Here is a 55,071-nt window from a genome sequence, read left to right as displayed (position 1 = left end):
ATGGTGAGCGGCGAGCCGATTCCCCTTTCCAAAAAAGCCGGAGAGCGCGTGATCGGCGCGACCCTCAACGGCAACGGCAGTTTCATTATGCGGGCCGAAAAAGTCGGGAGCGAAACCCTCCTCTCCCAGATCGTCGCGATGGTGTCGCAGGCGCAGCGCTCCCGCGCCCCGATCCAGAACGTAGCCGATGCCGTGGCGGGGGTTTTCGTCCCCGCCGTCGTCGTCACCGCCCTCGCGGCGTTCGTCGTCTGGACTCTGTGGGGTCCTGAACCCAGCCTCGCGTACGCGGTGATCAATGCGGTGGCCGTCCTCATCATCGCGTGCCCCTGCGCGCTGGGACTGGCGACCCCCATATCGATCATGGTGGGAACCGGAAAAGGGGCCACCAACGGCGTCCTCATCAAAAACGCCGAAGCCCTCGAGACGATGGAAAAGGTCAACACCCTCGTCATCGACAAGACGGGAACCCTGACGGAGGGCAAACCCCGGCTGGTCTCCCTCGCCATCCGGGAGGGGCTGGAGGAGAACGACATCCTTCGTCTGGCCGCCTCGCTGGAGCGCTCCAGCGAACACCCTCTGGCCGAAGCGATCGTGCGGGGGGCGCAGGCGAGGGGGGTGGAACTCTCTGCTGCGGAGCGTTTCGAGTCGTTCACGGGGGAGGGGGCCGTCGGAAGCGTGGACGCTCACAGCGTGGCGGTCGGAAACCTGACGCTGCTGAAGCGTCTGGGGATCGATCCGCTGGATTGGGCCGCAGCGGCGGATCGTCTGCGGCAGGAGGGGCAGAGCGTGATGTTTATTGCGATCGACTCACGTGCAGAGGGGATCGTCGGGGTTGCCGATCCGATCAAGGAGAACACCCCCGAGGCGATCCGCTCCCTGCATGAGGAGGGGGTAGAGATTGTGATGCTCAGCGGAGACAGCCGCCTTAGCGCCGGGGCGGTCGCCGCACAGCTCGGAATAGAGCGGGTGATCGCCGAAGTGCTCCCGCAGGAGAAGGCGCGCATCGTCGAGCAGCTCCAGCGCGAGGGGCGCATCGTCGCGATGGCGGGGGACGGGATCAACGACGCCCCAGCCCTCGCACAGGCCCATGTGGGGATCGCGATGGGGGGCGGGACCGACGTCGCGATGGAGAGTGCCGGTATCACCCTCGTGCACGGCGACCTGCGCGGCATCGTCCGCGCCCGCCGCCTCAGCCGAGCCACGATGCGCAACATCAGGGAGAACCTCTTTTTCGCCTTCGTCTACAACACCGCGGGGATACCGATCGCGGCGGGGGTGCTTTATCCCTTTTTCGGGCTGCTCCTATCACCCATGATCGCCGCTGCGGCGATGAGTTTCAGTTCGGTCTCCGTGATCGCGAATGCGTTGAGGCTGAGGGGACTTAAACTTTGATCAGGAAGATTTTGCCAGATTCAAGGGATCGATAACCTGATATTCCCCCGGCTTCAAATCCCCCAGCGTCAGATTCCCGAAGCTGGAGCGGTGCAGTGCCGTGACATGATTCCCTACCGCCGCGAACATGCGGCGCACCTGATGGTAGCGCCCCTCGATGATCTCCAGCGTGACGTGGGTGTCATCGATCACGGTGAGTTTGGCAGGGAGGCACGGGGTTTTTTCGCCGTTCAGGATCAGCGTCCCCGAGGCGAAAATCTCTCCTTCGTCCCCTTTGAGCGCTCTATCGAGCGTCGCTTCGTACACTTTGGGCACTTTGTGTTTGGGGGAGGTGAGGCGGTGGAGCAGCGCGCCGTCGTCGGTGAGGAGCAGCAGGCCGGATGTCTCTTTGTCGAGGCGTCCGACGGTCGAGATTTTGGGATCGCGTAGCCGCCAGCGCGGGGGGAGGAGGTCGTAGACGAGCCGACCTTCGCCATCGTCGTGGCTGCATACGTAGCCTACGGGCTTGTGCATCAAAATCACCATCCCTTGCGGCGGATCGAGGGGTTCGCTCTCGAAGAGGATCTCCTCATGGGAGACCTTGGTGTCTGGTTTCAGGGGAAGGTTTTCGATATGGGTGATTACCTCTTCTTTGAGGAGTACGGCAACCTCTTTGCGCGCGCAGTACCCCAGCGAGCCGAGGAGCTTGTCGAGGCGGGTTTTAGAGCTCGGCAAGCTTCGCCTCGTATTCAGCTTCGATACGGGTGATTTCGTCGCTCGCGGTTTCGAGCTTCTCGAACAGCTCCTCGATTTTCTTCTCGTCTTCGCCGACTTGCTTGGAGAGTTCGAGGAGTTTGGAGGTCTCCCCCTGATTGGAATAGGTCGTTAGAAGCTCATGGGAGTTTTTGAGCTTCTCTTCGAGCTCCATGATCGTGTTTTCGCACTTTTCCACCTCTTTTTTGAGAGGGGAGAGGAGTTTGGAACGCTCCTGCACGAGGGCGGCGCGCTGCTGCTTGGTCTCTTTTTTGTTGGTGTTGGAGGTCGCTTTGGCGGGTTTGGGGGCATCGTCGAGCTCCTCGTCCCAGCCGATTTTCTCCAGAAACTCATCGTACGTGCCGTCGAAGAACTCGGCGTTCCCTTCGCGGAAGATGACGAGGGCGTCGGCGAGGGCGCGGAGCATCATCTCCGAGTGGGTGACGAGGACGACCGAACCTTCGAAAGATTTGATCGCGTCGGTAAGAGCGTCGATGGAGTACATATCGAGGTGGTTGGTCGGCTCATCCAGAAAGAGGAGGTTGGCGGGGGTGGCGATGATTTTGCCGAGCATGACGCGGCTCCGTTCGCCCCCGCTGAGGACGGAGATTTTTTTGTCGGCATCGTCGCCGCTGAACATCATCGTGCCGCAGATGGAACGGATACGTACGTTGCTCATGCTCGCATCCGCGCTCTGGATCTCTTGTGTCACCGTATGGTTCTTGTCTAGGCGGTCGATGTTGGTCTGGCCGAAATGTGCGATGGCGGTGGAGGGGTGGAACGTGACCTCGCCGCTTGGGGTGAGCAGTCCCGCGAGGCAGTTGAGGAGCGTCGATTTCCCTTTGCCGTTTTTACCGATGATGGCGAGGCGCTTCCCTTTTTCGAGGGCGAACGAGAGGTTCTGAAAGAGGGGGGCGTTTTCGGTGTAGCCGAAAGAGAGCTCTTTGGCCTGCATGACGAGCTTGGCGGGGGTGGGGGCGTAGCTGAAACTGAATGCGAGGCTCTTTTCTCCCTCCAGATCCTCCATGATTCCCATTTTGTCGAGCTCTTTTTGTTTCGACTGCGCCTGCGTGGCGGTCGAAGCGCGGGCTTTGTTGCGGGCGACGAAATCTTCGAGCTCGGCACGCTTTTTGTCGTGGTTGGCTTTGGTCTTGAGATAGAGTTCGTCTTCCTGGTCCATCAGGTCGTAGTATTTGCGGGTGCCGCCGCGGATGATGCTGATGTTACGGCGGCGCAGCCCCATCGTGTGGGTCGTGACCGAATCCATGAAATCGCGGTCGTGGGTGATGAGGATCACTTCCCCCTCAAAACTGCGGATGAAGCTGGCCAACCAGCGGAGCGAGACGATGTCGAGGTAGTTGGTCGGTTCGTCGAGCAGCAGAAGGTTGGGTTCGGTGACGAGGAGCTTGACGAGGTTGAGGCGTATCTGGTACCCCCCGGAGAAACTGTGGGGGTCCTTGTCGAGATCCTCCTGCGTAAAGCCCAGGCCGAAGAGGATCTTTTCGACGCGGTAGACTTCGTGTGCCATGTCGGCACTGAGCGCCGACGCGCACTCCTCGCGCACATTTTTGTGGGTGAAATGCAGATGCTGGCGTAGCGTCCCGATCCGGTAGTTTTTGGGGATGATCACTTCGCCGGAGTCATAGGGCTCTTCTCCGAGGATGATTTTAAACAGCGTCGATTTGCCGGTTCCGTTGCGGCCGACGAAGCCGACCTTGTCCCCCGCGTTGAGGCGTAGTGAGAGGTTGTCGAAGAGGATACGCTCCCCGTAGCTTTTGGTGAGGCTGTTGATTTGAATCAAGATTGAATCCTTGTAACGTTACTCTTCAATCTTATGTGGCAATTTTCCAGGCATCGCCTCTTTGTTGGCGAGCATATCTTCCATCTGGCGTTTAACCTTGTCGTAGCGGAATTGTTCTTTGAAACCCTGAATCCGTCCTCCGGCGGCGTTGGGGTGTCCCCCTCCGCCTACCCATTCGCCGGCCATCTGGGCCACGTCGACGCGGTTATGTCCGCGCAGGCTCATCGTTCCGCGCGTTCCGACGTCGACGATGAAATCGTAATCGGGGTATTCGGTCAAAAAGCCGTTGCCGATGATCGACGTATTCCCCAGGCCGTAGCTGAGAAAACCGCGCCATCCTTTGTAATAAATCGTCATGACCGAGCGTTTGGTCCCCAGCAGCGCGACGATGTACTTGGTCGAGAGGTTATCAAGGGTGTTGTCGACGCCGTCTTTGAAAAACTCTTTTTTCATTTTGTGGAGCGCTTCGTCCAGAACGATGGGGGCGTTGGGGAGATCGCGCATCTGTGCCGCCTGTTCGAGGAGGGCGAGTTTGTAGGCGCGGTCCTCGTCGCCGAACATGACGCGGCTCAGTTCACGCGCTTCGGAGATGAGGCGCATACACACCTTGCCGTATTCGAAATCGGCCTCTTCGTTCTGTTTCCACAGATCGACCGCATTGACGACGGCGACGAAGGCTTCGAGCCATCCGCCGCGTTCGAGTCCGTAGTGTTCGCAGGCGTAGTCGTAGGTGATTTTTGTCGCGCAACGCTCGGTGTCGAGGTAGTACCAGGGGTACTGCGCCGCCGTTTCGCGGCCGCTGCCGTGGTGGTCGAGGAGGGTGATCGTCACGTTCCAGCCGTTGTCGTTGAGACGGTTTACCTCATTGTTAAGCCATTTGGCCTCTTCGGGATAAAGGTTGAGGTCGGTGATCAGGATCGTTGCTTCCTGCTTGTTTTTTTTGAGGCTCTCGATGATCTCTTCGAGACGGTCCATCACCTCGGCGCCGTAATTGGCGTTGTAGCTGATCATCGTGTGCGGCGTCTGGGCCATCACAAGCTGGCAGCTGTAGCCGTCGAGATCGATGTGGGAGAGGTGGTGAAAAGTTTTAGTCATTCAATACGTTCCTTAGGGTAAGTCTTTGTCGGTGCCGTCATTCCATCGAAATGGAACCGAGGACTTCGAATTTCGCGTTCGAGTCGATTTCGGCATGCGAGAGGGTGATGATGTCGAGGCTGAAGCGCTCGTAAATCTCGGCCAGCGGGCGGCGGAGTTTGGGATCGACGATGATGATGATCGGCGAAATCCCTTTTTGGAGAAGCTCGGTCGCCTTGGCGCTGGTTGCCTGGATGAGGTTGTTTATTTCGCCCACATTGAGAAGCAGCTGGCGCACCCCGTCGCGTTCGGTTGTTTTTTCGAGCATTTTCTGCTCGCTCATCGTATCAAACGTCAGCAGCCGGATGATGCCGTCCGAACCGGCATACTGCTGCGTGATGATCCGCGAGAGTTTGGAACGGACGTGTTCGGTGATGATCTCGACGTTTTTGGTGTATTCGCAGACGTCGGCGATCGTTTCGAGGATCGTGATCATGTCCTTGAGCGGTACCCGCTCGTGAAGCAGTGCTTTGAAAACCCGCTGGATCAGACCGATATTGGCCACTTTGAGCAGGTCGTCGATCACGACCGGGTAGTCGTTTTTGATCTTGTCGATGAGCGCCTGGGTTTCCTGGCGGGTGAGAAGCTCCTCGGCGTATTTCTTGATCAGCTCGCTCATGTGAGTCGAGATGACCGTGGCGGGGTCGACAACGGTATAGCCGTTGATGATCGCGTCTTCTTTGAGCTCGGGGGCGATCCACAGCGCATCGAGCCCGAAGGCGGGTTCTTTGGTCGGTTCCCCTTTGATTTCTCCCACGGCCATCCCGCTGTCCATCGCGAGGAACCGGTCGGGCTGGATGATCCCGTCGCCGATATTGACCCCTTTGAGGAGGATTTCATACTGGTTGGGCTTGAGGTGGAGGTTGTCGCGGATACGGACCTGCGGCATTAAAAAGCCGAAATCCGAGGCGATTTTACGCCGCATCGAGCGGATCCGCTCGAGCAGGTCGCCCCCCTGCGCACTGTCGGCGAGGCGGATGAGCTGGTAGCCCAGCGTAAGCTCGAGCATCTCGATTTTGAGGATATCTTCGAGGGCCGCCTCCTCTTCTTTGGCGATCTCTTCGTTGGTCTTTTTGCGCGGCGCGGCGGGAGCTCCCTCTTCGCCGGGGGCGGCACCCGGTTTTTTGGCCGGTGCGGTGGTGAGGACGAGTTCCCCTTTTTCGTACTTGTGCAGGGCGTATCCCAGCGCGGCAAAGACGATTCCGACAAAACCGAGCGACAGCGTCGGAAGCCCCGGAACGGCGGCGAATACGAGCATGATGAACCCGACGATGATCATGACGCGGGCATTGCCCATGAGCTGCTTGATGCTTCCTTCGGCAAAGTTTCCTTCGTCGTTGGAAGCGCGGGTGATCATGATACCCGTCGCGGTGGAGATGATCAGCGCGGGGACCTGCGACACCAGACCGTCCCCGATAGTGAGGAGGGTATAGGTTTCGGCGCTGGAGGCGACGTCGAGGTTGAACTGGAAAATCCCGATCAGGAAGCCGCCGATGATGTTGATCAGCGTGATGATGATCCCCGCGACCGCATCCCCTTTGATGAATTTGCTCGAACCGTCCATCGCCCCGTAGAAGTTCGCGTCCTGCAGGATTTCGGCGCGGCGGCGTTTGGCTTCGGCTTCGTCGATCAGGCCGCTGTTGAGGTCGGCGTCGATCGCCATCTGTTTACCGGGCATCGCATCGAGGGTGAAGCGGGCTGCGACTTCGGCGACGCGTCCCGAACCTTTGGTGATGACCATGAAGTTGATCAATACCAGGATACAGAAGATGATGATCCCGATGACGTAGTTTCCGCCGACGACGAAATTACCGAAACTGGTAATGATGTCACTGACCGCTTCGGGCCCTTCGTGCCCGTGGCTGAGGATCATCCGCGTCGTCGCGATGTTCAGGGCGAGACGAAAGAGGGTGATGATGAGCAGCAGGGTCGGAAAGGTCGTCAGGTCGGTCGGTTTGGGGATGTAGAGCGAGATCAGCAAAATCAGCACCGACATCGCGATGACGACCGCGAGGAGCAGGTCGAGTACGGCGCTGGGGAGCGGGACGATGATGATCGCCAGGATCGCCATGACGAAAAAGACGACCGAAAGGTCGCGTGAGGCAAAGAGGGTCGAGAGGACGCTTTTGACGTCGGGGGTCTTGTTTTTCGCTTTTGCCAAGGATTACTCTTCCAGGATCGCTTCGAGGGTCAGGGTCCCCAGGAAGCCGTCGACTTTGTTTTGGAGGCGGTTGAGAAACGGCCAGAGCGAACAGGTGGTCGCCTTGTTCGAAGGGCAGTCATCGGCGGAAGGGGAACAGCTGAACACCGCGGGGCTTTTCCCCTCGGCCGCTTCCATTACCTCCAGAACCGTGATTTCGCCGCAGGGACGGGCGAGTTCAAACCCCCCGTTAACCCCTTTGTAGGAGTTGAGGATCCCTTTTCGGGCAAGCGCCTGCAGAATCTTGGCCAGAAAGCTTTTCGAAATATCGAGCTCCCGCGAGAGGGTGTCGGCATCGAGCGCCCGCTGCGCCCTGGCCAGCACGATGAGCGAAAGAAGGGCATATTCACTGGCACGGGTCATCAGCATCCGAGAGGTTCCTCCGCATCTATTTGAGGGGTATTATAGCCAAAAATAATTAGAGGATGTTTTTGCCGCAAAAAGGGAAATTTCAGGTATAATTCCGACCCTGCTTGTTATGGAATCGTCCATTACAGGTAATATTTATACCCATCAGGAGGCTATTATGGCTTTGGATACGGCGAAAAAAGCGCAGATTATCACTCAGTTCCAGAAAAAAGAAGGCGACACAGGTTCAAGCGAAGTACAAATCGCTTTGTTGACGACTCGCATCAACACTTTGACAGAACACCTTAAAACATTCAAAAAAGACCACTCTTCACGTCTTGGTCTTTTGAAACTCGTCGGTCAGCGCCGCCGTTTGATGCGTTACCTCAAACGCACAAACAAAGAGAGCTACAACAAAGTTATCGCAGAACTCGGTATCCGCGACAATATCTAAATCGATATTTTCCCCCGATTTTCCGGGGGACTCTTTTTTTTAACTGCTTTCCCTCTAACGTTTCCATATCCGATACATACAGGCGTTCATATCCGATCGTGTAAAATACTCTTTTCGTCATTGAAATTTAACAATAAATCCCATTCCCTATTTGGGTATAATTTTTTCATTCTGAATTGACAAAGGATAAAAATGCGATTGGTTTCTATGTTCGCCATGATGGTCTGTCTTTCGATTTCGATTTTTGCGGATGATGTTGATCCAGAAAAACGTGCTGAGATCAAGAAATTGCTTACGACGACGAAAGTTCTCGAATCTTCGTCTAAAATCATCGATTTATTGGGGCATCAGATGATTAAAGATACTCAGGCTAAAGGTGTGAAGATGACACCGAATTTGGCAATGGGGATGCTTGAAGATATCAAAGCGGTCTACACCGAAAGGTTTCCCGAATTTGAAGAAATGATAGTCGTAATGTACTCCAACCACTTTGAGCTGGAAGACATCAAAGAGGTCAATCGGTTTTATGAAACACCTTCAGGGAAAAAACTGATTGATAAAATGCCCGTTCTGGCCGTTGACGCCATGAAAATCAGTGCACAGTGGGCCATGATGCTGAAACCCGATTTGGACAAGAAGATCAAAGAACGGTTCGAAGCGGCCTCTAAATGATTTAACATTCCCGCCGCAATGGGGGGAGGGGGCTATACGTCGTGGTGGTAGTGTTCGAGCACCCGTTTGTACTCTTCATATACCTGTGTAGGGGTTTCGTGACCGCGGTACATCCGTAGAATCTGCCGAATGAACTCGATGGGGTATTCGACCGTCAGTCCCGCGTTGCGGGCGTAGACCTTGGCAAGCGTTTCGTACATCCCCTCGTACACTTCGGGCTCTTCGGCTTTAAGCCGTTCGAGAATCTCCTGCGCGCGGATCAGTTTCGCGTCATTGAATTCGCCCCGTTCGTTGATCGTTTTGCGCACTTCGACGTATTCTTTGAGGCTTTTGCGGTTGAGGACGTAATCGGTGAAGATTTCGATGAGAGACATGGAAGCTCCTTGTTAAAAACAATTCGATCCGATTATTGTACGCCTGCTGCGTAGCAACAGCGTAGCAAATGGAGAGTTTAGATTCCGAAAATCTTCTTCGCCCGCTCCAGGTCTTCAACCGTATCGATCCCGAACCCGGTGCTCTCGACTTTGACCATCGATATTTTTTTGCCGTGGTAGAGGGCGCGGAGCTGCTCGAGCTTTTCGATGTCCTCCAGCGGCGCCTCCCCCAGCGCGCAGAAGTCGTGCAGGCTTTTTTTGGTAAAGCCGTAGATGCCGATGTGGCCGAAGTAGGAGGCTTCCCCGCTGCGGTTGAAAGGGATCGGGCTGCGGGAGAAATAGATCGCGTTGTGGTGGACGTCGGTGATCACTTTGACGAGGTTGGGGTCTTGGGCCGTTTCGGTATTGATCGCGTTGTAGCAGCTCGCCATGACAAACGGTTCGTTCGCGGCTTTGAGGGCGTTGAGGCGCTCGTAGAGCCGTTCGAGTACTTCGGTTTCGATGAAGGGCTCGTCGGCCTGGACGTTGATGATCAGCTCTTCATCGGGAATGTCGAGGATCTGGGCGCATTCGTTGATCCGGTCGGTGCCGCTTTTGTGGGTCGTCGAGGTGAGGCGCGCTTCGATTCCGTGCGCGGCGCAGATGTCGAGGATTTTTTCGTCGTCGCACGCGACCACGACGCGGTCGATAGCCTCAACGCGCTTGGCGGTGCGGACCACCATCGGCAAGCCGCCGATATCGGCGAGCACTTTTTCGGGAAATCGGGTGGAAGCGAGACGGGCGGGGATAATAATCATGGTAGTAAGCCTGTATAAAAGGTATAATTTCGACATTATAATACATCTGAGAGGCTCTGATGCTCCTTTACCAGCCCGATGAGGGGTATTGCTACAACAGCGATTCGATCCTGCTGTACGGGTTTATTTCCCTGTTCTCCCCCAAAGGGCGGACGCTCGACGTCGGGGCGGGATGCGGAATCGTGGGATTGCTCATCGCGCGCGATTTCCCCGGGGTCGAGCTCGAAGCGGTCGAAAAGCAGGACGTTTATGCGCAGTTCGCCCGCCGTAATGCGCAAGTCAACGGGATCGCGTACACGCTCTATGAGGGGGATTTCCTCGAACACGGGCCGCACGGGAGTTACGACTGGATCGTCTCGAACCCGCCGTTTTATCACGAGGGGGTTTCGCGCAGCGTCCACCCGATGCTCCATCAGGCCCGCTATAACGTCCATCTCCCTATCGGAGCGTTCATCGCCAAGATTTCCAAGCTCCTCAAATCCGACGGCGAAGCGGCGATCTGTTACGACGCGCGGCAGTTCGTCCAGCTGTGCGCCGCGTGCGAGAGTTCAGGATTAAGAGTCGTTGATGTACAATTCGTCCATTCCAAAGAGGACCGTCCCAGCACGCTGGTGATGCTCCATCTGAAAAAAAACAGCCGCTCCCTTTTGAATGTGCTCTCCCCGCTGATCACGTTGGAGGGAGAGCGGTATTCCCCTGCGGTGCAGGCAATTTACGATAAAGCAAAGGCGCACAGTATCAAATGTCCGATTTAATGACCCGCGAAGGTTTCTGTTACGCGTTCGACCCTTCCGCCTGTGCTTCGTGCGGGGGGAACTGCTGTACGGGAGAGAGCGGCAACATCTTCGTTTCCGTGACCGAAATCGCCGCCATCGCAAAACTGCTGGAGATGGAGGAGGGGGAGTTCCGACGTACCTACCTGCGCAAAGAGGGGTATCGCTATTCCCTCAAAGAGGTAAAGGTAAACGGGTCGTTTGACTGCGTGTTTTTCAGCCGTTCACGAAACGGGTGTAGCATATACGAAGCCAGACCGCTGCAGTGCCGGACCTTTCCGTTCTGGGATTATTTCCGGCACCGCATCGACGAGCTCAAAGCCGAATGCCCGGGGATCATCCATGACTAAAACTTTTTTCGCCCTTATCGTAGGGGCCGTGCTCGCCCATTCGGCCGCCGTTCCCAAACCCGCGATCCAGATCAATACGTTCGAAGACACCTTCGCCCTCTATGCCCTCGACGCGCAGGTGCGGCACAAATACCACCGCGCATCGGCTTTTTTCGCCGAACTTCACAAAAAGACCGCGAAGAGCGAATACCTCTACCAGTCGCTCAAGATGCTCGAACACGCCAACGACACCAAAACGCTCGCGAAAATGACCGCCGAGGCACTCGCCAAATCTCCGAACGACGAAATCCTCAAACGGTTCGAAGTGATCGCGCTGATCAAGGGGGGTGATTTCGCCCAGGCTTCGCAGAAAGCGTTTCTCCTCACCCAGAACAATCCCAAAGCCCCCGATCATCTCCTCTACGCCGAGGCGCGTTTGAAACTCGCCGATTACGAAGGGGCGCTGGGAGCGCTGAAAAAAGCGTATGCAATGGGGTTTGACCACAATACCGCCGAGAGGATCGCCCTCATCGAATACGCCCATCTGGGGCGCAAGGCCGAAGCGGTCAAATTTCTCAAAGAGCATATCGGCACGCAGGGTAACAGCGTCGTGATCGGCAAACGGCTGGCGAGTTTTTACGGCGACGGCGGAGCGCTCGGCGATGCCGCCGCGATGTACGAGCAGGTTTACGATGCCTTCGGTGACGCCGCTTCCGCCGAAGAGGCCCTTAAAATCTACCTTTTTTTGAAAGATTACGCCAAAATGACGGCGTTGCTCGAGAGATCGCATCTGAACGATTCGATGCTTCTCGATCTCTATGTACAGGCCAGGGCTTTCGACAAGGCTTCCGCCCTGGCGATGACGCTATACGAAGACCAGGATAACCCGCTTTTCCTTGCACAGAGCGCCGTTTACCGCTATGAAGGCTCTGTGGATCGAAACGATCCCGCTCTCGTCGCCGATGTTGTCGCCAAGCTCAAAAAAGCGGCGGACGACATCGAAGAGCCGCTTTATCTCAATTACCTGGGCTACCTGATGATCGATCACGACGTCAATGTCAGCGAAGGGATGGGATACGTCCGCCGCGCTCTCGAAAAACAGCCCGATTCTCCGTTTTACATCGATTCGCTTGCATGGGGCCATTACAAACGGGGCGAATGTGCCGAAGCGCTCCGGCTCATCAAACAGGTCGAATCGATGATCGGTACCGACGAGCAGGAGGTGCGCGACCACCTCAAAGCAATCGAAGCGTGCAAACCCAAGGAGAAAACGAAATGATTTTAGATGACATCATCAAAAAAACCAAAGAGGACCTCAAAGAGCGCGAGGCCAAATTCAGCATGGAGTGGCTGGGGCGCTCTCTGGCGTTCAACGCCCGTGCCCCCCGTGACGTCCGGGCGTTTCTGACCTCGACTCCCGAGGAACCCTACCGGATCATCTCGGAAGTGAAAAAGGCCAGCCCCTCCAAAGGGGTCATCCGCGAAGATTTCGATCCCATCGCGATCGCGCAAGGGTACGAACGGGGCGGAGCGAACGCCATTTCGGTCCTGACCGAACCCCATTTTTTCCAGGGGAGCCTCGACTACCTCGCCGAGATCCGTCGTTACGTCAGCATTCCCCTTCTGCGCAAAGATTTCATCGTTTCCAAATACCAGTTGCTCGAAGCGCTCGTCTACGGTGCCGATTTTGTCCTCCTTATCGCGGCGGCCCTTTCTAAAAGCGAGCTCAAAGAGCTGCTCAATTACACCCGCCACCTGGGGATGGAAGCGCTCGTCGAGATCCATGACAAGGCCGAACTGACCAAGGCGATCTACGCGGGGGCCGACATCATCGGGATCAACCACCGAAACCTCCAGACGTTCGAGATGAACATGAACCTCTCTTATGATCTCATCCCGCTGATCCCCAACGGCAAAATCATCGTGGCCGAAAGCGGCATTTATGAGCACGGACAGCTCGAAGACCTGAACAAAGCGGGGGTCGATGCTTTTCTCGTCGGCGAATCGCTGATGCGCCAGGACGACGTCGAAACGGCACTGCGAACCCTCAAAAACGGCTGATTCCCTCGGCCTCTCCCCAAGATATAAAAAGAAAAAGTTATATTTTTAAATTAAGGGTCACACCGATATAATTAAAAAATCAAGAAAAATCGGTAGGATCCTCCAGTGACAAAACGGTACACGACCTATAAACGGCTGATCGCGAAAACGGTCATACTTTCACTTCTGGCAAGCCTTGCGGTCGCGTTCGTCTACGGTATTTTCATCAAACAGCGCGCGATCGACGACCTCGCCCGCGTCGATGCCCGCAAAACGAGCCGGATGGCGTTCGAAGCGCTCTATTCGGCGATGGAAAAAGGGTGGAGCAAAGAGGAGCTCGACGCGATCATCGTCCGGCTCAACGACGTCGAACCCGACATGCGGATCAACGCCTACCGGAGCCCCATCGTCGCCGAGCTTTTCGGCGACCGCGAACACGACAAACAGGCCAGGGAGCACGATCCGATGGTCATGAAGGCGATGAAAGGCGAAGAGATCCTTACCGGCGATGACGAGATCCGCTACCTCTACCCGATCGTCGTCAAGCAAGAGTGCCTCAGCTGTCACACCAACGCGAAAATCGGGGACATCAACGGCGTCATCGACGTCCGGTTCCCGGTCGCCAACCTCAAAATATCCCTGACGACGATGGTCAATTCGTTCATCATCTTTTTCGTCATTTTCACGGTACTGATTTTTGCCATCCTCTATTTCCGTCTCAATTCGCTGCTGGTGCAGCCGCTCAAACAGTTTATCGGGATGATCCAGGATATCATCCACCAAAACGACATGGGCAAACGGGTCACCCTCAAAACCAAAATCCTCGAGGTCAAAAACATCGAGAGCTACGTCAACAAAATGCTCGATTCGATCCAGGACTATTACGAAAAGCTCCAGCACCTCTCGGATCGCGATTACCTTACGGGGCTTTACAACCGCCGGAAATTCGAAGAGTTCCTCTCTTACGAGATCAAACGCTCCGACCGCCACCGTCATAAATTCTCGGTTCTGATGATCGATCTGGACAACTTCAAATACATCAACGACACGTACGGGCATGCCGCGGGGGACGTGGTCCTCAAAGAGGTGACCGAAATTCTGGGAAGCAACCTCCGTAATGCCGATATCCTCGCACGGATCGGCGGGGACGAGTTCGCCGTCATCCTTCCCGAAACGCCGTACGAAAAAGGGTATGTTGTCGTCGAAAAACTCCGTTCCAGCCTCGAGAATTCACCCATCTCGCTGATGTACGACCAGATCAAGCTCACCGCGAGCTTCGGCGTCGCCGAATACCCCGAGCAGGGGGAGAACATCGAAGCGCTCCTGACGGGATCGGATCTGGCGATGTACAAGGCCAAACGGGCCGGGAAAAACACGATCGCCAGAGCCGACCAGACCGACCAGGAGATGGCGGCCGAGATCCAGAAAAAAGGGGAATTCCTCCGCCGCGCCATCGACGAGGGGCGGGTCGAGCCGTACGTTCAGCCCATCTATAACGTCAAAACGAACAAACTGTTCGGGTACGAAGTGCTGGCACGGATTCGCGACGGCGAGGGGGTGATGGCGGCCGGACAGTTCATCGAAGTGGCCGAGAGCCTCGGTATGGCGTGCAAAATCGACCATATCGTCCTGAACAAAGGGCTTGCGGCGAGGGAAGAGAAAAAGCTGTGGGACGTCGAGTTTTTCTTCAACCTCTCGACCAACAGCCTCTTTAACGGCAATTACATCGACCAGATCAAAAGCCATTACGACAACGACCCGAAAAAGAAAAAACACGGGGTGACGATCGAGATCCTCGAACGCGAGGCGATCCATAACGTCAAAGGGCTCATCGAGATCATCGAGGCGATGAAAAACGAGGGGATCAATTTCGCTCTTGACGATTTCGGCTCAGGGTTCTCGTCGTTCGTCTACCTGAAATATTTCGATGCCGAATACGTGAAAATCGACGGGGAATTCGTCAAAAATATCACGGTCAACGAAAAAGACCGCATATTCGTCAAGCACATCAACCAGATCGCACAGGAGTTCGGCAAGAAAACGATTGCCGAATACGTCGAGGACGAAGAGACCCTTGAGGTGCTCCGCGAGATCGGGGTCGACTACGCCCAAGGGTATTACTACGGCTATCCCAAACCGATTTAAACGTTAAGAAAGAGGGGGATTTAGCCGAGGATTTTTTTGGCGCACTCGTTGATACGTTTGCCGTCGGCCTGTCCCCCGAGGGTTTTGGACGCCGCCCCCATCACTTTGCCGATCTCTTTCATCGAGGCGGCTCCCACTTCGGCGATGATAGAACGCAGTGCGGTTTCAAGCTCCTCGTCGGAGAGCTGTTTGGGGAGATAGGTTTCGAAAATCGCCGCTTCGGAAGCCTCTTTGTCGTACAGGTCTTCGCGCCCTGCATCGCGGTACTGGACCATCGCTTCGTTGCGCTGTTTCACTTGTTTCTGGATGATTTTGATCACGTCCTCGTCGCTGAGTTCTTTCCGCTCGTCGACTTCGATCTGTTTGAATGCGCTGCTGAGAAGGCGCAATGCGTCACGTTTGGCATTGTCTTTTTCTTTCATCGCGGTTTTGATATCGTTGTTAATCTGCTCTTTGAGGCTCATTGGTATCCTTGGAACTCTTTTTGCTTAATTATAGCCAAATTAGACCGGGATACCTGAATGCGCGCACCTCTTTACTTCTCGATTCTCTCCGCTTCGCTGCTCCTTAGCGGCTGTACGGCACGCCTTACCGACCCCGAGATGGACTTCCAGCCGCCCAAGTACGTCGAAGAGATGCCCTCACGCGAAGAAGAGAGCGCATTCGCTTCGCGCGGTAGCCTGTTCGGGCAGGGGGACAGCCCCCTTTTCTCGGATCATAAGGCGATGCACGTCAATGATATCGTGACCGTCGTCATCTCCGAAACGGTCAAAAGCTCCAATACGGCGAGCAAGGCGCTCACCGAAGCCGATACCATCGGCCTCAACGGCGGATTGTTCACCTCTACGGGGCAAAATTCCGCGGTCAATTCGGCGGTCAACAAACTCAACGGACTCGCCAACATCGGTTTCAGCGCAGGATCGAATTCCGATTACGCCGGGTCGGGAACGGCGACGAAAGATGCGTCGTTTACCACGACGGTATCGGCGCGGATCGTCAAAGTGATGGCCAACGGCAACTATTTCATCACCGGGCGCCGCGAGATCATGGTCGACAGCGAAAAACAGATCATGCAGCTCAGCGGCGTGATCCGTCCGTACGACATCGACCAGAACAACCAGATCAATTCGGCGAAAATCTCGGATGCGAAAATTATGTACGTCAATCAGGGAGATATTGACCGCTCGGTCAACCAGGGATGGGGCAGTAAGCTCGTCCATGCGATCTGGCCGTTTTAAAGCAAAAGTCGATTATTCTCCCGCATCCGGGCGCATACCCTTAACGTATTACTTCGAGAGGGTTGATGTGGGCGTTGCGCTGGGTTACCTGGAACATCAGTTCACGGGCGACGCGGCCGATGACCGCACCTTGTCTGAGTCGTTTACCTACTTCGACCGTAGGAGCGATTTTGTCCAGATGGGCATAGATCGTGTGCAGACCGTTGTCGTGTTCGATAATGACGACGTTGTCGAGCATAGCGGTGGGTTTGGCGAGGATTACCTTTCCGTTGAAGACCGCTTTGACTTTCGCGTCGCTCTCGGTCGGGCGGAGTGAAACCGATTCGTTGAAGATTTTGATCCCGTAGATCGGATCGGTATAGGGGCCGAAACGTTTCGTGACCACGTATCCGTCCAGCGGGGCGATCGTGCGCTCTCCCGAGTACGAGGAGACATTGGAGGGGCGATATTCGGCCACCGCCTGTTTGACGTCTGCGGGGACGGGCTTGGAACCCGGTTTCTGGAGCGGCTTTTTGGCGGCGACTTTTTTCGGCCGCAGCGATTCGCGTTTGATGATGTTGAGACTGGCGAGGGTGTTTTGGAGCGAGCGCTGCTGTTTGAGGATCCGATTCAGCGATTTGACGTAATCTTGTTTCTCTTTTTCGAGGAGGGCGATCGCTTTCTCGGTCTCTTTTTTGGTCTCCAGAACGGTATTTTTCTGCCGGTCGATCACCGCGATGGACTGTTTGAGTACCGTCGTCTGTGAAGAGAGGCCGCTGATGCGCTCGGCGTTCATCGCAAAGAGGGTATTGAGCTCCTTGATTTCGGCGTTGATCTGTTTGAGGTGGAGTTTGAGCGCCTCTTCGGTGATGATCGCATCGGCTTCCTTGGCCCGGTCGTCGTTGATCAGCAGCGAGATCGAGGTGTTGCGCGCGAGTGCGAACACGAGCCGCTGCTCGATTTCGTTTTGGGTTTTGATCAGCATGTTCTGCTGGGCCTCGAGCTGGCGCAGGGTCATTTTGTTGGTGTTGTAGATCGTCTCTTTGGATTTAAGCTCTTCGACGAGGGTGTTGAGATGCTGCTGCTGGACGGTGACGACCTGCTTTTGCTTGATGATCTTCTGCGCCGTCTCGTTGAGCTTGGCGTTGAGCGTCGAATAGGTCTGTTTCGTCTGGCTGAGCTTTTTGGAGGTGCTGTGGATCTTGTCGTCGATGGCCGCGGCATCGAGCGAAGCGCACAGCAGCGACGAGGCGAGGAGGGAGGCGAAGATCTTCATCTATTCCTCTTCGTCGTGCCCGATGACGATCGTCAGTGTCAGCACGATCGAGACGCCCAGCGCGATGGCCAGCGATCGGACGGCGTCGTTGACGAAATCGAACAGCTGGATACTGATTCCGACGGTGCGCAGCAGCTGGTCCATCCAGCCGTACTGGTCGATGACGAAAAAGGCCAGGCACATGATGATCGTCGCGATGATCGCATCGACGATGGCCAGGCGGAACAGTACCGCCGAACGGAGCCACACGGGGGCGCCGAAGAGGGCCATGATGCTCATCCGCTCCGCGTGCTGGAACTGCCACAGGCGCATCTCTTTAAGGATCAGCAGCGACGTCACCGCAGCGATCGCGATCGAGAAAATCTGCACGACGTCTTTGAAAAGGAGCATCAGCTTGTAGACGGTATCGTGGGTCTGGGCATACCCCTCGACCCGTTCGATCGCCGAATGCTTCTGGAACCGCTTCTGGAGCGTTTCGATCTCGTAAGGGGTCGGGAAGCGCCCCAGATAGATCCGGTAAAACTTGGGAAGGGTCACTTTGAGAAGTTCAAGATTTTTCTTGCTCATCTCCCCTTTGAGCCGTTCGAGAACCTGGTCGGTGGCGATCGGCTCGCTCCGTTCGACAAGTTTATCGAGGGCTTTGAATTCCGCTTCGCTCATCGTTTTGTTCGCGACGACGATGATCGAGTAGTCTTGTTTGAGGCGGTCTTCGTATGCGGCGATGGTGCGGTCGACCGCGACGTAGATCTGGACCGAGAACAAAACGGTGAAGAGCGCGACGATGAGGGAGATATGATTTTTAAGCGATTTCATGAATGGTCCCCATATCGATATGGAAATGTTTGTACGGCACCGTGATCGACGAAGGGATGTTGTGGGTGACCACGACGATCGTCGTTTTGAGCTGGGTGTTCGCCCCCTCCAGCAGGTTCCAGATCACCTGCGAGGAGTATTCGTCCAGGTTCCCCGTCGGTTCGTCGGCGAGGATGAGGATCGGGTTGTGGGCCAGCGCGCGCGCCATCGCAACCCGCTGCTGTTCTCCGCCGGAGAGTTCGGGGGGATATTTCCCGGCCTGATGGATTAGTTTGACGTGCCCGAGGAGCTTTTGGACCTGCGCGCCGCTGACGTCTTTGGTGTAGCCCGAGATGATGAGCGGGAGCATGACGTTCTTTTCGATCGTCCACTCTTTGATCAGTTTGTAGTCCTGGAAGACGATCCCGATATGGCGGCGCAGAAAGTTGAGCTTGGAGGTGCTGATGCGGTTCATTTTCACCCCGCCGACGACGAGCTGTCCGGCGCGGGGCTCGATGGCGCCGTAGAGCGATTTGAGGAGCGTCGATTTACCGCTTCCGCTGGCCCCGGTGATGAAGACGAAGCTTCCCGCATCGATGCTGAACGTCGCTTTGGAGATGATGGTTTCAAAATCTTTGTAGGAGAGGGAAAGGTTTTCGGCAATGATCACTTTATCCATGGAGCAACTCGTTTAGTAAGGTGTGGGCGGCGAGGTTCGCGCGCGATCGGACCGGCAGCGAGGGGTAATAACGGGTACGTCCGGGTTCGACGATGACGTAGCAGCTCTCGGGACGGTCGAAACTCCCCATCGCCAGACGCAGCATCACCGTATCGGGCTCGATCGTAAAGGTCCGCTCGACGTGCAGGAACCCCCACTCGCGTTTGAGCGTTTCGCTTCCGATCCGTTCCAGAACCGCTGCGGGGTTTTGGGTCGAACCGAACGTGAAATCGCCGATCGCCTCGGCTTCGGGGCTCTCGGTCTCGCAGGTGAAAATGACGTCGTAGATGTTTTTCTCGAGACGTTTCCATCGGTCTTCGTATTTGCTGCTTACCGCGATGTCGCGGTTTTTATAAACTTCGAAACGGCTTTGGCCCGGGGCGCTGAAGGTTTCGAGCGCGTAGCGGTAGTACTCCTCGCTGTCGGTGCGCAGCTCCAGTGTCCCCTGCGGTTTGAGGACGCGGATCGATTCGTTCAGAAACGCTTCGGAGATGACGCGGCGATGGGGTTTTTTGTCCCAGGGAACGGGAAAATGGACGTAGATTTTCCCCACGACGTTGGAGGGGACGAACTCCAGGAAAAGGCGCGCGTCGTAATCGAGCACCATGACGTTGGAGAGGTTGCGGATCGAGATGTGTTTGAGCGCCTGCTCGATGGAGGGCTTGTGAATTTCCAGCCCCATGAAAAGGACGTCGGGATTCGCCTCGGCCTGATGGAGGAGATGGCGCGCCGATCCGAAGCCCACTTCGATCCGCACTTCGCGTTGCGTGGGGAAGTTTTCGGCGAAAAACGCGATCGTTTTGAGGGCGTCGTGGGTTTTGAGGTGGGTATTCTCGGGTGCGTTGTCGACATTCGAATCGAGGATGTTCAGCCCCGCGCACTCGGCATAGGCCAGGAGGGCGTGTTTGACGATGAAATTCGGGGAAGGGCGGGTCACCTTGTCGCTTTTGAGAAGCTCTTTGGCTTCGTTTTTCTTGTGGACTAGGAAAAACTCTCTCCCCTTGTAGCGGGTCGCGATGAGCGACTCGTCCCCCCGTCCGGCGTTGCGGGCCAGGAAATCAAATTCCACGTCGCCGCAGCGGGCGGGGAAAGAGGGCGTTTTAAACGATTCGAGATGCAGATGCGGCATAGGCGTTATTTAACCTCGTGGATGAGTTCGATCGCTTCGGTCGGAACCGAGCGGATGCCGTTCGAATCGACCCCGACGATCTCGTAGAGATAGTGGGTGTTGGGTTTGATGTCCGCATCGCGGAACGACGTCGCCGTGATGTTGTTGATGTCGACGCTCTCGCGGCTGATCCAGCTCGTTTTGGTCGTTTTGACGATCGTGTAGTTGACGGTGCGCGGATCGCCGCTTTTCCACTGCAGCTCTACCGCTCCGCCGACCACTTTGCCTTCGTAGGCGATCGGGGTTTGGGGTTTGGAGAGGGTCGAGCCCTGCACCGCGACCGAAGTGAGCGGACTTTCGAGCCCGTCTTTGTCCACCGCCGTGATTTTGTAAAAGTAGAATTTACCGTCTTCGTTGATCGTGTCGGTGAAGTTGGTCGATTCGAGTTTGACGTGATAGGCGAACGAACCGCTCGGCGATGTGGCGCGGTAGATGTTGTAATGGGCCAGGTCGGTGATCGGGCTTTTCTCCCACGAGAGGGTGATCGCGCGCGGCAGGTTGTTGGTCGCGGTGACGTTTTTGATCTCCGGAGGGAGCGGTTTGGTGATCACTTTGGTCGTTTCGCTGGGCTCGGTGACCAGCTTGTCGTAGGTCACCGCCTTGATGCGGTAGTGGTACACCTGGCCGTCTTTGAGGTCGCGGTCGATGTATTCGGCGTTGAGGCGTCCGGTGATCGTCGCGATCTTGTTCCATTTCTGGTCGTTGGCTTCCTGGCGCTCGATCTCGTAACCGTTGATTTTTCCGTTGGGGTGCGGACGCCACAGCAGTTTGGCACTGCGGGGCATGTTGCCGACCGACTGGAAAAAACTTACCGGCGCGATCATGGGGAGGGTTTCGATCACCATCGTCTCGCTTCCGACCGATTCGCTGCCCGAGGAGGTAAACGTCGCAAAACGGTACTGGTAATGGCTGCTGGGTTTTAGGTCGCTGTCGACGAAATGGGTCGCGTAGCGGCTGTCGACGGTGGCGATGCGGTGCAGGTTCGGATCTTCGCCGCCGGGGGTGTCACGGTAGACGTAGTACCCTACGACCCGCATGTCTTCGATCGGTTTCCATTCAAAAGCGGCCGAGGTGATGTCGGCGATGTAGCCGTTCATCGACGGTACCGGAAGGGTCGAGTCGATAGTGACCGTTTTCTGGGGTGCGGGCTGGGGTGCGCAGCCGCTAAACAGACTCAGTGCTAAAGCAACGCTCAATGGTATTCGGATCGATGAGTGCATGCAGTTCCTTCGCGTCAAAATGTTTGTGTAGGTATTCTTCCATCACGGGGTCGGGCGCAGCGGTAAACGTGACCCTTTTCCCGGTGCTCGGATGGGTGAAATACAGGTTGTAGGCATGAAGCAAGATACGTTCCATCCTGCCGCTTTTGCTGTGGCTTCCGTAGAGGTGGTCGCCGATGATGTGGCGGCTGATCGACTCGAGGTGGACGCGGATCTGGTGGGTCCGTCCGGTATAGAGTTTGCAGGCGATCAGCTCTTCGGTGCCGTCGTGGCTGGGGAGGAGTTTGCGAAACTCGGTTTTGGCGTTTTTGCCGTTTTCGGTGATCGCCATTTTGAGACGGTTGTGGCTGCTTCGGCCGATGGGACGGTCGATGAGCGTCACTTCGTCTTTGAGCGGAGGGGTGATCACCGCGAGGTAGAAACGCCCCATGCTCTTGTCCTGCAGCTGCGCCGAGAGGGCTTCGTGGGCGCGATTGTTCTTGGCGACGACCATCACTCCGCTCGTTCCCCGGTCGAGGCGGTGGACGATCCCGTGGCGCTCTTCGCCGCTGAGCGTCGAGAGACTGACCCCCTTGTGCTTGAGCCAGTCGACGAGGGTGGGTTCCTTGACGCTGGGGGCGGGGTGGACGGTGAGGGCGCTGGGTTTGTTGATGACCAGCACGTCCTCATCCTCATACAGCACCTCGACGTCGAAATCGATCGGCTGGGGCGGGGTCGATTTGGCTTCGGGGAAGACGACCGACACGCTTTGCCCCGCGCGCAGTTTCAGCCCCGCTTTGGAGGTCGCTTTCCCCTCCACGCTGATCGCGTCCTGCTCGATAAGCTGGACGATCTGGTTGCGGGTCTGCCCCAGCTTGTGAGAGAGAAAAACATCCAGACGGACGCTCTCTTCGTCAACGCTAAAAAGTTCGTGCTCTCTCATTGATATCCTAGAGGGTAGAGTGTGATGGGTTCTAAACGTCCGCTGTGCTACAATTAGCAAAAAAAACAAGGACTGTAGTGCTTAATATTGACCGGCGAATTTTAGCACACTTTGATTTCATTACGATTATTTTGCTCATTCCCCTCATTTTGACTTCAGGTTGGCTCATTTTTGAAATCCATCCCGTACTGGGGCAAAAACAGATGGTCTACACCTCCGTGGGGATCGGCGTCTTCATCGCGGTGTTCTTGCTGCCGGTCCGCCGGATGCTCTGGATGATCCCGATCATGTACTGGACGGGGATTTTGCTGCTGCTGGCCGTCGAGTTCGTGGGCCATTCGCGTCTGGGGGCCAAACGGTGGATCGAAATCCCCTTCGTCCATTTCACCCTCCAGCCCTCCGAGCTCATCAAACCCGCGTTCGTCCTCATGCTGGCGTACCTGATCAGCCGCAACCCTCCGCCGCGCGACGGTTACGGCCTCAAAGATTTCGCCAAGCTCTCTTTTTACATCCTGCTGCCGTTTTTCCTCATCGCCAAGGAACCCGACCTGGGGACGGCGACCGTCCTGGCGCTGCTCGGGTTCGGGGTGCTCTTCATCGTCGGCGTCAAATGGAAAATCTGGGTCGGTCTGGGGATCGCGTTCGTCGTCTCCCTGCCGCTCATCTACACCCAGCTCCACGATTACCAGAAACAGCGTTTGCACGATTTCGTCGGGGAAAAACCGAGTTACCAGGTCGAGCAGTCGATCATCGCCGTCGGTTCGGGGGGCTTTTTCGGTAAGGACAAGGAAGACGCTACGCAAGCACAGATGAAATTCCTCCCCATCGCGTCGAGCGACTTTATTTTCGCCTACGTCGTCGAGCGGTTCGGATTTTTCGGGGCGTTTTTGCTCATCTCGCTCTACGCCGCGCTGATCATCCACCTGCTGCTCATCGCCGCCTGGGCCGAGGATTATTACATCAAGGTCGTGGCGGGGGGATTGTCGCTCTTTTTCTTCATCTACATGAGCGTCAACATCGCGATGACGATCGGGTTTGCCCCCGTGGTGGGGGTGCCGCTGCCGATGTTCAGCTACGGGGGGAGCAGTTTTGTCAACTTCATGGTGATGTTCGCGATCCTCGAAAACCTCCTCGCCTACCGTTTCCGCTATCTCTACACCGACACCGGCAAAAAAAGCTTTGTCTAAAGTAGGAGCGACTATAATGCGCTCCTCCGAATGGGTCTTTAGCTCAGTGGTTAGAGCCACCCGCTCATAACGGGTTGGTCGTAGGTTCAAGTCCTACAAGACCCACCACTTCTATGTTTTATTCTTTTACAACTTCAATAAATTTCTTTTAAACGTGATAATAAACTTTCGAGTACTTTGGATTCCAATTCGATACCGAATTTCGGTGCACTTATTCTCCTGAATCTTCTGACCCGAAGATCTTCTTCACGACATAAATGGGGACGCCGATCGCCGTTTCAAGGGTTGTCTGTATGAGCCAACCAGCCACCGCAACAGGCATAATGGCGTAGGCCAATACCTTTGTAGCGGTAAGCCCTTCCTCTGTACTGGCGGTGTTGTGATTTTCAGCCTTAGATGCTGCGGTTTCTGTTGGCACCTGTTGCTCCGCCGGGACGGCCGCTTCGGCCACAGATACTTGTGTTGTTAACAGAACGGTCGTTAGTAGAATGGCTACTGTTTTTTTCATTATTTTCTTCCTTTTTCAGGCATGGCTGAATGTTAACGATTTATTGTTGCAAAAGTGTTCCAAAATGCGAAATTTGTATATAGAGTAAATCAAAATAAAAAGGATCTGACAATGAAAAATAAAGGAGAAAAAATGAGTCTTTTTGATGCTTTTTATGAAGAAATTATTTATACAAATCATCAGCAATACCCGTGCCAACGATTTTTGAGATGGGTTCAAGTGTTAAATCGCGAAGATGCTACGTGCTAGACGAGAATGGAAACTATAATGTAGTTTCAGAGCTGGAATCTGAAGATGGGTCAATTAAGCATTCATTTGGTCGAGACTTTAAGGGGACGGTGAAAAACGAAGCCTATCAAAAAGAAAAGCAAGCCTTGGTGGCGGCTGGCTACTCTGAAGAAGAGGCTGCTGCAATGGCTAATAGTACAATGGAAGGCTGGGACGCTTCAAAAGAATTTATCGGTGGTGCTGCTGCTTTGGCCGGTGGATTTGGAGCAAGAAGTATTTATGAACGCTTAAAAGCCAATCCGCCAAGCCACCATCCAACCATGGCCAATGCGACTGGCGCAAGTAATCCAAGCCAAAAAAATAGATTCATGGATTCCTCCTTAACAAGTAATGGTAACAATATTATAACCAATGCTGAAAATCTACACAATAGTGCAGTTGCGGAATTGAAAGGAGTCCAGGATCTTGGCGCTGCCGGCATCGGAAGACAAGAGACCGCGGCTAGATTGGCCAAGGAAGGGGCAATTGATCTGGCCAACAAAGTGCTCAGTGGAGCCAATGTTACAGGGAGAGACTTTGAGAAAGCTGGGTTAGACCCTAAAGATTTCAACCTTAAAGAAAATATGCTTTCGGACATCGGCAGTAAAAAAACTCAAATAGGAATTGATTTCCAGAGCGCAGGACAGGGCTCTTTTGATAAGGCGATTGCTGCTGAACCTCGCCGCGTTCGGCGGGAGTGCGGGTGCGGTGATCGGGAGTCGGCTGTTTCGTCACAAAACGCAGAAATTCAAAGGGATGTTTGCGGGGATGGTGATCGTCCATGCCGCTCTGGGATCGGGGGCGGTATGGTTCTGGCTGAATCAGGGGGGAGGATGAGGTTACTCGTCCTCTTCTTCGGCCCTGCGCAGGGCAAATTTGAGGACGACGAACAAAACCCCGGCGGCGGCGAACAAAATCCAGAACGTTTCCATGACATCCTCCTCTTTCGCAACATTATAACACGCTGACAGAGACGGCGGCAGCCCTCAGGGCAAAGAGGAGTTTGAGGAACGGCGGATTATACTCTCTCATTCCGAGCGAGGAGAGGCGATGACCCCTTATGTAATGACCAGCGAAAACGTCCGTATGCCCGCACTGATTTACGGGACGGCGTGGAAAGAGCAGCGTACCGCCGACCTGACCGAAATGGCCCTGAGGGCGGGATTTCGGGGGATCGACACGGCTTGTCAGCCCAAACACTATAACGAAGCGGGGGTCGGCGAGGCGATCGGTCGGATGCGAGCGCAGGGGGTCGATCGCTCCGAACTGTTCGTGCAGACCAAATTCACCCCTCTCGCAGGCCACGATCCCGCCCGGGTCCCCTACGATCCGGCCGCGCCGATCGAAGAGCAGGTGGCGCAGTCGTTCGCTGTCTCGCAGGCCAATCTGGGGACCCCTTACGTCGATTCGCTGGTGCTCCATTCGCCGCTGCACCCCTATCCGATGCTGCTGCGCGCGTGGCGGGCGATGGAAAAGCTCTACCGCGCCGGCGTCGCCCGTCAGCTGGGGATCAGCAACTGTTACGATCCGCAGCTGCTGATCCGGCTTTATGCGGATGCCGATGTCAAACCCGCGGTGGTGCAGAACCGTTTTTACGCCCAGAGCGGCTACGACCGTGAACTGCGCTCATGGTGCCGCCTGCGGGGGATCGTCTACCAGAGTTTCTGGAGTCTCACCGCCAACCCCCACCTGCTGGAGAGCCGCGAGTTTTTTGCCCTGACGCAGAAATACGACAAAACCGAGGCGCAGATCCTGTACCGCTTTCTCAACCACTGCGGCATCGTTCCGCTGATCGGCTCGACCTCTCCCGAGCACCTGCGCGAGGATCTGGAGATTTTCGATTTCGAGCTCTCTGTGGGAGAGGTCGCGGTGCTGGAGCGGCTGCTTGAGAGCGAGAGCGCTTGACAAACCCCGCGCGATTTGGGGATACTTTACGGTGAAAAAGGAAGCGCCGTGAAACTACCGATCCTCGTTTTGCTGTTGTGCGCGCAGCTGGCCTGTGCCAAAGTGCTGAGCGCCACGTACGAGGTCTCTTATGGGGTGTTCGACACGCTGGGGGTGGCGGATGCCCGTTTCGAGACGCGCGAGGACGGAACCTACACGATCCGCATCGAAGCACGCACGAGCGGGATCGCCAAAGTCCTCTCCAACAACCGCGTCGAAATCTACGAAAGCCACGGGATACTCAAAGACGGCAGGCTCATCCCCCACAAATACGCCAAGACGCGGCGCACCGATTCGAAAAAATCGATCAAAATCTACACCTTCGACCACGAGGCCAAAACGGTCTGGCGCGAGACGATCGAGCGGGACGAATGGGATCGGGTCAAAAACGACTATTACGCCTCCGAAGACATCCTGAGCCTCTTTTTCAACTTCAAACATTACCTGCAGTCCAGGCAAAACCGTTCTTTGCAGGCGGTGGGGGGAAACAAAAAAGACGGTCGGATCGACGTCGTGTTCCCCGAAAAAGAGGAGCTCTCACGGATGCGGGGGAAGCTCGAAACTTCGGGCGGGGAGTTTTTGAAAGTGGTGCTTAACGACCGCATCTTCGCCAGTGAAAAAGGGGAGCTGCTGATCAACCTGGGCAGCGACGGGCTGTGCGAAAAAGCGGTCCTCGAAGACGTCCTCTTTTTCGGGGACATCGTCGGCAGACGGGTGCGGTAGGCTCAGATATCGATTCCGAGCACTTCGCGCAGCAGCACGTCGAGGTCTTCGCGCGTCGCTCCGGCGAACGCGTTTTCGACGAATTTATTGATCCCTTTCCCATCGTGCGAGACGACGGGGACGATTTTGATCCCCGTAATCTCGGACATGAAGTGCGATTCGTCCCCCTCTTCGTAGGCGTGCAGGAGGATCGAGCGCGAAAAGTTGTTGAGGATGTGGTAGTAGATGTGGAGAAATTCGGCTTCGAGCACCCGCAGGCCGTAGAGGTGGGTGACGAGGCGGGTTTCGTGGCTGACGATCGGGTGGACCTGATCGGGTTTGACCGTGATGCCGATCTCTTCTTTGATCTCGCGCACGAGGGCGTCGATGAGGCTTTCTCCTTCGTTGACCGTTCCGCCGGGGAACCCCATCCGTCCGTCCCAGCGGTCGATCATGATGAACGCGGGGCATTTGAGATGCCGGATGTCGTCGTTAAAGTATTTCCACGGGGAGATTTCGTCGACGTAGATGGCAAGGAAAACGGCATTTTTTTTCGACGGGTCGGTGTGGCCGAAAGGGACTCTTTGGATGGTCATCGTAGCGCTTTTTTGCATGCAATTATATCCTAACTCTCCCATCGGTGCAGGGGGACGTAGAGGGCCCCCTCGGAGCGGAGGCGGCTTTCGTAAAGGACGATTTCGCCCAGTAGCCCTCCGGAGGGGGGAAACCGCGCGCAGGTCTGCGCGAAGGCATCGGGATCGGAAAAGCGCTTGACGCGCATCAGGGTGACGTGGGGGGAGAGACGGGCAGGGGGGAGCTCCAGCAGCGGCGCGAGGCGCTCATACAGCCCCTGAAGCGAAGGGTTGTGCGTCGTCGCGACGAAAACGCGTGCGCGGGAGAAATAATCCCACTTCTCCAGTCTCGACATGTCGAACGAACGATCGATCCCCTCCACCGTGTCGATCACGCGGGCAGGGGAGAAGCGGTCTCCCAGAAAAGCGATCGTGGCGTGCAGCCCCGCTTCGTCGCGCCAGCGCCCCTCCAGTATCCCCGAAAAACGGTCGCAAATCCCCGCGTAATTTTCGAGGAGGGCGGGGACGGCAAGAAACAGGCGCGGCGGTGCATTCATGGCTTTATTATACCGCTTCGGATAATTTTTACGTTATTTTTACACTTGAGTGGCATGATACAATCGAATAATTTTATAATTGCGGGAGCCGAATATGCGTAAAGCGCTGTTGATCCTTGTGTGCGCGGTTTCACTCGCGTACGGCGGAACCAAAAAGTTCGTGGTCGATCTTACGACGGGGGAGACGTCGACGCTGATGACGCGGTTTTTCGGCGGCGTTCCCTCGACCGCCGATTATTTTACCGCGCGGGGGGAACGGGTCGAAATCGCCGTCATCATCCACGGCGAAGTGTATAAATATTTCGTCAAAAATCTCGAAAACACCCAGTACGGGGTGGATGAAAAACTCGCCGCCGATCAGGAAATGATCCTGGCGAAGCTCGAGGCGATGCGCAAAAAGTACGCGATTACGCTCGAGGTATGCCAGAGCGGCATGCACCGTAAAGGGATCCTGACGCAGGATATTTACCCGTTCGTGACGCCGATCCCCTCGGCGATGATCGGGCTGGTTAAATGGCAGAATGAGGGGTATTCGTACATTCCCGTCCACTGATAAATCGTCGCTTAAGCCAACGCGGGTTATACTTTCACCCGTGATGCGGGAGTAGCTCAGTTGGCTAGAGCGTCAGCCTTCCAAGCTGAATGTCGCGAGTTCGAGTCTCGTTTCCCGCTCCACCCCTTTTTCCTCAAGAGAAGACAATCCCCCTAATTTTATTCAGACGACCACCAGCGGAACAAACCGGAATCCCGGCACTTCGTACGCGTCCACTTTTCCCTGTTCGAGTTTCGTGATCCGCCAGACGCTGTCGCGGACGGGCATAACCAGTTTTCCGCCTATTTTGAGCTGCTCAAGGAGTTCACGCGGCATTTTCGGGGCGCAGGCCGAGACGAGAATGCGGTCGTAGAGTTCTCCGGGTTTACCGAGTACGGCGGGTTTGGCGGGCTCGATCGAGGCGTTTTTCACCCCCGATCTGAGGAGGTTCCGGCGTCCGTACGCCACAAGCCGCTCCAGCCGTTCGACCCCTTCGACGAATCCCGTTTCCCCCACCGCACAGGCGATCAGCGCCGTCGTCCATCCCGATCCCGATCCGATGTCGAGGACTCTGTCCCCGGGGCGCGGATCGAGCAGTTCGAGCATGATCGCCACCGTCGTGGGCTGCGAAATGGTCTGCCCTTCGCCGATCTGGAGGGGATAATCGCCATAGGCGCTGTTACAGAGCGTTTCGGGGACGAAACGGACCCGGTCGCAGCGCAAAAAAGCGTCGATGAGGCGGGGGGAGCTGAGTGAGCCGTTGGCAATCAGATGCTCCACGAGGAAACGGTTCCCGTCCATCGCACTCCCTTTCGAAAAAATATATGACGATCATGATAACCAAAATGAGAGATTATGGTGATAAAAAAGGGGCGTTTATGTCCGTTTCGGGAGGTTTTGCTACGTTTGCGCTACGGTGCGGTCGTATAATTCCCCCTTATGACAGCCCTCCGGTCTGCCGGAGGGTTTTTGAGATTTTTGACAGGAAAGGGGATAATTTTTATGGACCGTTTAACGATCAAGACCAAACTGACGCTGGTTTCGTGGTTCGTCTCCCTCGCTTTTATCGTTGTGGCGATACAGTCACTGCTTTCGACGAAAGAGGAACTGATGAACGCGAAAAAAACGATGCTGACGACGCAAATCGATACCGTCAGTTCGTTGTTCGCCTATTATGACGGCGAGGCCAAAGCGGGGCGGATGAGCCTCGAAGAGGCGCAGGCCGCGGCGAAAGAACACGTCAAAAACCTCCGCTACCGCGGGGAAGAGTATTTTTTCATCCTCGACACCGAGGTTCGGGGGGTGATGCACCCGATCAAGCCGAAGCTGGACAACACCGACCTCTCGGGGATCAAGGACCCCGAGGGGAAAGCGCTGTTCGTCGAATTCGCCGAGACGGCCAAAAACGATAAAGAGGGGTACGTGTCGTACCTTTGGCCCAAACCCGGCAGCGAAGAGCCCCAGCCGAAACTGACGTTCGTCCGTTTGTACGAGCCGTGGGGATGGATCGCGGGAAGCGGCGTCTACATCGATGACGTGGACGCGGAGTTTCGCGAACTTGCGCTCCAAAAAGGCTCGGCGGTCGCGGTGCTGATCGCCCTGATCGTAGCGGGACTGCTCGCCATCCAGCGTTCGGTGGGCGGGAAACTTTCGACGATGGAGGCGATGGCGAGCGAACTCGCCGGAGGGGACGGCGATCTGACCAAACGGCTCGACATCAAAGGCAACGACGAACCTGCCCGCACGGCCCATTCGATCAATGCGTTTATCGCCGCGGCGCAGACCACGGTCCAAAGTGCCAAGCGCGCCGCCGAGGAGAACGCCTCGGTCGCGACGGAGCTGTCGCAGACTTCGCTGGCGATCGGCCGGCGGATGGAGGACGAGTCGGTGCAGATCGACGCGATCCACCAGAGTGCCGAGCAGGTGATCGCCCATCTGGTCCGCTCCAAACAAGAGAACGAAGCGACCTCCGCCGAAGTCGAAGGTGCCAGCCGGATGCTCGGGGAGTCGCGGCACGAACTCTCCGCAATGATCGATATGATCCGCGACAGCGTGGAAGTCGAGGCCGAGTTTGCCCGCAAGCTCCATGAACTGACCGCCAACGCCCGCCAGATCCGCGAGGTCCTCTCGGTGATCGGAGAGATCGCCGACCAGACGAACCTCCTTGCGCTCAACGCCGCGATCGAGGCGGCGCGGGCCGGCGAACACGGGCGCGGGTTCGCGGTCGTCGCCGACGAGGTGCGCAAACTGGCGGAGCGGACGCAGGGAAGCCTGACGCAGACCGACGCGACGGTGAGCATGATCGTCTCCTCCATCGAGGAAGCATCGGTACAGATGGGGCAAAACGCCAAAAAAATCGAGCAGGTGGGGGAAAAATCCCAGACGGTGGGCGAGAAGATCACCCAGACGGCCGAGGTGGTTTCGCACACGACCCGGGCGATTGCCAAACTGGTCGAAGAAGCCGATGCAAGTACGAAAGAGGTGCAGGGAATCGCCCAAAGGCTCTCGGCGATTACCGAACTCGCCCGGGGGAATACCCGCAGCGTCGAGGAGATCGCGACCACGGCCGAGCATCTCCACGGCATTGCCGAAACGCTCAACAACAACCTCGGGCGGTTCCGCGCTTAGAGTTTGTCGGCATTTCGACGTTTAAATAATACGTAAAAGCCCGATCGGCGCCGATCGGCGCTATAATATCCCGATACAAAAAGGCCGGCCGCTCATCATGCGGGCCGATCCGCCAAAGGGGAACGGGTGAACAGCGGAATGAAAATCGTCATTGTCGATGACGAGTCGGTTAACCTGATGCTGCTCGAAGTGATCGTGCGGCAGGAAGGATACGATCCCCGTGTATTCGACAACCCCTTCGCCGCCCTGGAATATCTCCGCGAGAACGAAGCCGATCTGCTGATGACCGATTTTAACATGCCCGGCCTTGACGGGATCGGACTTCTGGAAAAGGCCAAAGAACTCCAGCCCAAAATCAAGAGCATCATGATCACCGGAAACGAGGAAGAATCGGTCCGCGAACAGGCGTTTGCCAAAGGGGTCAACGATTTTCTGATCAAGCCTTATTCGCAGACCGAAGTCAAACTCCGCGTCAAAAACATCCACATTCTCCGTATCGAGGAGCGTTCGCGCGAAGCGCTCAAAGAACGCGAGCACGAAGCACTCCGGATCCTCTCCCGAACCGCCGAATACAAAGATCCCGAAACCGGGTCGCACATCGCCCGCGTGGCCCATTACTCGAAAATGCTCGCGCGCCTCTGCGGACTGGACGAAGAGGAACAGGAGCTTATCTTTTACGCCGCCCCGCTGCACGACATAGGGAAAGTGGGGATCGAGGATGCGGTGCTCCTCAAACCCGGCAAACTCGATGAAGGGGAATTTGAGCGGATGAAAGCCCACAGCGACGTCGGCTACGAGATTCTCGCCGATGCCCAGAACCCCTATCTCGCCGCGGGGGCGGTGATCGCCCGTTCCCATCATGAAAAATACAACGGTACGGGATACCCCTACGGCCTAAAGGGCGAAGAGATACCGCTCTATGGCCGGATCGTTGCGATTGCCGACGTATTCGATGCGCTCACCTCGGTCCGTCCCTATAAAAAAGCGTGGAGCTTCGAAGAGGCGATGGCGCTGATCATCCGTGAAAAAGGGGAACATTTCGATCCCGTATTGGTCGATCTGTTCGTCGGAAGCGAAGCGGAAATCCGGGAAATCTTCGTCCGTTTCGGGGCGGAATAATCAGTCGATAATGTACTCTTCGAGATCGATCTCGTCGGTTTCGAGGACGGCCCCGAGCGCCGGGACGCCGTGTTGTTTCGCCCCTTGGGGCGAACCGCTGATGAGAGGGTGCCAGGAGGGAAGCGGCAATCCGTGATGACGGAGACGGTAGGCACACGTTTCGGGGAGCCAGTCGAATTCGGCGGCCCGCTCTACGGTCAGCTGCGTACACCCTTCGACCCGCTCGAAGCGGTTCGCGTAGTCGCCGCAGCATCCGCGCGCTAGATCGTAGCATCGGCAGACGACCCGCGTCGTGAGGATCGGATCGTCCTCTTCTTCGCCCTGGAGGCGGTGCAGGCAGCACAGTCCGCACCCGTCGCAGAGTGCTTCCCATTCATCAAAGTTCAGTTCATCCAGCCGTTTGGTTTCCCAAAATCGTTCGTGTGTCGTTTTCATGGCGCAAGTGTAGCATTATTTGGGTTTGTTGGTAAGTGCATAGATGAATCGGAACACTTCGGCAACCGCGACGTAGAGTTTTTCGGGTATTTCGCGGTCGATTTCGACCTTGCTGAGCAGTTCGACGAGGTCTTCGTCGCGGCGGATCGGCAGGTTGTGCAGTTCGGCGACTTTGATGATGTTCTCGGCACTGCTCCCTTTGCCCGAGGCGACGACGCGCGGCGCGTTCTCTTTTTCGCGGTCGTAGCGCAATGCTACCGCTTTTTTCATACGGTCACCTCGAATCCGTGATCGTGCCCGGTTCCGTTGTCCTGGTATCCCGCCGCAAGGAGGGGCTCTTTCATCTCGGTGATCCGTATCCGTCTGGGGGTTAGCCCCGCATCGATCAGGAGGCTTCTGAGTTCCGATACGTTGTCGGCAAGCAGCGTTTTGAACTCGGGATTTTCCGCATGCGCCTGGATTTCGATCTGGGTGTCGTCGTAGAGGGCCATCATCAGGTTCAGTTCTCCGTACTCTTTGAGGCGAAGGTTGATCTCGCAATAGAATTTTTTCCCTTCGGTTTTTTTAAACCCCAGCGAACCCTCTTCGAGCAGTTCCCAGGCGAAAGGAAAATAGATCGACGTCGAACTGCCCAGCCCCGAGAGGAGCTGATGGTAATCGATCTGGGTGAGGAGTTTGTCGACGTGCTCGCGCAGTTCGGGCGCTTTTGGATCGGGAGAGGTCCGCAGCTCCTCGGAGAGGGTGAGGAGCCGGGCTTTGAGATCGCCGCTGAGTGACTTATCCAGAAGCCCGTCGATGTTCAGCGCTTCGGGATCGGCAAATTCGGCGATTTGCGAGAGCAGGGCGGGCAACGCTTCGGAGAGGGAAGAATCGGCGGACGCGAGGAGCGCTTTGAACGTTTCGGCCAGCCGTTCGATACCGTTTCGGATCGCCCCCTCGGTCGCGGAGGGGGACTGTACCGACCTCAGAAGCGTTTCGATCGAATCAAGCAGTGTATCGGACGCAGGGTCGGTACTGCGCAGCAGCAGCGCGTAGAGCTCGCCGAGAGCGGTTTTGAGCTCCTGCGCGGCCTGCGGGGAAGGAGGGGTTGCAAGAGGTTCCAGCGACGCGGCGGCGGAGACGATTTTATCGATCAGTACGGCGGTCTCTTTGGTGTAGAGGAGGTCGTTTTTGGCCAATGAAGCGCGCAGCCCCTCGACGAACCCTCTGAGCGTTTCGGAGAAGGCCGCCGCCGCTTTGGGGGCGGGCGAAAATTTCGGTTCCGGACTGCTTTTGGAGTCGGGGATCTCTTGCGGTAAGACCGGGCTTTTAAGCAGTTCGGCAAGAATACGCGCCTGTTCTTTCATCTGCGGGCGATTGCTCTGCACGAGGAGGGTTTCCAGCGCTTCAAGGGTTTTTTTCAGGGTAGGAAGGGTGTCGAGTGCCCGGGCGATTTTCGATTCCATAAAGACGCCGCTTTCTTTCAGCTGTGTTTGGAGCGTCGGGCCGCTGATGGCGGCGGCTTGTTTGAAAAACGGCGCGAGGGACTCGGTTTTGGGGGAGAGTTCCGGAAAATTTTTGAGTTCCTTGATCAAAATGCCGAGATTGTCCGAAAAGTTCCCCATCTGCTTGAACGCCGAAGCGTTTTTGAGAATATCGAGGAGCATCTGGTCTGATTTGGCCGAGGCGGTTTTATCCTGAAAGACCGAAGCGAGCAGAGACCTGACGTCTTTCCCCTCTTTGAGGGTGGAGAGCTGTTCGGGGGTAGCGCTTTTGAGCGCTTCGGCAAGCGCCTTGTTGGTATTGGGGAGGATAATACTGACGCGGCCGTCGGTTTTGAGCTGTATCATGGTCTTAATGATACCATAGAAGCGGTTTTAACCGTTTTCGTTCTGCTTGCGTTCGGAGAAGCGGTTGTAGATCCCCGTTCCCACGATCAGCATGGTGACCCCCGTAATGAGATAAAAAGCGTTGATGATCTTACTGTAATCGTCCAGAACGATTTTAAAGACGGCCATCAGCGATTCGATCGAGAGGGCGATAATGATGGAGGTGAGGAATTTACTCAACACTTTGCTCTGAAGGTTGCTGCCGTAATCGATTTTTTTGAACAGCACCTCGTTTTCGATGAGCGTTTTTGCCAGGTCATAGATCGCCAGTCCGATCGTGATCGAGATGATCGAGGTGAATATCTCGTGCATCACCTCCTCTGAGGAGTGGGGTGCAAAGAGCATCCGCACAAAAATCATCGCGCCGTAAAAAATCAAGAACACCGCGACACTTCCCAGTAAAATCCCGCCGCTCCCCATTACCGCTTTATTGATCTTCTCGAACGCGCTGTTGTGTTCGATCAGCCGGAGCGATTCGAGGAGTCGGAGCATATCGAAATCGGCGACGACGTAGCGCCCTTCTTCGAGTTTGACCGCCGTAAGGGTCGGCCGTCCGTTCATTGGATGGAGATAGGGATTGCTGATGTGGATCGATTCCTTGTCGAAACTGACCCATTGGAAATAAAACGATTTGTCGGCCCCTTCGCGCTCGGTATCGACGTAGTTCCGGCCGTAGCTTGGAGTGGACTGGATAAATGCGGTGTTGACGGCATAGACCACTTCCGCCGATTTTTCGGTTTCGAACAGCCGTCGGAGATCTTTAGCCTCGGTGGATCGGGGCGAAAAATGGGCGAGGGTATGGCGCAGGTAAAACTGGATGCTGTTTTTATGCTCGTTGTAGATGGCGATAATCCGTTTCATAGCGTCTCCTTGCGTAAGGTATCTTCGGATAGTTGTATCACCCGGGGGATTAAGAGCGGTATAGAAAACCGCCATAGTGAAAAAAATTAATTTTTAGGCGTTTTTTTCTCTGATTTAAGCAACATTTATCGTATAATCGAAAAAAGTGTTGATAATAGACGCAGACGACGATAACAAGGGATTCGGTGAGATTATTTTTTTTCGTTTTGATTATGGCGGCACCCCTGTTTGCGCAGGTGCCTCTCGAAAAAGTTTCGGTGCAGATGTCGTGGAAGTTTCAGTTCGAATACGCCGGGTTTATCGCGGCCAAAGAGAAAGGGTTTTACCGGGACGCGGGTCTGGACGTCGAGCTGCGCGAATACCGTGAAGGGGTCGATACCGTTGCCGACGTCCTCAGCCGCAAAGCGACGTACGGGTTGTACAACACCAGTATCGTCATCGATGCCGGGCGTCTGAAACCGATTGTCTTGCTTGGGACGTACTACCAGCACTCGCCGCTTATTTTTGTCGCCCGAAAAGGGATTTCGAAGCCTTCGCAAATGGTGGGCAAAACGATCATGGGGACGAAAGACGAGTTCAAATACAGTACGCTTGGGCTGATGCTGGGGCATTTCGGGGTTACCGAGAAAAATGCCCGTTTCGTCGATCATACGTTCCACGTCGACGATTTCGTCAACGGTAAAGTCGACGTGATGAGCGTTTTCCGCTCCAACGAACTCTATTATCTCGATAAGGCGGGGATCGAATACGAAACGATCGACCCCGCCGATTACGGGTTCGTGATGAGTGCGGTCAACCTCTTCACCTCCCCCGCCGAAGCTCTGAAGCATACCGAACGGACCCGGCGTTTCATCCAGGCGACGAACCGCGGCTGGCACTATGCGCTGGCCCATTCGGACGAGATCGTCGATATCCTCCTGCGCAAATACGCCACCAACAAGTCCCGCGAAGCGCTGCTGTATGAGGCGAAAGTCACCAAAGACCTGATGCTGACCGATTTTTACAAAGTCGGCGAAGTCAATCCCGAACTCACCGTGCGCGCCTTCAAGCAGCTTTCGCAGGCGGGGCTGCTGCGCTCGGACCAGAAACTCGGGCGGTTTATGTTCAACGACATCATGGCCGCTTCGGACAAGGGGCTCGAACTGAGCCCTGAGGAAAAAGAGTATCTGCTGAATAAGAAAAAGATTCTCATGTGCGTCGATCCCGAATGGTATCCGCTCGAAGCGATCCGCGAGGGCAGGCACATCGGTATGGCCGCTGAGGTGATGGACCATTTTGAAAAAAAGCTCGGAACGCCGATCGAACTGGTTCGAACCGCTTCGTGGGAACAATCGCTGCAATACGTAAAATCCCGTCGGTGCGATATCCTTTCCCTCTCGGGGGAGACGCCCCAAAGGCTGGCCTACCTCGATTTCACCGAACCTTACCTGACTTTTCCGCTCGTGCTGGTGACCACGGTCGAAAAGCCTTTCAGCGAAAACCTGAACGACCTCAAAGGGAAAAAAATCGGCGTGGTCAAAGGGTACGCAACCCTCGGGCGCCTTCGAGAACAGTATAAAGAGGTGTCGATCGTGGAGGTCGCCTCGATCACCGAGGGGCTGGAGATGGTCGAGCGGGGGGAGCTGTTCGGATACATCGACAACCTGGCAGTCGCCACCTCCTACGTCCAAAAAGAGTACGCCGGCACTCTCAAAGTTTCGTCGCGCCTGTACGAAAAAGACGAATTGCGGGTTGCCACGCGCAGCGATCAGCCGATCTTGCATTCGATTTTCGAAAAATCGGTTCGGAATCTCGACGAGGGGACGATGCAGGGGATCTACAACCGCTGGATGTCGACGGTCGAAGAGGTCCCCTGGATCGACCGGGATGTTATCTATAAAACATTCGGGTTCATCATACTCGGATCGCTGATGTTCGGATGGCGCTATTACGATCTTCGGCGTCTGAATACAAAACTGCGTGAGATGTCGATCACCGACAAACTGACGGGGCTTTACAACCGTCAAAAGACCGATCAGCGACTGATCGAAGAGAAAACGGTCCTTTCGCGTTATCCGGAATACCGCACCTCGGTCATGCTGATCGACATCGACTACTTCAAAACGATCAACGACACCTACGGCCACCAGGCGGGAGATACGGTTCTTTGCGAGCTTGCGGGCATCTTCCGGAAGAATGTCCGTTCCATCGATATCGTCGGCCGGTGGGGCGGCGAAGAATTTATCGTCATCCTGCCGCATACGGGGTTGGAGCAGGCGGTATCGGTTGCCGAAAACCTCCGTTCGGCGGTGGCGGAACACCCGTTCAAAACGTACGGGACGGTGACGATCAGTATCGGAGTGGGGGAAATGGACCGTACCCTAAGCGTTCACGAAAACATCGCCCACGTCGATTGCGCTTTGTTCAAGGCCAAACGCGAAGGACGTAATCTCGTCCGCCTTGTCGATGCCGAAATCTGCCAAAAGACGATGCCGTGCTGAAATGGTTTCGAACCCAAAAAACGAAATCCGAACCGCCGGTTGCGGAAGTAATCGAAGATTTCAGCAACCCCGATGAGGTTTTTTCCTACTTTACGGCAAAAACGGGGATCACCTTCGAGCAAAAAAAATCGATTACCGCGACCAAGCTGGCCCATTTCGCCAGAGATCGCGGCTATGCTTCGTACGCTTCCCTTTTGAATGCGTTGCGTCGGGAGGAACCGGTGATGGAAGCGCTGGTTAATTTTCTGACGGTCAACGAAACCTATTTTTTCCGGGAGATGGGGCAGATCGAGTATATCGCACGTCATGCGGCCTCGTCCCGTTTCGGCGCGCGGATATTGTGCGCTCCGGGATCGACGGGGGAAGAACCCTACACGATCGCCATTGCGCTGAGCGAAGCGGGAGCCGATATGAGCCGTATCGAGATCGTCTCGATCGATATCAATACCGAAGCGATCGAACGGGCGCGAAGCGGTCTGTACAGCAAGAGGTCGCTTCACCGCCTCTCCGATACGTTGATCGATCGCTATTTCGATCCCGAAGGGGAGAAATACCGGATCAGGGATTCGATCCGTTCGCATGTCCGTTTCGAGGCGATGAACGTTTTCGATCCGCAGATGAAGCGACTGGGGACATTCGATTACCTTCTCTCGCGTAACATGCTGATCTATTTCGATCCTCCGACCGTTCACGCCGCCATCAGGGCGTTGTGCGCATTGGCCAAAGGGCCAAAGAGTCTTTTTTTCTTCGGTCATGCCGATATCCATTCCACCCCGAGCGAATTGAACGAACATTACACCGACGGTGTGAAATACTACACCGTGCGTTCCTGAGATGTTTTGATGTACCGTCCGACCCCTTCCAAGATCGTTCTCATCGGCGCTTCCACAGGCGGTCCGGGTGTGATTGAAAAGCTGATCAGCGGCGTGATGGGTGATTACCCCTATCCCATCTGCATCGTTCAGCATTTTCCCTCCGGACTGAGCAGCTCGTTTGCTTCAAGACTCCAGAACTGCACCTCGAACCGTGTCGTCGAATCGTCCGACCGCCTTCTTCTCGAAGGCGGGATGATCGTCGTCGCGCACGGCGGAAGCCATCTGACGTTTGCCGCGGACGGGGGGGAAGGGCGTTTGGCCGTTCGCCATCTCGAAGGAGACCGGGGTGAACGCCACGACTTCATCCCCAGCGTCGACGACATGTTTTTCAGCGCTGCGGCTTTATGGCCTGGTCAATCGATACTGGCGATTCTGTTGACGGGGATCGGGGATGACGGAGTCGAGGGGATGGTACGTATCGCTTCGAAGGGGGGAGTGACGGTATGTCAGGACGAAAAGAGTTCCCCCGTTTTCGGAATGCCCGCGCGGGCAATCGAAAAAGGGGCTGCCGGATACATCCTCGCTCCCGAGGAGATCATCCGGATGATGGACGAATTCGCCCGTACCTGACGTCAGGTACGGAAAACCGAAATCTGGTCGGTGAGGCGTTCGGTCATCTGGTGCAGGTGCTCGGCGGCCGCGGCGATCTCTTCGACGCTCCGCGCGTTGGAGGTCGAAAGTTTGTTGATGTTCTCGATTTTCTGGATAATCCGGTCGGTCGTGTCGGCATTGGTCTGCGAATCGGCCGAGAGTCTCTCGATCGCCTGAACGGTATCGGCCAGCGCGCTGACGGCGATTTCGGTGTGATCGCTCACTTCGGCCGATGCACCGGCGAGTTTTTCGATCCGCTGGGTGTTGTGGTTCATCTGATCGGTGATGTCGTTGATCGACTGGACGATGACGTTGACGGTCGCATTGGTTTCGATCAGACTTTTCTGGGTCCGTTCGGCCAGCTTGCGCACCTCGTCGGCGACGACGGCGAAGCCCCGGCCGTGTTCACCGGCGCGCGCCGCTTCGATCGCGGCATTGAGGGCGAGGAGGTTCGTCTGGTCGGCGATGTCGGCGATCACGGTGAGGACCTGTTTGACCTGGGACGCTTCGTTGGAGAGCGAATTGAGCCGCTCGTTGATCTCCCCTTCCATCTGGACCGTGAGCGAGAGCTGTTCGATCGTGTTGTGGAGTGCCGACTGGGCTTCGAGGAGGTTTTCACGGGCATTGAGCGCTTTGTCCCGTACGGATTGGGCTTCGAGGGCCGAAGCTTTCATCGCCTCTTTCATCTGATCCGATTCGGCGGTCGTCTGGGTGACGATTTTGGCCTCTTCCTCGGCCGCTTTTCCTATCGAGAGGGTCGTTGCGGAGAGTTCCGCCGATACCGAGAGGTTTTCGCTCGACGTCGAACGGATCCCCTGGAACGAATCGCGCAGCAAGTTAACGAGTTCGTTGATTTTCGCACTCATCAGGCTCAGTTCGTCGTTCCCTTCGATCTTGACGTTGCGGGTAAAGTCGCGGTTTTGCGCAACGGCTTCGATTGTCTCTTCCAAGCGGCCGATCGATGCGGTTATCGTACGAATGATAAAAAAGAAAACTCCCATCATCACCGCGGCGCTGATGAAAATGATCACCTCCATGAAGACAGCGTTGGAATTAAGGGTTTCGATGTTGCGTTTTGACATTTCATCGATCAATTCCCGCTGCTGTTTGACCAGTTGTTCGTACAGCTCGGCCGATTGTTTGGTGATCGCCTGAAGCTTTTTACCCTCTTCGGTCGAAGCGAATTCAAGGCTGTGGATGTCATTTTCATTTTCGCTGATGATCTGGATGCGGGGCTCGTTCAGCGCTTGCCACTCTTTATGATGTTTCAAGATGGTGTTCAAACGCTCTTTGTTTTCTTTTGAACGTGTAATCGCGATCAGGTCTTTCGTCGCTTTTTCAAATTTGGCATTGCGCTCGCGGTAAGCTTGAAGTCTATCGTCCGTGTAAAGCAGCTGATAGCCGCGAAGCTCCATCATCGAACCGTTGGCATGCGCGCGCATGTCCCCGATCAGAAGCATTCTTTCCATCGTTTTACCGGCATCATTGTTGTTTGAATATGCCATATATGCGACCGTGATATAACTGATGAAACTCAGCACCAACAGGGCGATGAGTTTGCCCTTAATCGTAGAAAGATTAATCATGCGGAACACCTTTGTAACCGTTTTGTAATATTAAGAACGAAATTGTATCACCAACGATGTTAAAAATAACCCAAAAAAAGGTGCTGGTTACAAAGAAAAGGATTACTGATTCGGCGGCGGCGGCGGTTTTCCGGCTCGGATCCCTTCGGAAATTTTTTTGAGCTGGGTATCGAGCGTTTTGGGATTGGGGTCTTCTTTCAGCGGAAGAACGAAAGCGAGCAGAATGAAGACGAGACTGAAAATAATACCGCTTAAAAGCGCCAGTACGATTTTGAGCTTTTCATCATTCATGCAGACCTCCCGGCGAGTGCTGGGAGCATTATAACCTAATAATCGGGGAAAAGAGGGGGCCTCTCCGGACGGATCAGGAGATTTTGCCCGACGAGAGGAGACGGTTGACCAGGTCCATGTTTTTCATGACGCGGTTGTAGTAGGGACGGTTGGAAAGTCCCCCGTTGTATCCGCTGATCGCATAGAAATGGTCTTTGCGGTTGTTCTGGAGCAAAACCAGGTAATGGGTTGCGATTTTGGCCGAAAGTTTGATATCGCCAAGGAGCCGTCCTGCCAGTTGTGCATCGCTGAGATCGTTGAGCCAGCGTAGCTTTTTAACGTTCTGCGATACATGGCGGGCGGTGGCGATACGGATCTGCATCGGTCCGAGCGATGCTTTCGTGATCGATTTTTTCTTTCGGAAATCTCCGATGATATTCTTTCCGGCACTGCTTTCGGTCAGACAAATGGCGCTGAGCGTGTTCTCGTACGTTCTGCCGTTTTTGTCGGGAATACTTTTGGCGACATCCCGTACCGTTTGCAAAACATAGAGTTGTTTCGGAGTCATTTTGTTGATGACGTCGTCACTCAAAAGTGACACAGCCAGCAAGGCAATCAGGGCAAGAAATCTCAAAATCTGCACCTCCTAAATTGGATGTGAAATTTTAAGGTATAAGCAAAGCCGTAACCATTGCGTAATATTTTTAAATAAATCAGTTAAGAAAAACTAATAGAAATCTGGTGTAAGCTACCGTATGGCGGGAAACCGTTCGTTAAGTTTGGCTGAAAATGCTGTTATAACATGTTTTATTATGCTGTAAATGTGGCTGTTGATTTAAGTTTAGACCCAAAAATATTTCTAAACGAGACAAAAAAAGAGTTCAAAAACACTGCGATGAGTAAAAAAGAAACAAAAATTATCCTCTTTAGCCTCTTTCATCTGGCGGCGACGGTTTTGCATGCCGATATCAGCGTCGCGCTGCTTGACCGGATCGAATCGAACGAAAAAATACGGATGCTTTATCGAAACATCCCTTTTTCGTGCGAACCGTTCGGTATTATCGGACTGGAAAAAATGGTCTCGCAGGCGCCGCAGCCCGAGGCATGCAAACAAGAGATCGAACGTTACTGGCGCGCTCATCCTTCACACCGAAAACACGCGCTTATCCACCTGCATCCGCGTCAGTCGTACCATTTCCAGCTGATTCAGGGAGGATGCGTCCTCTACGCGAACGGCCCTGAAAGCTACAGCGAGATGCTGTTGCGCGAAGGTCTGGCCGTTCGCGATCCCGCATTCCGCAATCCCGAATGGGACGCAAAGCTCCAGCGGGCCCAGACGGCGGCGGAAAAACTCAAAAAAGGGCTTTACGAAACGTCGATCAAATCGTTGTGTATTAAAGAAGAAGAATAAGTAGTTAAAAAAGAGAGTTTAATCGTTGCTGGTCAGATAGATCCAGAACTCTTTGTGGGTGAGTCCGCGATCGAGAAAGTAAAACTGCAAAATGGCAACCCGGTAGAGGGTGATGGCCATTTTGGCGTAGGGAACGGCCAGCGAGAGCGAAAGCCACCACGGCTGTATCCGGTTCCCTTTGGAGAGGATCATCTCTTCGACTCCGATGTTTTTGCTCAGGTAGAGGCCAAAGGCGATCGAGAACAAAAAATTCAGGATCAGCCCGAAAATGGCGTACGCAAAAATTTCCTGGGAGCCAAAATCGATCATACGCTTTACTCTTTGTAGTTGTTGATGGCGTCTTGAAGGATTTTGGTTGCGGCGGCTTTGTTTTCAAACCCTTTGACTTTGACCCATTTACCCGGTTCGAGCATTTTGTAGGTTTCGAAGAAGTTTTTGATTTTGGCCAGCGTGTGTTGGGGAATGTCGCCCAAATCCTGGATCTCTTCGAACGTCGGATCGATTTTGGACGTCGGGACCGCGAGGAGTTTTTCGTCGATGCCGCTTTCGTCTTCCATGATAAGCACACCCACAAGGCGGCAGTTGGTGACGCATCCCTCAACCATAGGATATTCGGTCAGGATGAGGATATCCGCCGGATCGCCGTCCTGGGAGAGGGTTTTGTTGACGAAACCGTAGTTTGCCGGATAGTACATCGCCGAGTGCATTACACGATCCAGTACCAGTGCGCCGCTCTCTTTTTCCACTTCGTATTTGATGTTTGAACCGCACGCGATTTCGATGATCGCTTTAACTTTGTCCGGGTTTTCGCCGTAGCCGATTTTGGTTAAATCCATGAGAGCACCTCTTTGTGTATTTGATGACGCGATTGTAGCCAATCAAATTTTAAAAATAGCGAAGAGTAACATTTTTTCCACTCGGTCGGCACAAGCGCATTCCGGTAAATAATATTTAAACATCGTTTGGATAAAATCTGCGCGTTACGATTTGATTACAAACAAAAGGAAAGCGCGTGTTTTTCGAAAGCGTCAAAATCATGTTGTTGGGCATGGGTACCGTTTTTTTGTTCTTGATTATCATGAACTACATGACGGTACTGATGTCCAAAATGATCAACAAATATTTCCCAGAAGCCCCAAAAGCGCCTGAACCGACTCCCAGAGCACAGGCTAAACGCAGTGATGACAAGGCAAAAGTGGCAGCGATAGCCGCCGCGATCCACCATCATCAAATTACCCAGAACTAGGAATCTAAATGGCCAAAAAATACATTGATATCATGGATACGACGTTCCGCGACGGATTCCAGTCGGTTTTCGGCGGACGCGTTCTCATGGAAGATTTCTTCCCCGCAGTCGAAGCGGCGAAAGAAGCGGGAATCCGCCATTTCGAATTCGGTGGCGGCGCACGCTTTCAAAGTCTTTTCTTTTACCTGAACGAAAACGCGTTTGACATGATGGACCGTTTTCGCGCCATCGTCGGACCCGATGCCAATCTCCAGACCCTCGCACGCGGCGTCAATACGGTGATGCTCGATACGGGAAGCCGTGAGATGGTCGACCTCCACGCCAAAATGTTCAAAAAACACGGAACGACCACGATTCGCAATTTCGATGCCCTAAACGACGTCGAGAACCTCAAATACTCCGCAGAACGGATCGTTCATCACGGTTTGAAGCACGAAGTCGTCGTTACGATGATGGATCTTCCTCCGGGGTGCGTCGGTGCCCACGACGGCGCGTTTTACGAGAAAACCCTGCGCGCGATCCTCGATTCGGGAATCCCGTACGATTCGATCTGTTTCAAAGATGCCAGCGGTACTTCTAGCCCGCAAAAAGTGTATGAGACGATCCAGATGGCACGCCGTCTCGTTCCGGAAGGGACCCATCTGCGTCTGCACACGCATGAAACGGCAGGGGTCAGCGTCGCGTGCTACATGGCGGCGCTCGAAGCGGGCGTAGACGGTATCGATCTTGCCGCGGCTCCGGTCAGCGGCGGTACGTCGCAGCCCGATATCCTGACGATGCTGCATGCGGTCAAAGGGAAAAACTTCGATCTCGGCGGGCTTGAACTCGAGAAAATCCTCAAATACGAGGATGTCCTCACCGACTGCCTCAAAGACTATTTCATGCCGCCCGAAGCGACGCAGGTATCGCCTCTGATCCCGTTCTCTCCGATGCCCGGAGGCGCGCTTACGGCCAATACGCAGATGATGCGCGACAACAATATCCTGAACCGCTACCCCGAAGTGATCCGCGCGATGCGCGAAGTGGTCGAAAAAGGGGGATACGGCACTTCGGTTACGCCGGTCTCCCAGTTCTATTTCCAGCAGGCGCTGAACAACGCGCTGATGGGACCTTGGAAAAAAATCGCTCCGGGATACGGACGGATGGTTCTTGGGTATTTCGGAAAAACTCCGGTTGCTCCGGATGCCGAGATCGTCAAGATCGCATCAGAACAGCTCGGACTCGAGCCGACGACTGAAAACGCCATCGATCTGGCCGACAAAGACGAGACGAAATCGATCGCGTTCTGGACGAAACGTCTGGAAGACGAAGGGATCGCCGTCAATGACGAAAATATTTTCATTGCTGCGTCATGCGATGAAAAGGGGATCTCGTTCCTCAAAGGAAACGCAGAGGTCAACGTCCGTAAAAACATTCCCGAAGCCGTAGTGCCTGCGGGTCATGTGCCAACACCAATCAAATCAGAAGGAACCAAAAAAATGTCAAACGCTACCGGAAACTATACTGTTGTCGTAGACGGTCAAAAATACAACGTTCAAATCGCTGCGGGCAACGTCGACGTTCAGGTTGTCCCTCATGTGGCTACCGCAGCCGAAGCGCGCGACGAGCTGCCGGTCCAGGAAGGTGCCGAAGTGCGCGCCATGCTGCCGGGTGCGGTGTGGAAAATTATCGCGGAAGCCGGTACGGCTGTCAACGAAGGGGACAAAATCATGATCCTCGAATCGATGAAAATGGAAGTCGACATCGTCGCTCCGTGCAACGGTGTGGTTCAAAGCATCCTTGTCCGCCCGAACGACAAAGTGGTCGAGGGCCAAGCGCTCGCCATCATAGGATAAGTGACGGATGAAAAAACTTCTATTTTCTTTGATCGCCGTTTGGACGTTCGCGACCGCAGGCATGGCATCAAATGCCGCCCCTGCGGCGGCAGCGGTAGAAAACAACGCGACGGCTCATGCGGCGGTCAGTACCCACCGTGAAGAGACGTATCAGCCGATGTCGGCAGGCGAGATGCTCGATAGCTTTTATCAGACGACCGGCATCAATGCCCTGCTCAATCCCAAAGAGGGTGTTTTGACCGCGCACGGCGAACCGATGAGCGATTTCCACCAGACATGGGGCCGTACGATCATGTTCTTTGTGACGTTTATCCTCTTTTACCTGGCAATTGCCAAAGGTTTCGAGCCTTTACTGCTGCTGCCGATCGCGTTCGGAGGCCTTTTGGCCAATATTCCGATCGCGAACATTGCAGGGCCGGAAGGATTTTTGGGAATCATCTACAGCATGGGGATCTCCAGCGGTCTGTTTCCGCTCCTGATCTTCATGGGAGTCGGTGCGATGACCGATTTCGGGCCTTTGCTTGCGAATCCGAAGCTTTCGCTTCTGGGCGGTGCGGCACAGTTCGGTATTTTCGGAACACTCGTCGGTGCATACGCGCTGAGCCAGTATACGACGGTTTTCGATTTCACGCTGCAGCAATCGGCGGCGATCAGTATCATCGGCGGAGCCGACGGCCCGACGTCGATCTTTATCGCTTCGGCTTTGGCACCGGAACTGCTCGGGGCAATCGCGGTCGCATCGTATTCGTACATGGCCCTGGTACCGATCATCCAGCCTCCGATTATGCGTGCGTTGACGACTCCCGAAGAGCGTAAAATCAAAATGAAAACATTGCGTCACGTGACGCGTCTGGAAAAGCTGATTTTCCCGATTATCGTGTTGATGCTGGTCGTGTTGATTCTTCCGGATGCCGCTCCGCTGGTCGGTGCGTTTGCGCTCGGTAATTTCTTTAAAGAGACCGGAGTGGTCGATCGTCTGAGCGACACGATGCAAAACGCCCTGATCAACATCGTTACGATTTTCCTCGGGCTGGGCGTCGGGTCCAAACTGGCCTCCGATCAGTTCCTGGTTGTCGATACGCTGGCGATTTTGATGCTCGGTTTGTTGGCCTTCTCCGCAGGGACGGCCGCCGGGGTTCTGATGGCGAAATTCATGAACCTTTTCAGCAAAGAGAAAATCAATCCGCTGATCGGTTCGGCCGGTGTTTCCGCCGTACCGATGGCGGCACGTGTTTCACACAAAGAGGGTATGAAAGAAGATCCTACGAATATGCTTCTCATGCACGCGATGGGACCGAACGTAGCCGGTGTTATCGGTTCGGCGGTTGCCGCGGGTGTCATGATCGCTCTTTTCAAATAATCCGCTTCACTGTTTCACATAAGGGGGGAGTTCCTCTCCCCGATCATCCACTGTTTTCTTTCCGTACAATATTTCCATCGGCAGTGTAGCCGGCTTGACGCCTGCGGATCTCTCCGTACTTAAAACCGGGCAATACAATAGCAATGCATTTGAAAAGCGAGGAAGAGGGGCCCGCCCTTAGCGGGGGAGAAGATTGTTTTTTGACGGTCCCATTTTTTCGATGATGAGGCTGAGAATGTTTTCGCTTTTGGTTTTGTCGATAAAGCCGTCGGCTCCGAGACTTGCCGCTTCGCGTTTGTTGTTTTCACCCGTCATGGAGCTGTTGACGATGATGGGGATCGCCTTGGTCGAAGGGTTGCCCTTGAGTCTTTGGATGACCGTGAACCCTGACATTTCGGGCATTTCGATATCGGTAATGATCGCCGGAATGGATGAAGGGTCGGGGTGTTTGGCAATGTAGTTGACCAGGTCTTTTCCGTTGTTGAAGATCTGATAGCCGACGTGGGCGTGTTCGAAAATCTGGCGGAGATGCCGCTGCGCCGTTTTGGAATCTTCGGCGATGAGAACCGTGCCGTGTTTGAGTTTTTCGGGAAGCGGGAGGTTTTTGATGCTTGCCGCGGCCTGGTCGACGTTGACCATCGCCTGGGGGATGACATCGGCGAGAAGCTTTTCGTAATCGAGTACGAGGCACAGGCTGCCGTCGTCGAGGCGGGTGTCATTGATGACAAGACCGTCTTCTCCCATCCGGTAGCTGTCCGGGGCGTGCATTTCGTTCCAGTTTTTTTTGACGACGCGGTAGGCGTACATGATCCGGATGCCGATGATAATGCCGTTGAAGTCGCAGATCAGGAGATTGGATGCTTTGCGTTTTTCTTCGCTCAGTTCGACGTCCAGCCATTTGGGCAGGTTGAGAATCGGAATCTGAAGCTCGCGCAGAACGATCGTCCCTTCCAGCAGCGGATGGGCCCCGGGGATCTGCGTGAGGTAATGGCGTTTGGCTTCGACGACTTCACGCGTTTTGAATACATTGATCGCATAATAGGGCGATTCGGGCGCATCGTCGATTTTAAAAACGAGCAGTTGGACTTCGTTGTTTTTTGCCAGGTTGGTTGCGGCATCGACATGTTCTAAAAGAGACATTATTTCCCCATTTGTTTTTAATCCCTTAATCATATCGAAATTCATCGTTTTTTTTTACTTAATGCAAGGGGGGGCAGTGTAAAATACGCTTAAATCCCTGTGAAAGAAGAACGCAGCGTGCCGTCGCGGCGCGCCATGCCGGGAACCTTGAAAGATGAAAACGACTGCCTGTCCTCTGGATTGTTACGACGCCTGTCGAATCGTTATTGATGAAAACGGGATGCCCAAAGGGGATAAGACCCATCCGATCACCCGCGGATACCTGTGCCCGAATCTCAACCATTACGGCGAGTATCCCCGAATTCCCGCCCCCCGCCTTCACGGCCGGGAAGTGAGCATGGACGAAGCACTGAGGGCGTTGGAAAAGCGGCTTGAGGAGAGTAAACCGCGCGAAGTGCTCTATTACCGAGGAAGCGGCAATGTGGCTCTGATGCAGCGCAGCGTCGAACATTTTTTTGCCCACTACGACGCGGTCGGTACCTCCGGATCGCTGTGCGACGGTGCCGGTGCCGCCGGTATCGAAACGGGACGCGGACGCAACTACGTCCTTTCCCCCCAGATGATCGCACATGCCGAAGCGGTGGTCGTGTGGGGACGCAATCCTCATGCGACCCATTCGCATCTTTTGCCGTTTTTGAACGCCAAGACGCTGATCGTGATCGATCCGGTCGAGACGGAACTGGCCCGGAAAGCCGATCTGCACATAAAAATCAAGCCACGGGGCGATTTGCACCTGGCACTGCTGCTGAGCCGTTTCGCGATCATCGAAGGTTCTCACGACCGGGAATGGCTGGAAGAACATGCGGGCGACGTCGAGGAGTTTTACGAACTTACCCAAAGCATCCGTATCAAGGCGACCCTCGATGCGATTGATGTATCCCTGGGGCAGATCGGCGATATGCTCTCGCTCATTCAGGGGAAAAGAACGGCGATTCTCGTCGGTGCCGGGGTGCAGAAATACCGAAACGGCGCCGAGGTGCTTCGTGCCATCGACGCGTTTGGGGCGGTGATGGGGCTGTTCGGCAAAGAGGGGTGCGGCGTCAGCTTTCTGGGGGATTCATCGGTGGGGGTCGATTCCCCGTTTCGGAGCATTGCCAAAAAGGTTTCGAAGCCTACCGTCGATTTTTCGAAGTATAATTGCGTTTTCGTTCAGGGAGCGAACCCCCTTGCCCAGATGCCCGACTCCAACCGGGTACGTCAATCGTTTTCACAGGCGGGGTTCCGTGTCTATTTCGGGTTGTACGAAAACGAAACTTCCCGCGCTTCGGATCTGGTGATTCCGGCAAAGAGTTTTCTCGAAAAAAACGATTTCCGCAGTTCGTACGGAGACTACACGCTGCAGGAGATGCGCAAAATCCACCAAAGCGATATCGGGATCGGCGAGTATGAAGTGGCCCGAAGGCTGTGCGATACGTTCGGCTTTCCCCTTCTGGGGGAAGAGGAGTATCTGGAGCATTTCCGCGATCAGGCAATCGAACGCGAAGGGGTGACATACCGCTCCTCCATCCCCGATATCCCGTATTCGGAGGGGTTTGAAGAGGGGGAATTCGTTTTTCCCGACGAGGTTGAGGCGAGGCTCGAGGAAAGGGAAGGGTTTCATCTCATCACCCCCAAGCATCCCAAAGGGCTCAATTCGCAGTTCTACCGCGAATCGGCCGCTTTTTTCCATCCCGATGCGGGGTTCGAAGAGGGGAGGCGGGTTCGTCTCTCCTCCCCCTCGGGGAGCGTCGAAATGGAAGTCGCGTGGGACGGGCGGCTTCGGAAAGATTGCGTCCTGATTTATTCGGGGACACCCGATGTGAACGTCCTGACGCCCGCGTGGTTGAGCTACGAGGGGGAATGCGCCGTCTATCAAGAACACACACTAAAGGTTGAAACGTTATGACAAAAAATTTTGAAAATTATGTATTGCCCACCTATGGGCGCCAGAACGTCAGTTTTGTGAAAGGGATGAATGCCCTCCTCGTCGACAGTGAAGGGAAAGAATACGTCGATTTTGCCGCGGGGATCGCGGTATGCAGCGTCGGCCATGGCAATGACCGCCTTACCAAAGCGATCTGCGAGCAGGCGTCGCGGATCATCCATGTCTCGAACCTTTACCTGATCGAACCGCAGGCCGAATGTGCCCGCCGGATCGTCGAGCAAAGCGGATACGACATGAAATGTTTTTTCGGAAACAGCGGTGCCGAGGCGAACGAGGGGGCGATCAAAATTGCCCGCAAATACGGTGAGGAAAACGGTCAGCCCAAACGGTACAAAATCATCACGCTGCAGCATTCGTTCCACGGCCGGACGATCACGGCGCTCAAAGCGACGGGTCAGGAATCGATGCACAACTATTTCGGGCCGTTTCCCGACGGTTTCGTGTATGCCAAAAACATCGATGAGATCGAATCGTTGCTGGACGATCATACTGTCGCGGTCATGATCGAACTGGTGCAGGGGGAAGGGGGCGTGCAACCGCAGGATCGCCAGAAAGTCCAGGCACTGGCCGCGCTGCTCAAATCGCGCGATATTTTGCTGATGGTCGACGAAGTGCAGACGGGTATTTACCGCACGGGCGAGTTTCTGGCGTCGAACCTCTACGGAATCGAACCCGACGTGATCACACTGGCCAAAGGGCTGGGCGGGGGCGTACCGATCGGCGTGGTGATGACGAGCAAAAAAGATATTTTCGCCCCCGGCGACCACGGCTCGACGTTCGGCGGCAATTATCTCTCCACCGCAGCGGCGAACGAGGTGCTCGACATCCTCTCCGAACTCAAGCAAAGCGGGGAACTTGATCATATGCTGATCTATTTCGAAGAGTCGCTGGCCCGCTTTGCCGCCGCTCATCCGGCCATTTTCCTCGAACACGTGGGACTTGGCATGATGCGGGGGCTTAGAGTGGCCGACGGGGACACCCTCTCCAAAATCATCAACGCCGCGCGTGAGGCGGGGGTACTCGTCCTCAAAGCCGGACGCAATACCCTCCGTTTCCTGCCGCCGCTGACGATCACCAAAGCGGACATTGACGAAGGGTTCGCGCGTCTTGAAAAAGCGATGGCGTCCCTCTAAGGCTATTCGTGCGTTTTAGCGACTATATGCAAGAGTGGCTGTACGGAGAACAGGGGTATTACGCCTCGTACCGCCCGATCGGCAAAAAAGGGGATTTCTATACGGCGGTGAGTACCTCCAAGTTCTTCGGGGGAACGATCGCCAATCACATCGTCCGACGCATCGACGAGGGGTTTTTGCGAAGCGACGCGCTGATCTGTGAAATCGGCGCCCATCACGGCTACCTGCTCGCCGATATCATCGAATTCATCCATACGCTGCGTCCGCAGCTTCTGCAGACGCTTCGGTTCGGAATCGTCGAACGGTTCGAAGCGCTTCGAACGGCGCAGCAAAATTATTTCGACGAATCGTTCGGCAACGCGGTGAAGCTCGAACACTACGGCGATTTGACGGAAGTCTCCGAACGGTGCGCCTTTTTCGTCGCGAACGAGATTTTCGACGCGTTTCCCTGCGAATTGTTTTACAAAGGGAAAACGGGCCGCGTCGAAGAGGGGAAAGTCCTCTTCGACATCGACGATCCTGAAATAACGGAGCTGGCCGAAAAATATAAGCAGGATCGGGGCGAAATTGCGCGAGGATACGAGTCGTTTGCTCAGGCGATGCGCAAGGCGGCGGAACGTTTCGAATTCGTCAGTTTCGATTACGGCGAATTGCAGGCGCGAAGCGATTTTTCGATCCGCGTCTATCGTGAACACCAGGTCTACCCGCTCTTTGACGAAGCGCTCGACATGAATGAAGCGTTCGGCCGAAGCGACATCACCTACGACGTCAATTTCACCCACGTAAAAGAGGCGTTTGAAAACGAAGGCGTCGTTTGCGCCCAGTATGCGACGCAGCTTGTGGCGCTCGTGGAGATGGGGATTCTCGATCTGCTTGCGATCCTCAAGGAACGCGCCGGCGAAGCGATCTACAAACAAGAGCTCGAAAAAGCCAAAATACTCATTACCCCTTCGCTGATGGGGGAACGGTTCAAAATGATACGGTTCGTAAAGGAATAAGAAACGATGATGCGGTGGATAATCCCGTTTTTCGTGCTAGCGGCATCCGCCGGCGCGGGAGTGCTGCACGATGCGGCGTTCGATGGAGACCGGCAGTCGATGGAACGCCATATCCGGGCGGGACACAAGGTCGACGAAGCCAATGCCGCGGGACTGAGTGCCCTGCACGTCGCGATCAAGCTCTCAGACACCAAAATGGCCGCCTACCTGCTCGAATGCGGAGCCGATATCAATTTTCAGGATAACAACGGCAACACGCCGCTCATCCTGGCGGTCAAGAAAAAAGACCTCGACCTCGTGACGTTCGTCGTCCTGCGCGGCGCGGACGTGAATCTGGCCAATAAAGACGGCATCACCCCCCTGCACCAGGCGGCGTTCAGCGGGAATGAGAAAATCGTCGATTTTCTCCTTAAAGCCAAAGCCGATCCCCATCTTAAAAACAACGACGGGGCAACGGCGTACGATTTCGCGATCGCCAAGGAGTTTTTCCAGATCGCCCAACTCATAAAAATGTCGATGTAGGAGAGAGTATGCACATCAAAGTAAACGGCGAAACCCGTGAGGTTTCCGAAAATACGACCCTTTTGGAACTGATCCGTTCGCTCGGCATCGAGGCCAAAGTGATGGCTGCGGCGGTGAACATGCAGATCGTGAAGCAAGACGGGTGGAACAGCGCCGTTTTGCACGAAGGGGATACAGTCGAACTGCTCGATTTTGTCGGCGGGGGATGAAGCGGACCGTACCGCTGAACCTTGCCTGAAGCTTGCCTCGGATCGAAACGGCGTTGGGATTCTTTCAGCCTCGTAGGCTAAGATGATGGATGATACTTTCGTTTCAGGAGGTTTCCCATGCTTCACGAATTGATGAAACTCCCTTTCGAGCCTTCGTCGCTCGAACCTTCTATTTCCGCCGAAACGCTTTCATACCATTACGGCAAGCACCATGCCGCGTACGTCAACAAGCTCAATGCCCTTATCGCCGGCACCGAATACGAATCGATGAATCTCGAACAGATTATTCAAAATGCCACAGGTCCTGTATTCAACAATGCCGCACAGGTATACAACCACGATTTTTACTGGAAAGGGCTTAGCGGTTCTGTGACCGAACCCTCGGCACGTCTGAGCGCGTTGATCGAACGCGATTTCGGATCGGCCGAGCGTTTCAAAGAGGCTTTTGTGAATGCGGCGATAGGGCTGTTCGGATCGGGATGGACCTGGCTGGTGATGACAAAGGAGGGGCGGCTCGAGCTGCGGACGACCTCCAACGCCGATACCCCCCTACGACAGGGAGAAACACCGCTTCTGACCTGCGACGTATGGGAACACGCCTATTACATCGACTACCGCAATGCGCGTCCCGACTATCTGGAAGGGTGGTGGAAACGGGTCAACTGGAATTTCGTTTCGGCCAATCTGGCCGATTTCGAAAAAAGCGCTTCGAACCCTCCCTGTAACGACAATACGGACGTATGCGGCTACATCGATACGATGCAGGGGAATGAACGCACCCCCTCCTGAGACTTAGTGCCCGGAGTCAGAGGAAGCGGCAAGAAGTTTTTCGTAGCGCGTTTTGAGAATCAGGTATTCGGTGTGAAGGTCTTCGTACGCTTTTTTATAATCGATTTCTTCGTCGACAGGATCGGAGGGTGCGGGAGACTCGGACACTTGAACCGGGGCATGGGGCTGGGATGAGAGGAGAATGTAGGTCGTTTTTTTGCCGTCTTCTTCTTTTTCGACGCTTTTGAGCTCACCGTTCATCGTCTTTTTGATGACGGTATGGATGCTCAGGCGGTGCATTGCGGCGTATTTTTGTACGGTTACGAGTTGTTCCATCATGACTCCTATAATACGGTTTTACGAACGATGATTCCGCTGAGATAGGCGGAATTCGGGATATTGAGAATGTAGGGATGATCATTGTCTGCGCGCTGAAGCTCCAGAACCTCCAACGGGACCCCCGCCTTGGCGGAAGCTTCGCGGGCGATCTCGAGGAGGGTGTCTTCTCCGATATGGTGCGAGCAGGAGTAGAGTGCGACGATCCCCCCCGGTTTGGTCAACGACAGGCCCGCCGAAAAAAGAAATTTGAACCCCTTGATTGCCCCCTCGGCCTCTTTTTTCGTTTTGGCAAACGGGGGAGGGTCGAGGAAAACCGCGTCATAGCGGTTCGGCGTCGTTTTTTCGAGGGTCAGGAAATCGAAAGCGTCCTGGCGGATGATGTCGCACTCTGGAAAACCGTTGAGTTCGAGGTTGTGCCGGACTTGCGTCAGGGCATGTTCGGAGAGATCGACAAACCGGACGTCGGCACCGTTGCGCAGGGCGTAGAGACCGAAACCTCCGGCATTGCAGAAAACATCCAAAACACGCATCCCCTCGCCGACATATTCCGCACTGATACGACGGTTACGGCGTTGGTCGAGGTAGAAGCCCGTTTTTTGCCCTTCGTGAAGGTTGACGCTGAATTTGATCCCGTTTTCAGTGATCGTAACGGTTTCGGGAACCGTACCGGAAATGACGCCATTACGGGTCTCGAGTCCCT

General features: G+C 55.1%; 60 protein-coding genes and 2 tRNA genes (2 of these 62 running past the window's edge). 32 read left to right on the top strand and 30 right to left on the bottom strand.

The window, feature by feature from the left end:
* A protein-coding gene (locus E0765_RS06660; protein WP_132812442.1) for a heavy metal translocating P-type ATPase crosses the window boundary here: on the top strand, window positions 1–1,392 show its 3' portion. The gene continues 906 nt to the left of window position 1, outside the view; only the last 1,392 of its 2,298 coding nucleotides appear in the window; the start codon falls outside the window, past its left edge; its stop codon occupies window positions 1,390–1,392.
* Here the strand turns inward: E0765_RS06660 and E0765_RS06655 are convergent, their stop codons facing one another.
* From E0765_RS06655 to E0765_RS06635, 5 genes are read right to left on the bottom strand one after another with little or no spacing between them, the layout of a single operon-like run.
* Window positions 1,393–2,106, bottom strand: coding sequence for a pseudouridine synthase (locus E0765_RS06655; RefSeq protein WP_132812441.1), 714 nt, complete (start codon window positions 2,104–2,106; stop codon window positions 1,393–1,395). It lies immediately after the preceding gene.
* A complete protein-coding gene (locus E0765_RS06650; protein ID WP_132812440.1) occupies window positions 2,093–3,925 on the bottom strand; it encodes an ABC-F family ATP-binding cassette domain-containing protein in 1,833 nt (610 codons plus the stop codon). The genes E0765_RS06655 and E0765_RS06650 overlap by 14 nt, the downstream gene beginning before the upstream one ends.
* An 18-nt stretch (window positions 3,926–3,943) precedes the next feature.
* A complete protein-coding gene (locus tag E0765_RS06645) occupies window positions 3,944–5,020 on the bottom strand; it encodes a DHH family phosphoesterase (RefSeq protein WP_132812439.1) in 1,077 nt (358 codons plus the stop codon).
* Between the two features lie 37 nt (window positions 5,021–5,057).
* The gene (gene flhA / locus E0765_RS06640; RefSeq protein WP_132812438.1) at window positions 5,058–7,220 is read right to left on the bottom strand and encodes a flagellar biosynthesis protein FlhA; all 2,163 of its coding nucleotides are present in this window, start codon (window positions 7,218–7,220) and stop codon (window positions 5,058–5,060) included.
* 3 nt (window positions 7,221–7,223) lie between these two features.
* Entirely contained in the window at window positions 7,224–7,628 is a 405-nt protein-coding gene (locus E0765_RS06635) for an Rrf2 family transcriptional regulator (RefSeq protein ID WP_132812437.1), read from the bottom strand.
* Between the two features lie 157 nt (window positions 7,629–7,785).
* On the opposite strand from E0765_RS06635, the gene rpsO reads away from it, so the two are divergent.
* Together rpsO and E0765_RS06625 are read left to right on the top strand one after the other, a co-directional pair.
* Window positions 7,786–8,061 (top strand): 30S ribosomal protein S15, encoded by a 276-nt coding sequence (gene rpsO / locus E0765_RS06630; RefSeq protein WP_132812436.1) that lies wholly within the window; start codon window positions 7,786–7,788, stop codon window positions 8,059–8,061.
* A gap of 192 nt (window positions 8,062–8,253) precedes the next feature.
* Window positions 8,254–8,733: a DUF2059 domain-containing protein gene (locus E0765_RS06625; protein ID WP_132812435.1), complete on the top strand. Its 480-nt coding sequence runs from the start codon at window positions 8,254–8,256 to the stop codon at window positions 8,731–8,733.
* Between the two features lie 32 nt (window positions 8,734–8,765).
* Here the strand turns inward: E0765_RS06625 and E0765_RS06620 are convergent, their stop codons facing one another.
* Together E0765_RS06620 and kdsB are read right to left on the bottom strand one after the other, a co-directional pair.
* On the bottom strand, window positions 8,766–9,107 hold the full coding sequence (locus E0765_RS06620) for a hypothetical protein (RefSeq protein ID WP_132812434.1): 342 nt from the start codon (window positions 9,105–9,107) through the stop codon (window positions 8,766–8,768).
* A 77-nt stretch (window positions 9,108–9,184) separates the two neighbouring features.
* Window positions 9,185–9,904, bottom strand: a complete 720-nt coding sequence (gene kdsB, locus E0765_RS06615) for a 3-deoxy-manno-octulosonate cytidylyltransferase (RefSeq protein WP_132812433.1) — start codon at window positions 9,902–9,904, stop codon at window positions 9,185–9,187.
* A 59-nt stretch (window positions 9,905–9,963) separates the two neighbouring features.
* Here kdsB and E0765_RS06610 point away from each other — a divergent pair, with 59 nt between their 5' ends.
* The 5 genes from E0765_RS06610 to E0765_RS06590 all read left to right on the top strand — a co-directional run bounded on the left by E0765_RS06610 (window position 9,964) and on the right by E0765_RS06590 (window position 15,191).
* Window positions 9,964–10,659, top strand: coding sequence for a tRNA1(Val) (adenine(37)-N6)-methyltransferase (locus E0765_RS06610; protein ID WP_132812432.1), 696 nt, complete (start codon window positions 9,964–9,966; stop codon window positions 10,657–10,659).
* Complete coding sequence (locus tag E0765_RS06605; protein ID WP_255417869.1) at window positions 10,647–11,027, top strand: YkgJ family cysteine cluster protein; 381 nt, start codon at window positions 10,647–10,649, stop codon at window positions 11,025–11,027. The genes E0765_RS06610 and E0765_RS06605 overlap by 13 nt, the downstream gene beginning before the upstream one ends.
* Window positions 11,020–12,285 carry a hypothetical protein gene (locus tag E0765_RS06600; RefSeq protein ID WP_132812431.1) on the top strand — a complete coding sequence of 422 codons (1,266 nt, stop codon included), beginning with the start codon at window positions 11,020–11,022 and terminating at the stop codon, window positions 12,283–12,285. Before E0765_RS06605 ends, E0765_RS06600 begins: the two co-directional genes overlap by 8 nt.
* Window positions 12,282–13,067: an indole-3-glycerol phosphate synthase TrpC gene (gene trpC / locus E0765_RS06595; RefSeq protein ID WP_132812430.1), complete on the top strand. Its 786-nt coding sequence runs from the start codon at window positions 12,282–12,284 to the stop codon at window positions 13,065–13,067. The genes E0765_RS06600 and trpC overlap by 4 nt, the downstream gene beginning before the upstream one ends.
* 105 nt (window positions 13,068–13,172) lie before the next feature.
* Complete coding sequence (locus E0765_RS06590) at window positions 13,173–15,191, top strand: diguanylate cyclase (protein ID WP_132812429.1); 2,019 nt, start codon at window positions 13,173–13,175, stop codon at window positions 15,189–15,191.
* A 20-nt stretch (window positions 15,192–15,211) separates the two neighbouring features.
* On the opposite strand, the gene E0765_RS06585 is transcribed toward E0765_RS06590, so the two are convergent.
* Window positions 15,212–15,655 (bottom strand): GatB/YqeY domain-containing protein, encoded by a 444-nt coding sequence (locus E0765_RS06585; RefSeq protein ID WP_132812428.1) that lies wholly within the window; start codon window positions 15,653–15,655, stop codon window positions 15,212–15,214.
* Window positions 15,656–15,712: 57 nt separating this feature from the next.
* On the opposite strand from E0765_RS06585, the gene flgH reads away from it, so the two are divergent.
* The gene (gene flgH / locus E0765_RS06580; protein ID WP_132812427.1) at window positions 15,713–16,429 is read left to right on the top strand and encodes a flagellar basal body L-ring protein FlgH; all 717 of its coding nucleotides are present in this window, start codon (window positions 15,713–15,715) and stop codon (window positions 16,427–16,429) included.
* Window positions 16,430–16,469: 40 nt separating this feature from the next.
* On the opposite strand, the gene E0765_RS06575 is transcribed toward flgH, so the two are convergent.
* From E0765_RS06575 to E0765_RS06550, 6 genes are read right to left on the bottom strand one after another with little or no spacing between them, the layout of a single operon-like run.
* Window positions 16,470–17,684 (bottom strand): murein hydrolase activator EnvC, encoded by a 1,215-nt coding sequence (locus E0765_RS06575; protein WP_132812426.1) that lies wholly within the window; start codon window positions 17,682–17,684, stop codon window positions 16,470–16,472.
* A complete protein-coding gene (locus E0765_RS06570) occupies window positions 17,685–18,497 on the bottom strand; it encodes a cell division protein FtsX (protein WP_132812425.1) in 813 nt (270 codons plus the stop codon).
* Window positions 18,484–19,155, bottom strand: coding sequence for a cell division ATP-binding protein FtsE (locus E0765_RS06565; RefSeq protein WP_132812424.1), 672 nt, complete (start codon window positions 19,153–19,155; stop codon window positions 18,484–18,486). Before E0765_RS06565 ends, E0765_RS06570 begins: the two co-directional genes overlap by 14 nt.
* Complete coding sequence (gene trmB, locus E0765_RS06560) at window positions 19,148–20,323, bottom strand: tRNA (guanosine(46)-N7)-methyltransferase TrmB (protein ID WP_132812423.1); 1,176 nt, start codon at window positions 20,321–20,323, stop codon at window positions 19,148–19,150. Before trmB ends, E0765_RS06565 begins: the two co-directional genes overlap by 8 nt.
* Before the next feature lie 5 nt (window positions 20,324–20,328).
* Window positions 20,329–21,582: a fibronectin type III domain-containing protein gene (locus tag E0765_RS06555; protein ID WP_132812422.1), complete on the bottom strand. Its 1,254-nt coding sequence runs from the start codon at window positions 21,580–21,582 to the stop codon at window positions 20,329–20,331.
* On the bottom strand, window positions 21,527–22,504 hold the full coding sequence (locus tag E0765_RS06550) for an RluA family pseudouridine synthase (protein ID WP_132812421.1): 978 nt from the start codon (window positions 22,502–22,504) through the stop codon (window positions 21,527–21,529). Before E0765_RS06550 ends, E0765_RS06555 begins: the two co-directional genes overlap by 56 nt.
* Before the next feature lie 77 nt (window positions 22,505–22,581).
* Between E0765_RS06550 and E0765_RS06545 the strand changes: the two genes are divergently transcribed.
* On the top strand, window positions 22,582–23,691 hold the full coding sequence (locus E0765_RS06545) for an FtsW/RodA/SpoVE family cell cycle protein (protein WP_132812420.1): 1,110 nt from the start codon (window positions 22,582–22,584) through the stop codon (window positions 23,689–23,691).
* Window positions 23,692–23,723: 32 nt separating this feature from the next.
* Window positions 23,724–23,799: transfer RNA gene (locus tag E0765_RS06540), tRNA-Ile, on the top strand.
* Between the two features lie 103 nt (window positions 23,800–23,902).
* Here E0765_RS06540 and E0765_RS06535 read toward each other — a convergent pair.
* A complete protein-coding gene (locus E0765_RS06535; RefSeq protein WP_132812419.1) occupies window positions 23,903–24,199 on the bottom strand; it encodes a hypothetical protein in 297 nt (98 codons plus the stop codon).
* A gap of 111 nt (window positions 24,200–24,310) precedes the next feature.
* On the opposite strand from E0765_RS06535, the gene E0765_RS12505 reads away from it, so the two are divergent.
* From E0765_RS12505 to E0765_RS06520, 4 genes are all read left to right on the top strand, one after another.
* On the top strand, window positions 24,311–24,448 hold the full coding sequence (locus E0765_RS12505; RefSeq protein ID WP_165921698.1) for a hypothetical protein: 138 nt from the start codon (window positions 24,311–24,313) through the stop codon (window positions 24,446–24,448).
* A gap of 642 nt (window positions 24,449–25,090) precedes the next feature.
* Entirely contained in the window at window positions 25,091–25,303 is a 213-nt protein-coding gene (locus tag E0765_RS12850; RefSeq protein WP_132812418.1) for a DUF1294 domain-containing protein, read from the top strand.
* Between the two features lie 213 nt (window positions 25,304–25,516).
* Window positions 25,517–26,371 (top strand): aldo/keto reductase, encoded by an 855-nt coding sequence (locus E0765_RS06525; protein ID WP_132812417.1) that lies wholly within the window; start codon window positions 25,517–25,519, stop codon window positions 26,369–26,371.
* 48 nt (window positions 26,372–26,419) lie between these two features.
* Window positions 26,420–27,133 (top strand): DUF3108 domain-containing protein, encoded by a 714-nt coding sequence (locus tag E0765_RS06520; protein WP_165921696.1) that lies wholly within the window; start codon window positions 26,420–26,422, stop codon window positions 27,131–27,133.
* Between the two features lie 2 nt (window positions 27,134–27,135).
* Here E0765_RS06520 and E0765_RS06515 read toward each other — a convergent pair whose 3' ends face one another.
* Window positions 27,136–27,708 carry an NUDIX domain-containing protein gene (locus E0765_RS06515; protein WP_223175680.1) on the bottom strand — a complete coding sequence of 191 codons (573 nt, stop codon included), beginning with the start codon at window positions 27,706–27,708 and terminating at the stop codon, window positions 27,136–27,138.
* Between the two features lie 29 nt (window positions 27,709–27,737).
* Entirely contained in the window at window positions 27,738–28,241 is a 504-nt protein-coding gene (locus E0765_RS06510) for a 2'-5' RNA ligase family protein (RefSeq protein WP_132812415.1), read from the bottom strand.
* A 94-nt stretch (window positions 28,242–28,335) separates the two neighbouring features.
* On the opposite strand from E0765_RS06510, the gene E0765_RS06505 reads away from it, so the two are divergent.
* Together E0765_RS06505 and E0765_RS06500 are read left to right on the top strand one after the other, a co-directional pair.
* Window positions 28,336–28,794, top strand: a complete 459-nt coding sequence (locus E0765_RS06505; protein ID WP_132812414.1) for a DsrE family protein — start codon at window positions 28,336–28,338, stop codon at window positions 28,792–28,794.
* A gap of 45 nt (window positions 28,795–28,839) precedes the next feature.
* A tRNA-Gly gene (locus tag E0765_RS06500) sits at window positions 28,840–28,916 on the top strand.
* A gap of 40 nt (window positions 28,917–28,956) precedes the next feature.
* Here E0765_RS06500 and pcm read toward each other — a convergent pair.
* Window positions 28,957–29,574: a protein-L-isoaspartate O-methyltransferase gene (gene pcm, locus E0765_RS06495; protein ID WP_132812413.1), complete on the bottom strand. Its 618-nt coding sequence runs from the start codon at window positions 29,572–29,574 to the stop codon at window positions 28,957–28,959.
* A gap of 201 nt (window positions 29,575–29,775) precedes the next feature.
* On the opposite strand from pcm, the gene E0765_RS06490 reads away from it, so the two are divergent.
* Both E0765_RS06490 and E0765_RS06485 read left to right on the top strand, forming a co-directional pair.
* Window positions 29,776–31,401, top strand: a complete 1,626-nt coding sequence (locus E0765_RS06490; RefSeq protein ID WP_165921695.1) for a methyl-accepting chemotaxis protein — start codon at window positions 29,776–29,778, stop codon at window positions 31,399–31,401.
* 126 nt (window positions 31,402–31,527) lie between these two features.
* Complete coding sequence (locus tag E0765_RS06485) at window positions 31,528–32,520, top strand: HD-GYP domain-containing protein (protein WP_255417867.1); 993 nt, start codon at window positions 31,528–31,530, stop codon at window positions 32,518–32,520.
* Here the strand turns inward: E0765_RS06485 and E0765_RS06480 are convergent, their stop codons facing one another.
* Genes E0765_RS06480 through E0765_RS06465 form a run of 4 tightly spaced genes read right to left on the bottom strand, consistent with a single transcriptional unit; the run spans window position 32,521 to window position 35,684 of the window.
* Window positions 32,521–32,955 (bottom strand): YcgN family cysteine cluster protein, encoded by a 435-nt coding sequence (locus tag E0765_RS06480; protein ID WP_132812411.1) that lies wholly within the window; start codon window positions 32,953–32,955, stop codon window positions 32,521–32,523.
* Between the two features lie 15 nt (window positions 32,956–32,970).
* Window positions 32,971–33,225, bottom strand: coding sequence for an EscU/YscU/HrcU family type III secretion system export apparatus switch protein (locus E0765_RS06475; protein WP_132812410.1), 255 nt, complete (start codon window positions 33,223–33,225; stop codon window positions 32,971–32,973).
* Complete coding sequence (locus E0765_RS06470) at window positions 33,222–34,784, bottom strand: flagellar hook-length control protein FliK (RefSeq protein WP_132812409.1); 1,563 nt, start codon at window positions 34,782–34,784, stop codon at window positions 33,222–33,224. Before E0765_RS06470 ends, E0765_RS06475 begins: the two co-directional genes overlap by 4 nt.
* Window positions 34,785–34,811: 27 nt before the next feature.
* Window positions 34,812–35,684 (bottom strand): hypothetical protein, encoded by an 873-nt coding sequence (locus tag E0765_RS06465; protein WP_132812408.1) that lies wholly within the window; start codon window positions 35,682–35,684, stop codon window positions 34,812–34,814.
* 185 nt (window positions 35,685–35,869) lie between these two features.
* On the opposite strand from E0765_RS06465, the gene E0765_RS06460 reads away from it, so the two are divergent.
* Genes E0765_RS06460 through E0765_RS06450 form a run of 3 tightly spaced genes read left to right on the top strand, consistent with a single transcriptional unit; the run spans window position 35,870 to window position 39,609 of the window.
* On the top strand, window positions 35,870–38,164 hold the full coding sequence (locus E0765_RS06460; protein WP_255417866.1) for a diguanylate cyclase: 2,295 nt from the start codon (window positions 35,870–35,872) through the stop codon (window positions 38,162–38,164).
* Window positions 38,158–38,997 carry a protein-glutamate O-methyltransferase CheR gene (locus E0765_RS06455; RefSeq protein ID WP_132812407.1) on the top strand — a complete coding sequence of 280 codons (840 nt, stop codon included), beginning with the start codon at window positions 38,158–38,160 and terminating at the stop codon, window positions 38,995–38,997. The genes E0765_RS06460 and E0765_RS06455 overlap by 7 nt, the downstream gene beginning before the upstream one ends.
* A 9-nt stretch (window positions 38,998–39,006) precedes the next feature.
* Window positions 39,007–39,609, top strand: coding sequence for a CheB methylesterase domain-containing protein (locus E0765_RS06450; protein ID WP_132812406.1), 603 nt, complete (start codon window positions 39,007–39,009; stop codon window positions 39,607–39,609).
* Window positions 39,610–39,611: 2 nt separating this feature from the next.
* Here the strand turns inward: E0765_RS06450 and E0765_RS06445 are convergent, their stop codons facing one another.
* The 3 genes from E0765_RS06445 to E0765_RS06435 form a co-directional block, all read right to left on the bottom strand.
* On the bottom strand, window positions 39,612–41,216 hold the full coding sequence (locus E0765_RS06445) for a methyl-accepting chemotaxis protein (protein ID WP_132812405.1): 1,605 nt from the start codon (window positions 41,214–41,216) through the stop codon (window positions 39,612–39,614).
* A 102-nt stretch (window positions 41,217–41,318) separates the two neighbouring features.
* Complete coding sequence (locus E0765_RS06440) at window positions 41,319–41,507, bottom strand: hypothetical protein (RefSeq protein ID WP_132812404.1); 189 nt, start codon at window positions 41,505–41,507, stop codon at window positions 41,319–41,321.
* 73 nt (window positions 41,508–41,580) lie between these two features.
* Window positions 41,581–42,120: a transglycosylase SLT domain-containing protein gene (locus E0765_RS06435; protein WP_132812403.1), complete on the bottom strand. Its 540-nt coding sequence runs from the start codon at window positions 42,118–42,120 to the stop codon at window positions 41,581–41,583.
* Window positions 42,121–42,381: 261 nt separating this feature from the next.
* Between E0765_RS06435 and E0765_RS06430 the strand changes: the two genes are divergently transcribed.
* A complete protein-coding gene (locus tag E0765_RS06430; RefSeq protein WP_132812402.1) occupies window positions 42,382–42,897 on the top strand; it encodes a hypothetical protein in 516 nt (171 codons plus the stop codon).
* A gap of 18 nt (window positions 42,898–42,915) precedes the next feature.
* Here the strand turns inward: E0765_RS06430 and E0765_RS06425 are convergent, their stop codons facing one another.
* Both E0765_RS06425 and ppa read right to left on the bottom strand, forming a co-directional pair.
* Window positions 42,916–43,206, bottom strand: coding sequence for a hypothetical protein (locus tag E0765_RS06425; RefSeq protein ID WP_132812401.1), 291 nt, complete (start codon window positions 43,204–43,206; stop codon window positions 42,916–42,918).
* A 5-nt stretch (window positions 43,207–43,211) separates the two neighbouring features.
* Window positions 43,212–43,733 carry an inorganic diphosphatase gene (gene ppa, locus E0765_RS06420; RefSeq protein WP_132812400.1) on the bottom strand — a complete coding sequence of 174 codons (522 nt, stop codon included), beginning with the start codon at window positions 43,731–43,733 and terminating at the stop codon, window positions 43,212–43,214.
* A gap of 176 nt (window positions 43,734–43,909) precedes the next feature.
* Here ppa and E0765_RS06415 point away from each other — a divergent pair, with 176 nt between their 5' ends.
* Genes E0765_RS06415 through E0765_RS06405 form a run of 3 tightly spaced genes read left to right on the top strand, consistent with a single transcriptional unit; the run spans window position 43,910 to window position 47,338 of the window.
* Entirely contained in the window at window positions 43,910–44,143 is a 234-nt protein-coding gene (locus E0765_RS06415; protein WP_255417865.1) for an OadG family protein, read from the top strand.
* Between the two features lie 8 nt (window positions 44,144–44,151).
* Window positions 44,152–45,978: a biotin/lipoyl-containing protein gene (locus E0765_RS06410; protein WP_132812399.1), complete on the top strand. Its 1,827-nt coding sequence runs from the start codon at window positions 44,152–44,154 to the stop codon at window positions 45,976–45,978.
* A gap of 7 nt (window positions 45,979–45,985) precedes the next feature.
* Window positions 45,986–47,338, top strand: coding sequence for a sodium ion-translocating decarboxylase subunit beta (locus E0765_RS06405; RefSeq protein ID WP_132812398.1), 1,353 nt, complete (start codon window positions 45,986–45,988; stop codon window positions 47,336–47,338).
* Window positions 47,339–47,515: 177 nt separating this feature from the next.
* On the opposite strand, the gene E0765_RS06400 is transcribed toward E0765_RS06405, so the two are convergent.
* Window positions 47,516–48,478, bottom strand: coding sequence for a chemotaxis protein (locus E0765_RS06400; RefSeq protein WP_132812397.1), 963 nt, complete (start codon window positions 48,476–48,478; stop codon window positions 47,516–47,518).
* 154 nt (window positions 48,479–48,632) lie between these two features.
* Between E0765_RS06400 and E0765_RS06395 the strand changes: the two genes are divergently transcribed.
* The 6 genes from E0765_RS06395 to E0765_RS06370 all read left to right on the top strand — a co-directional run bounded on the left by E0765_RS06395 (window position 48,633) and on the right by E0765_RS06370 (window position 54,053).
* Entirely contained in the window at window positions 48,633–50,363 is a 1,731-nt protein-coding gene (locus tag E0765_RS06395) for a molybdopterin-dependent oxidoreductase (RefSeq protein WP_132812396.1), read from the top strand.
* Window positions 50,360–51,535 carry an aspartate aminotransferase family protein gene (locus E0765_RS06390; protein WP_132812395.1) on the top strand — a complete coding sequence of 392 codons (1,176 nt, stop codon included), beginning with the start codon at window positions 50,360–50,362 and terminating at the stop codon, window positions 51,533–51,535. The genes E0765_RS06395 and E0765_RS06390 overlap by 4 nt, the downstream gene beginning before the upstream one ends.
* Window positions 51,536–51,543: 8 nt before the next feature.
* Window positions 51,544–52,533 (top strand): SAM-dependent methyltransferase, encoded by a 990-nt coding sequence (locus E0765_RS06385; protein ID WP_132812394.1) that lies wholly within the window; start codon window positions 51,544–51,546, stop codon window positions 52,531–52,533.
* Between the two features lie 6 nt (window positions 52,534–52,539).
* Entirely contained in the window at window positions 52,540–53,055 is a 516-nt protein-coding gene (locus tag E0765_RS06380; protein WP_132812393.1) for an ankyrin repeat domain-containing protein, read from the top strand.
* Window positions 53,056–53,063: 8 nt separating this feature from the next.
* On the top strand, window positions 53,064–53,264 hold the full coding sequence (thiS, locus tag E0765_RS06375; RefSeq protein ID WP_132812392.1) for a sulfur carrier protein ThiS: 201 nt from the start codon (window positions 53,064–53,066) through the stop codon (window positions 53,262–53,264).
* Between the two features lie 117 nt (window positions 53,265–53,381).
* Entirely contained in the window at window positions 53,382–54,053 is a 672-nt protein-coding gene (locus E0765_RS06370; RefSeq protein WP_132812391.1) for a superoxide dismutase, read from the top strand.
* A gap of 3 nt (window positions 54,054–54,056) precedes the next feature.
* Here E0765_RS06370 and E0765_RS06365 read toward each other — a convergent pair whose 3' ends face one another.
* Entirely contained in the window at window positions 54,057–54,368 is a 312-nt protein-coding gene (locus E0765_RS06365; protein WP_132812390.1) for a hypothetical protein, read from the bottom strand.
* Between the two features lie 8 nt (window positions 54,369–54,376).
* Window positions 54,377–55,071, bottom strand: the 3' portion of a protein-coding gene (locus E0765_RS06360) for a class I SAM-dependent rRNA methyltransferase (RefSeq protein WP_132812389.1). The gene runs 478 nt beyond the window's last position; the window shows 695 of its 1,173 coding nt (coding positions 479–1,173); its start codon lies off the right edge, out of view; it ends in the stop codon at window positions 54,377–54,379.

The organism is Sulfuricurvum sp. IAE1 (genome assembly GCF_004347735.1).
Classification (GTDB): Bacteria; Campylobacterota; Campylobacteria; order Campylobacterales; family Sulfurimonadaceae; genus Sulfuricurvum.
Note: the sequence above shows the minus strand (reverse complement) of the source record. Positions and strands in the feature narration are given on the sequence as shown.

Excerpts from the sequence above, each read along its gene's own strand:
- E0765_RS06645 (WP_132812439.1), bottom strand. The coding sequence starts at position 5,020 with ATGACTAAAACTTTTCACCACCTCTCCCACATCGATCTCGACGGCTAC.
- E0765_RS06635 (WP_132812437.1), bottom strand. The coding sequence starts at position 7,628 with ATGCTGATGACCCGTGCCAGTGAATATGCCCTTCTTTCGCTCATCGTG.
- rpsO (WP_132812436.1), top strand. The coding sequence starts at position 7,786 with ATGGCTTTGGATACGGCGAAAAAAGCGCAGATTATCACTCAGTTCCAG.
- E0765_RS06625 (WP_132812435.1), top strand. The coding sequence starts at position 8,254 with ATGCGATTGGTTTCTATGTTCGCCATGATGGTCTGTCTTTCGATTTCG.
- E0765_RS06620 (WP_132812434.1), bottom strand. The coding sequence starts at position 9,107 with ATGTCTCTCATCGAAATCTTCACCGATTACGTCCTCAACCGCAAAAGC.
- kdsB (WP_132812433.1), bottom strand. The coding sequence starts at position 9,904 with ATGATTATTATCCCCGCCCGTCTCGCTTCCACCCGATTTCCCGAAAAA.
- E0765_RS06610 (WP_132812432.1), top strand. The coding sequence starts at position 9,964 with ATGCTCCTTTACCAGCCCGATGAGGGGTATTGCTACAACAGCGATTCG.
- E0765_RS06605 (WP_255417869.1), top strand. The coding sequence starts at position 10,647 with ATGTCCGATTTAATGACCCGCGAAGGTTTCTGTTACGCGTTCGACCCT.
- E0765_RS06600 (WP_132812431.1), top strand. The coding sequence starts at position 11,020 with ATGACTAAAACTTTTTTCGCCCTTATCGTAGGGGCCGTGCTCGCCCAT.
- trpC (WP_132812430.1), top strand. The coding sequence starts at position 12,282 with ATGATTTTAGATGACATCATCAAAAAAACCAAAGAGGACCTCAAAGAG.
- E0765_RS06585 (WP_132812428.1), bottom strand. The coding sequence starts at position 15,655 with ATGAGCCTCAAAGAGCAGATTAACAACGATATCAAAACCGCGATGAAA.
- flgH (WP_132812427.1), top strand. The coding sequence starts at position 15,713 with ATGCGCGCACCTCTTTACTTCTCGATTCTCTCCGCTTCGCTGCTCCTT.
- E0765_RS06575 (WP_132812426.1), bottom strand. The coding sequence starts at position 17,684 with ATGAAGATCTTCGCCTCCCTCCTCGCCTCGTCGCTGCTGTGCGCTTCG.
- E0765_RS06570 (WP_132812425.1), bottom strand. The coding sequence starts at position 18,497 with ATGAAATCGCTTAAAAATCATATCTCCCTCATCGTCGCGCTCTTCACC.
- E0765_RS06565 (WP_132812424.1), bottom strand. The coding sequence starts at position 19,155 with ATGGATAAAGTGATCATTGCCGAAAACCTTTCCCTCTCCTACAAAGAT.
- trmB (WP_132812423.1), bottom strand. The coding sequence starts at position 20,323 with ATGCCGCATCTGCATCTCGAATCGTTTAAAACGCCCTCTTTCCCCGCC.
- E0765_RS06555 (WP_132812422.1), bottom strand. The coding sequence starts at position 21,582 with ATGCACTCATCGATCCGAATACCATTGAGCGTTGCTTTAGCACTGAGT.
- E0765_RS06550 (WP_132812421.1), bottom strand. The coding sequence starts at position 22,504 with ATGAGAGAGCACGAACTTTTTAGCGTTGACGAAGAGAGCGTCCGTCTG.
- E0765_RS06535 (WP_132812419.1), bottom strand. The coding sequence starts at position 24,199 with ATGAAAAAAACAGTAGCCATTCTACTAACGACCGTTCTGTTAACAACA.
- E0765_RS12505 (WP_165921698.1), top strand. The coding sequence starts at position 24,311 with ATGAAAAATAAAGGAGAAAAAATGAGTCTTTTTGATGCTTTTTATGAA.
- E0765_RS06525 (WP_132812417.1), top strand. The coding sequence starts at position 25,517 with ATGACCCCTTATGTAATGACCAGCGAAAACGTCCGTATGCCCGCACTG.
- E0765_RS06515 (WP_223175680.1), bottom strand. The coding sequence starts at position 27,708 with ATGACCATCCAAAGAGTCCCTTTCGGCCACACCGACCCGTCGAAAAAA.
- E0765_RS06510 (WP_132812415.1), bottom strand. The coding sequence starts at position 28,241 with ATGAATGCACCGCCGCGCCTGTTTCTTGCCGTCCCCGCCCTCCTCGAA.
- E0765_RS06505 (WP_132812414.1), top strand. The coding sequence starts at position 28,336 with ATGCGTAAAGCGCTGTTGATCCTTGTGTGCGCGGTTTCACTCGCGTAC.
- pcm (WP_132812413.1), bottom strand. The coding sequence starts at position 29,574 with ATGGACGGGAACCGTTTCCTCGTGGAGCATCTGATTGCCAACGGCTCA.
- E0765_RS06490 (WP_165921695.1), top strand. The coding sequence starts at position 29,776 with ATGGACCGTTTAACGATCAAGACCAAACTGACGCTGGTTTCGTGGTTC.
- E0765_RS06480 (WP_132812411.1), bottom strand. The coding sequence starts at position 32,955 with ATGAAAACGACACACGAACGATTTTGGGAAACCAAACGGCTGGATGAA.
- E0765_RS06475 (WP_132812410.1), bottom strand. The coding sequence starts at position 33,225 with ATGAAAAAAGCGGTAGCATTGCGCTACGACCGCGAAAAAGAGAACGCG.
- E0765_RS06470 (WP_132812409.1), bottom strand. The coding sequence starts at position 34,784 with ATGATACAGCTCAAAACCGACGGCCGCGTCAGTATTATCCTCCCCAAT.
- E0765_RS06465 (WP_132812408.1), bottom strand. The coding sequence starts at position 35,684 with ATGAAACGGATTATCGCCATCTACAACGAGCATAAAAACAGCATCCAG.
- E0765_RS06450 (WP_132812406.1), top strand. The coding sequence starts at position 39,007 with ATGTACCGTCCGACCCCTTCCAAGATCGTTCTCATCGGCGCTTCCACA.
- E0765_RS06445 (WP_132812405.1), bottom strand. The coding sequence starts at position 41,216 with ATGATTAATCTTTCTACGATTAAGGGCAAACTCATCGCCCTGTTGGTG.
- E0765_RS06440 (WP_132812404.1), bottom strand. The coding sequence starts at position 41,507 with ATGAATGATGAAAAGCTCAAAATCGTACTGGCGCTTTTAAGCGGTATT.
- E0765_RS06430 (WP_132812402.1), top strand. The coding sequence starts at position 42,382 with ATGAGTAAAAAAGAAACAAAAATTATCCTCTTTAGCCTCTTTCATCTG.
- E0765_RS06425 (WP_132812401.1), bottom strand. The coding sequence starts at position 43,206 with ATGATCGATTTTGGCTCCCAGGAAATTTTTGCGTACGCCATTTTCGGG.
- ppa (WP_132812400.1), bottom strand. The coding sequence starts at position 43,733 with ATGGATTTAACCAAAATCGGCTACGGCGAAAACCCGGACAAAGTTAAA.
- E0765_RS06410 (WP_132812399.1), top strand. The coding sequence starts at position 44,152 with ATGGCCAAAAAATACATTGATATCATGGATACGACGTTCCGCGACGGA.
- E0765_RS06405 (WP_132812398.1), top strand. The coding sequence starts at position 45,986 with ATGAAAAAACTTCTATTTTCTTTGATCGCCGTTTGGACGTTCGCGACC.
- E0765_RS06400 (WP_132812397.1), bottom strand. The coding sequence starts at position 48,478 with ATGTCTCTTTTAGAACATGTCGATGCCGCAACCAACCTGGCAAAAAAC.
- E0765_RS06395 (WP_132812396.1), top strand. The coding sequence starts at position 48,633 with ATGAAAACGACTGCCTGTCCTCTGGATTGTTACGACGCCTGTCGAATC.
- E0765_RS06390 (WP_132812395.1), top strand. The coding sequence starts at position 50,360 with ATGACAAAAAATTTTGAAAATTATGTATTGCCCACCTATGGGCGCCAG.
- E0765_RS06380 (WP_132812393.1), top strand. The coding sequence starts at position 52,540 with ATGATGCGGTGGATAATCCCGTTTTTCGTGCTAGCGGCATCCGCCGGC.
- thiS (WP_132812392.1), top strand. The coding sequence starts at position 53,064 with ATGCACATCAAAGTAAACGGCGAAACCCGTGAGGTTTCCGAAAATACG.
- E0765_RS06370 (WP_132812391.1), top strand. The coding sequence starts at position 53,382 with ATGCTTCACGAATTGATGAAACTCCCTTTCGAGCCTTCGTCGCTCGAA.
- E0765_RS06365 (WP_132812390.1), bottom strand. The coding sequence starts at position 54,368 with ATGGAACAACTCGTAACCGTACAAAAATACGCCGCAATGCACCGCCTG.